Origin of the sequence: Paraburkholderia heleia NBRC 101817 (assembly GCF_000739775.1) — a bacterium.
GTDB classification, from domain to species: domain Bacteria; phylum Pseudomonadota; class Gammaproteobacteria; order Burkholderiales; family Burkholderiaceae; genus Paraburkholderia; species Paraburkholderia heleia.
In genome coordinates, this window is the sequence record NZ_BBJH01000033.1 from 1 (window position 1) to 44472 (window position 44472).

Below are 44472 nucleotides of genomic sequence, written 5' to 3' on the forward strand. Positions count from 1 at the left end.
CAAGCCGCCTGCCACAGCCCGCCGACCAGGCCACTGGAGGAGCGCACGCGCATGAGCGTCGCCGTGAAGTTCAACGACATCCGCAAGGACTTCGGTCCCGTGCGCGTGCTGCACGGCGTGAGCTTCGAGCTCGCGCCGGGGCGCATTCACGGCCTCCTGGGCGAGAACGGCGCGGGCAAGTCCACGCTCATGAAGATTCTCTCGGGCTACGAAAGCGCGAGCGCGGGCGAGATGCTGGTGGACGGCGTGGCGCGCCGCTTCGACGGCTCGCGCGAGGCCGAAGCCGCCGGCATCGTGCTGATCCACCAGGAGTTCAACCTGGCCGAGCACCTGACGATCGCGCAGAACATCTTCCTCGGCCACGAGAAGCGCAAAGGCTGGCTCGTCGACGACGCCGCCATGCGCCGCGAAGCGCGCGAACTGCTCGCGCAGGTCGGCCTCGCGCGCGACCCGGACGTGAAGGTGCGCGAGCTCATCGTCGCGGAAAAACAGCTCGTGGAGATCGCCAAGGCGCTCTCGCGGCACGCGCGCCTGCTCATCATGGACGAGCCCACGGCCACGCTCACGCCCGCCGAAACCGCGCGCCTTTTCGCGCTCATGACGAAGCTGCGCGCATCCGGCACGACGCTCGTCTACATCTCGCACAAGCTCGACGAGGTGGAAAGCATCACCGACGACGTGGTCGTGATGCGCGACGGCCGCTTCGTGGCCGCGAGCGCGACGGCGGGGCTCGCGCGCCAGCAGATGGCGAATCTTATGGTGGGCCGCGACGTCTCCGACATGTTTCCGGAGAAAGGCGCAGTGCCCGAAACTGCCCCCGTCGCGCTGCGCGTGACGCATCTCGCCGTGCCGGGTTGGGTCGAGGATCTGAGCTTCGAGGTGCGCGCAGGCGAGATTCTCGGCTTCGCGGGACTCGTGGGCGCGGGGCGCACCGAGGCGTTCGAGGCGATCGTGGGCCTGCGCCACAAGCAGGCGGGCGAGGTCGAGATCGACGGGCGCGCCGTGACGCTGCGCCATCCGCGCGACGCGATGCGCCACGGCCTCACGTACCTGAGCGAAGACAGAAAAGGCCGCGGCCTGCACATGAACCTCACGCTGCAGGACAACCTCACGCTCATGACGCTCGAGCGCTACGGCCATCCGCTGCTCGACCTCAAGGCGGGCCGCCGCGCACTGGAGAAGGCGGTGCGCGAATTCGGCATCCGCACGGGCGACCTCGACAGCCGTGCGCGCATGCTCTCGGGCGGCAACCAGCAGAAGCTCGCGCTCGCCAAGTTCCTGCAGCCCGACCCGCGCGTGATCGTGCTCGACGAGCCCACGCGCGGCGTGGACGTGGGCGCGAAGCGCGACATCTATTTCCTGATCCACCGGCTCGCGGCCTCGGGGCGCGCGGTCGTCGTGATCTCGTCCGAACTGGTCGAGCTGATCGGCCTCGCGCATCGCGTGGCCGTGATGCGCGCGGGCCGGCTCGCCGCCACGCTCGGGCACGAACATCTGAACGAAGAGGAGCTGATCGCCCATGCAACCGGCACCCACTGACGCGGCGTCCGAAGGCCATGGCGCGCGCTCGGCCGCGGCGCGATTCGTGCACCGCCTCGCGGGCGTCGGGCCGCTCATCGGCCTGATCCTGCTGTGCGTGCTCGGCACGCTGCTCAACCGCGATTTCGCCACCGCCGGCAACCTGCTCAACGTGCTCACGCGCACCTCGTTCATCGGCATCATTTCCGTGGGCATGACGTTCGTGATCATTTCGGGCGGCATCGATCTGTCGGTCGGCTCGATGGCCGCGCTGATCGCGGGCGTGATGATCTGGGTGATGAATACGCTGGCCGCGAGCGAACACGCGATTGCGCCTTTGGCGATCGTCGCGACCGGCATCGCGATCGCGCTCGTGCTCGGCGCCGTTTTCGGGCTCGCGCATGGTTTGCTCATCACGCGCGGGCGCATCGAGCCTTTCATCGTGACGCTCGGCACGCTCGGCATCTTCCGCTCGGTGCTCACGTGGCTTGCCGACGGCGGCGCGCTCACGCTGCAGAACAATCTCGTCGATCTCTACGGGCCGGTCTATTACGCGAGCCTCTTTGGCATTCCGGTGCCCGTGTGGGTGTTCGCGCTCACGGCGGCGGGGGGCGCGCTCATTCTCAACCGCACGGCGTTCGGGCGGCACGTCCAGGCGATCGGCTCGAACGAGCAGGTCGCGCGCTATGCAGCGATCCGCGTCGATCGCGTGAAGTGCGCAACCTACGTGCTGCTGGGCGTGTGCGTGGGCGTGGCGACGGTGCTCTATGTGCCGCGCCTCGGCTCGGCCACGCCGACAACGGGCCTGTTGTGGGAACTGGAGGCGATCGCCGCCGTGGTGGTGGGCGGCACGGCGCTCAAGGGCGGCGAAGGGCGCGTGGCGGGCACCGTGGTCGGCGCGGTGCTGCTCTCGGTCATCGCCAATATTCTCAATCTCACAAGCATCATCAGCGTGTATCTGAACGCGGCGGTGCAGGGCGTGGCGATCATTGCGGTGGCCTTCCTGCAGCGCGGCAGACGGTAACGATGTCGAAGCAGGGCTGGCAGGGCGGCGGGAAAGTCGAAGGAGGCAGCGAAAACGCAACGCAGGTAGGGGCGCGGGAGCGCACGGCAAGGACGCAAAGGACCAACAGGACGCAAAGGACGAAAAGGAGACGGCATCATGAAGAAGATGATTCGAACGATGTGTGCGGGCGCGCTGGCGCTTGGCGTGGCGGCGACCTTCGGTGCGGGCGCGGCGCGCGCCGACGACAAGGTCACGCTGGGCGTGGCGATTCCCACGGCCGACCATGGCTTCACGGGCGGCATCGTCTGGTGGGCGAACGAGGCGAAGAAGGACCTCGAAAAGGCGCACCCGGACCTCAAGGTCATCGTCAAGACGGCGGCGAACGCGCCCGATCAGGCGAACCAGCTGCAGGACCTCGTGACGGTCAACAAGATCAACGCGCTCGTGATCTTCCCGTATGAATCGGCGTCGCTTACGCAGCCGGTTGCCCAGGTGAAGAAGCAGGGCGTGTACGTGACGGTGGTCGATCGCGGCCTGACCGACACGAGCGCGCAGGATGCCTATGTCGCGGGCGACAACACCGCGTTCGGCAGGATCCCCGCCGAATACCTCGCGAAGCAGCTGGGCGGCAAGGGCGACATCGTCGCGCTGCGCGGCATTCCGACGACGCTCGACAACGAGCGCTGGACCGCGTTCACGTCGGTGATGAAGCACTATCCGGGCATCAAGATCCTCGACGCCAAGTACGCGAACTGGAACCGCGACGACGCGTTCCGCACGATGCAGGACTACCTCACGCGCTTCAGGCACATCGACGCCGTCTGGGCCGCCGACGACGACATGGCCGTGGGCGTGCTCAAGGCGATCGACCAGGGCAAGCGCAACGACATCAAGATCGTGTTCGGCGGCGCGGGTTCGAAGGAGATGGTCAAGCGCGTGATGGACGGCGATCCGCTCATCAAGGCCGATGTGTCGTATTCGCCGAAGTTCATCTACGACGCGATCAAGCTCACGGCCGAAGCCCGCTTGCAGGGCAAGTCGCTGCCGCCCACCACGATCATCCCTTCGGTGCTCATCACCAAAGAAAACGCGAAGCAGTTCTACTTCCCCGATTCGCCGTTCTGAGGACGGGCCTTGCGATGAAGACGATCAAGGGCCCAGCGATTTTCCTCGCGCAGTTTCTCGGCGACGACGCGCCGTTCGACAGCTTCGCGCACATGGCCGGCTGGGCGGCCCAGCTCGGCTACAAGGGCATCCAGGTGCCCGCGGATGCGCGCCTCGTCGATCTCGCGCAGGCGGCGTCGAGCGTGGCGTACTGCGACGACCTGCGCCAGCAGGCCGACGACGCGGGCGTGACGATCACCGAGCTGTCCACGCATCTGCAGGGACAGCTCGTGGCCGTGCATCCCGCCTACGACACGCTGTTCGACGGCTTTGCGCCGCCGCAGGTGCGGGCAAACCGCGAAGCGCGCACGGCCTGGGCCATCGAGCAGTTGATGCTGGCCGCGCGCGCCTCGAAGAACCTCGGGCTCGTCGCGCACGTGACGTTTTCGGGCGCGCTCGCCTGGCCGTACTTCTATCCGTGGCCGCAGCGTCCCACGGGTCTCGTCGAAACCGCCTTCGATGAACTCGCGCGCCGCTGGCGGCCGATTCTCGACGCGTTCGATGCGGCGGGCGTGGACGTCTGCTACGAACTGCATCCGGGCGAGGACCTGCACGACGGCGTGACGTTCGAGCGCTTTCTCGCGGCGGTGGACGATCATCCGCGCGCGAACATCCTCTACGACCCCAGCCACTTCGTGCTGCAGCAGCTCGATTACCTGGCGTTCATCGACATCTATCACGCGCGCATCAAGGCCTTTCATGTGAAGGATGCGGAATTTCGCCCCACGGGCAAGCAAGGCGTGTACGGCGGCTACAGCGGATGGGTCGAGCGCGCGGGGCGCTTCCGGTCGCTCGGCGACGGGCAGATCGATTTCGGCGCGATCTTCTCGAAGCTCACGCAGTACGACTATCCGGGCTGGGCGGTGCTCGAATGGGAGTGCGCGCTCAAGCATCCGCACGATGGCGCGCGTGAAGGCGCCGATTACATCAGGCGGCACCTCATCCGCGTGGCCGGGCACGCGTTCGACGACTTCGCGGGCAGCGGCGTCGATGCGGCGCAGGTGAAGGGCGTGCTGGGCCTCTGAACGCGACGCTCGCAGGAGACACGCAATGACTCGAAGACTCAGGCTCGGGATGGTCGGCGGCGGCGAGGGCGCGTTCATCGGCGCCGTGCATCGCATCGCGGCGCGTCTCGATGATAGTTTCGAACTCGTCGCGGGCGCACTGTCGTCCGATGCGGCGCGCGCGCAGTCGAGCGCCGAGGCACTGGGCCTCGCGCGCAGCTATGACCACTGGCGCGAGATGGCGAGCGTGGAAGGCGCGCGCGAGGATGGCATCGACGCGGTGGCCATCGTCACGCCGAACCATCTGCACGCGCCGGTGGCGCACGCGTTCATGGAAGCGGGCATTCACGTGATCTGCGACAAGCCGCTCGCGGTCTCGCTCGCCGAGGGCGAAGCGCTCGCGCGACACGCGCGCGACGCGAATCTCGTGTTCGCGCTCACGCATACCTATTCGGGCTATCCGCTCGTGCGGGATGCGCGTGAACGGGTCGAGGCGGGTGAGATTGGCGAGGTGCGCATCGTGCAGGTCGAGTACGCGCAGGATTGGCTCGCCACTCCTGTCGAGACAGGCGGCGCGAACCGTCAGGCCATGTGGCGCACCGATCCGGCGCTCGCGGGGCCGGCGGGGTGTCTGGGCGACATCGGCACGCATGCCTGGCAGCTGGCGGCGTTCGTGAGCGGGCTCGTGCCGCAAGCACTCGCGGCCGAAGTGCATACCTTCGTGCCCGGGCGCCGCGTGGACGATCATGTGCAGGCCATGCTGCGCTACGCCAACGGCGCGCGCGGCATGCTGTGGGCAAGCCAGGTGGCGAGCGGGGCGGAGAACGCGTTGCGGCTGCGCGTGTATGGCACGAAGGCGAGCCTCGCGTTCGATCAGGAGGAGCCAAACGTGCTGTGGTTCACGCCCCAGGGCGGCGCGGCGCAACGCCTCACGCGCGGCCGCGTGACAGGGGCCGCCGCACGGCACGCCACGCGCGTGCCGCCGGGGCATCCGGAAGGCTATCTGGAGGCGTTCGCGCAACTCTATCGCGACGCCGCCGCGCAGATCCTCGCGCGCGAGGCCGGCGAGCCCGCGCCACCCGCGAGCCGGCTGCTGACGACGGTCGACGACGGCGTGGAAGGGCTGCGCTTTATCGAGGCCGTGCTCGCGAGCAGCGCGGCGGGCGGTGCCTGGCGCAGCATCGTGCGGCCGTGACTGGCCATGCGGATGAATTGAGCGAAGCGGTTATTGCCCCAGATACACGAACTTGCCCCCGCGCACCGTGCCCATCACACTCGCGCGCTGGTCGAGGCCCACGTGGTCCGTCGGGCTCGTGTTGACCATGCCGTTGGGCACGACCACTTCGTGCGCGTGCTCCAGCTCGCTGCGCAACGCCACGCGGAACGCTTCCGTGCCCGGCTGCGCGGTCTTGAGCGCGCGGGCAACCGCGTCCTGCAGGCGCGGGTACACGCCGGCCGCGTCGCCTGCGAATTGCGTGACCGTGCCCGGGCCGTACTTTGCCTCATAGGCATCGACGAAGGCGAGCGCCGCCTTTTGCGCCGGCTGGTCGGCGGGCAGCGTGCGCGCCACCACCACGGGCTGGGTGGGGAACAGGGTGCCTTCCACGTCCTTGCCGCCCAGCTTGATGAATTCAGGCGTGGCGATGCCGTGCGTCTGGTAGACCGGGCCCTTGTAGCCGCGTTCGATCAGCGTGCGTTGCGGCAGCACGGTCGGCGTGCCTGCGCCGGCGATCAGCATGGCGTCGGGTCTGGCCGCCATCAGCTTGAGAATCTGGCCCGTCACGCTGGCGTCGGTGCGGTTGTAGCGCTCGGTCGCCACGATCTGGATGTTGCGTTCCTTCGCGTACTTCGTGAATTCGTTGAGCCAGCTGTCGCCGTAGCTATCGGCGAAGCCGATGAAGCCCACGCTCTTCACACCGTGCGCGGCCATGTAGCGCGTCATGACGTCAGCCATGGCGGCATCGGTCTGCGCCATCTTGAAGGCCCACACGCGCGCGCCCTGCTGCGGCTCGACCACCGAGCCCGAGCCGACCAGCGTGATCATCGGCGTCCTGCCTTGCGCCACCGGGTCGAGCGCCGCGAGGGCCGCCGGCGTGATATTCGGCCCGACGATCACGTCCACGTGATCTTCGTTGATGAGCTTGTGGATGTTGCGCACGGCGGCGCCCGGGTCCGAGCCGTCGTCGAGCACGATGTAGTCGGCCTTCTGGCCCGCGATCGTGTCGGGCCACATCAGCATGGCGTTCTTGCTCGTGATGCCGATGGCGGCCGCAGGCCCCGTGCTCGAGAGGTCGATGCCGACCTTGATGTCGGCGTGGGCCGCCGGGGCGAAGGCGGCAGCGGCAAGGGCGGCAGCCGCGGCGAGCGGGCGCAAAAGCGTATACAGCTTCATCCGGTGAGTCTCCTGTCGGATCAGAGTGGGCACTTCAGCGCCTTACTCTGATCCCATGCAAAGCAGGCGAGAAGTGACATTGTTGTATTGCGAGTTTTGTCTGATTTTTCTTTCAGCGCGGCCCGGTCATGGTCAAAACGGGGGCAAAAACGACGGCAAAACGGGCTGCTACAATTCGTAAGTCTCGTGCTCGCCCTTGAGCGCCTGCTCGATGAGCTTGCGGTTCAGGCTCGGCGAAAGCAGTTCGACGAGCGTATACACATAGCTGCGCAGGTAAGCGCCCTGCTTGAGCGCGACGCGCGTGACGTTGCTGCCGAACAGATGCCCCACGGGCACCGCGCGCAGGTGCCGGTCGCGCTCGGCGTTGAAGGCGATGTCCGCCATGATCCCTACGCCCAGGCCCAGTTCGACATAGGTCTTGATCACGTCGGCGTCGATGGCTTCCAGCACGATGTCGGGCGAGAGGCCGCGCAGGCGGAACGCGTCGTTGATCTTGGTACGCCCGGCGAACGCATTGTCGTAGGTGATCAGCGGGTATTGGGCCAGATCGTCGAGCGAAAGCGGCTTGCGCTCGAGCAGCGGATGGTCGGGCGGCATCACCGCCACGTGATGCCACGTGAAGCAGGGCAGCGACACCAGTTCCTTGTAGCCGGAGATCGCCTCGGTCGCGATGCACAGATCCGCCTGGTCATGGAGCACCATTTCCGCGACCTGCGTCGGGCTGCCTTGCAGGATCGACAGGTGCACCTTCGGAAAGCGCCGCTTGAACTCGGCAATGGCGGCGGGCAGCGAGTAGCGCGCCTGCGTGTGCGTAGCGGCGATGGTGAGGTTGCCCTGGTCCTGCGCCGCATAGTCCTTGCCCACGCGCTTGAGGCTCTCCACCTCCTGCAGAATGCGCTCCACCGAGGCGAGGATGATCCGGCCCGGTTCGGTGAGCGAGCGCACGCGCTTGCCGTGGCGTGTAAAGATTTCGACCCCAAGCTCGTCCTCCAGCTCGATGATCGCCTTCGAGACGCCCGGCTGGCTCGTATACAGTGCCTTGGCCGCTTCGGTGAGGTTGAAGTTCTGGCGTACCGCCTCGCGCACGAAGCGGAACTGGTGCAGGTTCATAGATAACCCTTATAACCTGTGTGCATATCGACCTGATTTTTGAGTCGTTTGAAATATAAGGCGAGTTTATTACCATTCCTCCAACTTTTCCAATATGGATATCTGTTTTGGTCATTAGCAAATGACCGGCGCGATTGAAGGCGCGGCCGCCTTGCGGGAGGCAGGACAGAGCGGAAAGAGCGAAGTCGAGAAGTCGGAGCGCGGCGTAACCGGAACGCCGCGATTGAACCAAACCCTGGGGTCCCCGAATGTACCAATACGATCAGTACGACCAGACCATCGTCGACGAGCGCGTCGCGCAGTACCGCGACCAGGTCCGCCGGCGCCTCTCGGGCGAATTGAGCGAAGAAGAGTTCCGTCCGCTGCGCCTGCAAAACGGCCTGTACTACCAGCGCCACGCCTACATGCACCGCATCGCGATTCCGTACGGCAACCTGCGCAGCGACCAGCTGCGCATGCTCGCCACGATCGCGCGCGAGCACGACCGCGGCTACGGCCACTTCTCGACGCGCTCGAACATCCAGTACAACTGGATCAAGCTCGAGGAGACGCCGGAAATCCTGCGCAAGCTGGCTTCGGTGCAGATGCACGGCATCCAGACTTCGGGCAACTGCATCCGCAACATCACCGCCGACCAGTTCGCGGGCGTCGCGCCCGACGAAGTCGTCGATCCGCGCCCGTGGTCCGAAATCCTGCGCCAGTGGTCGACGTTCCACCCCGAATTCGCGTGGCTGCCGCGCAAGTTCAAGATCGCCGTTTCCGGCACGAAGGAAGACCGCGCCGCCGTGCAGATCCACGATCTGGGCGTCTACCTCGACCGTAACGAGAAGGGCGAGATCGTCGCGAGCATCCTCGCGGGCGGCGGCCTCGGCCGCACGCCCATTGTCGGCGCCATCATCAAGCGCGACCTGCCGTGGCAGCACCTGCTGACCTACTGCGAAGCCGTGCTGCGCGTGTACAACCGCTACGGCCGCCGCGACAACATGTACAAGGCTCGCATCAAGATCCTCGTGAAGGCGCTCTCGCCGGCGAAGTTCGCCGAGCAGGTCGAAGAAGAATGGCAGCACCTGAAGGACGGCCCCTCGACGCTCACGCAGGAAGAAGTCGAGCGCGTCTCGCAGTACTTCGCGCCGCCGGCATATGACAAGCTCGCCGACACGGATACGTCGTACGAAAAGCATCTGCTGGAAAACCGCGCGTTCGCGCGCTGGGTCGAGCGCAACGTGCGCCCGCACCGCGTGCCGGGCTACGCGTCGGTCACACTCTCGCTCAAGCCGCGCGACATCGCGCCGGGCGACGCCACCGACGCGCAGATGGAAGCCGTGGCCGACTGGGCCGACGCATACTCGTTCGGCCAGATCCGCGTCTCGCACGAGCAGAACCTGATCCTCGCCGACGTGAAGAAGCGCGACCTGTTCGCACTGTGGGAAAAGGCGAAGGCACAGGGTTTCGCGACCGCGAACATCGGCCTGCTGACCGACATCATCGCGTGCCCGGGCGGCGACTTCTGCTCGCTCGCGAATGCGAAGTCGATCCCCATCGCGCTGGCCATTCAGGAGCGCTTCGACAACCTCGATTTCGTCTACGACCTGGGCGACCTGTCGCTTAACATCTCGGGTTGCATGAACTCGTGCGGTCACCACCACGTCGGCAACATCGGCATTCTGGGCGTCGACAAGGACGGCGCGGAGTGGTACCAGGTGTCGCTCGGCGGCGAGCAGGGCAACGGCGCCAATGGCGCGCGCCTTGGTCGCGTGATCGGCCCGTCGTTCTCGGCGGAGGAGATGCCCGACGTGATCCAGAAGGTGGTCGACACGTTCGTCGAGCTGCGCATCGACGGCGAGCGCTTCATCGACACGTACGACCGCGTCGGCATCGCGCCGTTCAAGGAGCGCGTGTATGCATCGCGCCAGCCGGCTCACGCTTAAGGTACGCAACGAGATTACGGGATTCGAGCAATGGCATTGATCATCAAAAAACGCGAGATCGTTGAAGACAACTGGCAAGTCGTGCGTGCGGCCGAAGACGGCGCATTGCCCGAGGTTGCCGCGCTGCCCGCGGGCAAGGTGCTGGTACCGCTCGCTTACTGGCAGGCGCAGCGCGATGCGCTCGTCGCTTCGCGCGGCCGGGACGAACTCGGCGTGTGGCTCGCGCCGGACAGCGAACCGGCCGAGATTGCCGCAGACTTCGACCGGCTCGCGGTGATCGGCGTGGATTTCCCCGTGTTCCGCGATGGCCGCGGCTTCTCGATCGGCCGTCTGCTGCGCGAGCGCCATGGCTACAAGGGCGAGCTGCGCGCGATCGGCGACGTGCTGCGCGATCAGTTGCGCTTTCACGAGCGCTGCGGCTTCGATGCGTTCGCCGTGCGCGCCGACAAGGACATCCACGACGCGCTGAAGGCGTTCACGGAGTTCACGGTGCAGTACCAGGGTGCGTTCGACGAGCCGTCGCCGCTGTTCCGCCGCCGTCTGGCTCAACAGGCGCAACAGGGTTCGGCAGCATGACGATCGACGCAACCCCGGTCGCGAACGCGATCACGGCCGACCTGCAGGCGAAGATCGGGCGCCTCGACGCGCTGCTCGATTCGATCGCGGCGCGTCACGCCAACGTGAAGCTGGCCAGCAGCCTCGCAGCCGAAGACATGCTGCTCACGCACGCGATTCTTTCGCGCGGCGTGAAAATCGGCATCTTCTCGCTGAATACCGGCCGCCTGCACGCCGAAACGCTCGGCATGATCGACGTGGTGCGCGAGCGCTACGGCTACGAGATCGAGCAGTTTCATCCGCAGCAGGACGCGGTGGACGAATACGCCGCCCAGCACGGCCTGAACGCGTTCTACGAGAGCGTCGATCTGCGCAAGCGCTGCTGCGAAATCCGCAAGGTCGAGCCGCTGAACCGCGCGCTCTCGAACGTTTCCGCCTGGGTCACGGGTCAGCGCCGCGAGCAGTCGGTCACGCGCGCAGAGCTGCACGAGGAAGAACGCGACGAAGCGCGCAACATCGACAAGTTCAATCCGCTCGCGGACTGGACCGAAACCGAGGTCTGGGCCTACCTGCGCGCCAATGACGTGCCCGTGAACCCGCTGCACGCGCGCGGCTACCCGAGCATCGGCTGCGAGCCCTGCACGCGCGCCATCCGTCCCGGCGAAGACAGCCGCGCGGGCCGCTGGTGGTGGGAATCGCGCGACACGAAGGAATGTGGCTTGCACATCACGTCCGTGTCGGCCATTCCGGTCGTCGAAGTGTCGTCCGAAGTGTCGTCAATCGGCCAGGCGAACTAAGATTCAAGCTTGTCGCGCCGTCGTGAAGACCGGCGCGCTACTGCATACCGCATACCGAGTACTGCGCGCCCCGTAAAAAGGGCGCGAATCAACGAAGGATCCGAACATGAGCACCACGCTCGACTCAGCAGTGAACGCGCCGCTCCAGGTCACGGCGAACCGCATGGATCATCTCGACTGGCTCGAAGCCGAGTCGATCCACATCCTGCGTGAACTCGTCGCCGAATGCAGCAAGCCGGCGCTGCTGTTCTCGGGCGGCAAGGACTCGGTCGTCGTGCTGGCGCTCGCACTCAAGGCCTTTGGCCTCGGCGCGAACCGCACGACCACGCTGCCGTTCCCGCTCGTGCACATCGACACGGGCCACAACTACGAGGAGGTGATCGACTTCCGCGATCGCCGCGCAGCCGAAATCGGCGCGCAACTCGTAGTCGGTCACGTGGAAGATTCGATCAGGCGCGGCACCGTGCGCCTGCGCCGCGAAACCGATTCGCGCAACGCCGCGCAAGCGGTCACGCTGCTGGAAACCATCGAGGAATACGGCTACACGGCGATGATCGGCGGTGCGCGCCGCGACGAAGAGAAGGCCCGCGCGAAGGAGCGCATCTTCTCGTTTCGCGACGAATTCGGCCAGTGGGACCCGAAAGCGCAGCGCCCGGAACTCTGGAGCCTGTACAACGCACGCCTGCACAAGGGCGAGCACCTGCGCGTGTTCCCGATCTCGAACTGGACGGAACTCGATGTGTGGCAATACATCGAGCGCGAGAAGCTCGAACTGCCGTCGATCTACTACGCGCACCAGCGCGAGATCGTGCGCCGCAACGGCCTGCTCGTGCCGGTCACGCCCCTCACGCCGATGAAGGAAGGCGAAGTCAGCGAAATGGCGCAGGTGCGTTTTCGCACCGTGGGCGACATCAGCTGCACGTGCCCGGTGGCGAGCGATGCCGACAACGTCGAGAAGATCATCGCCGAGACGGCCGTGACCGAGATCACGGAACGCGGTGCGACGCGCATGGACGACCAGGCGTCGGAAGCCGCGATGGAACAGCGCAAGAAGCAAGGTTATTTCTGAAGAGCACGCGAAGAGGAAAGATTAGACATGGTTACGACGCATCAACCTGAAGACCTCGGCGTGCTGCGCTTCATCACGGCGGGCAGTGTGGACGACGGCAAGAGCACGTTGATCGGCCGCCTGCTGTACGACAGCAAGGCGGTTCTGAGCGATCAGCTCTCCGCGCTCTCGCGGGCGAAGAACAAGCGCACGGTGGGCGACGAGATCGACCTGTCGCTGCTCACCGACGGGCTTGAAGCCGAACGCGAGCAGGGCATCACGATCGACGTGGCGTATCGCTACTTCGCCACGGCCAGACGCAAGTTCATCATCGCCGACACGCCGGGCCACGAGCAGTACACGCGCAACATGGTGACGGGCGCCTCCACCGCGCACGCCGCGATCATCCTGATCGATCCCACGCGCGTGACGGTCGAAAACGGCGTGACGCAACTGCTGCCGCAAACCAAGCGCCACAGCGCCATCGTCAAGCTGCTGGGCCTGCAGCACGTGATCGTCGCGATCAACAAGATGGATCTCGTCGACTACAGCGAAGCGACGTTCAATCTGATCCGCGAAGCCTATGTCGCGCTCACGCGCCAGCTCGGCCTCAACGACGTGCGTTTCGTGCCGGTTTCGGCGCTCAAGGGCGACAATATCGTGGCCGCGAGCGAGCGCATGCCGTGGTACGCGGGCGAGCCGCTCCTCGACGTGCTCGAACAACTGCCGCTCGCGCAGGCCACGGGCGAAGCGCTGCGCTTTCCGGTGCAGTGGGTCGCGCGCCAGGACGGCTCCAGCGCCGACGACTTCCGCGGCTACATGGGCCGTATCGAAGCGGGCGAAGTGAAGCTCGGCGACGCCATCTCGGTGCTGCCGGCCGGCCGCAGCGCGACGGTTGCGGAAATCATCGCACCGGTGCCGGGCGGCACCGCGCAGGTCGACCGCGCGTTCGCGGGCCAGACCGTCACGATCCGTCTCGCCGAAGACGTGGACGTTTCGCGCGGCGACACCTTCGTGCCCGCGGCCGATGCTGCGCAGCCGGCGAAGAAGCTCGAAGCGGACCTCTGCTGGTTCGACGACGAGCCGCTCTCGCCGCAGCGCAAGTACCTGCTCAAGCAGACCACGAGCACGGTGTTCGCGAAGATCGGTGCGGTCAGGCAGGTGCTCGACGTGCATACGCTCTCGCACGCCACCGACCGCCACGAACTCGCGATGAACGATATCGGCCGCGTGGCGCTCTCCCTGCAGAAGCCGCTCGTCTGCGACCCGTATGATGCGAATCCTGGCACCGGCGCATTCGTGCTGATCGACGAGGCGACGCATCACACGGTGGCCGCGGGCATGATCCGCGCGTTCTCGGCGTAAGGCGCTGCGCGAGATTGCGGCCGCGCGCGGCCGCAACCAATGGATTCGAAGCAAATGGGTAAGGTATATCTGATCGGCGCGGGACCGGGCGCAGCGGACCTCATCACGGTGCGCGGCGCACGGCTGCTCGCGAGCGCCGACGTGGTGCTGCACGACGCGCTCGTCGAGCCGGCCATGCTCGAGTACGCGCCACGCACCGCGAAGTTCATCGCGGTCGGCAAGCGCTGCGGGCAGCGCTCCACGGCGCAGCACTTCATCAACAAGCAACTCGTCGATGCGGCGCGCGAGCACGCCGTGGTCGTGCGCCTGAAGGGCGGCGACCCGATGCTGTTCGGCCGTGCCGACGAGGAAATGCGCGCGCTCGAAGCCGCCGGCATCGAATTCGAAATCGTGCCGGGCATCACGGCGGCGCTGGCGAGCGCGGCGACGCTGCAACGCTCGCTCACGCTGCGCGGCGTAGCGCGCAGCGTTGCGCTCGCCACCTATTCGCGCGCGGCGGGCAGCGAGGCGATTCGCGAGCGGGTCAACGCCGATTCGCTCGTGTTCTACATGGGGCGCGACAGCGCGCCCGAGATCGCGCGCCAGCTGATCGAGGCGGGTCGCGCGGGCGCGACGCCCGTGGCGATCGTCGAAGCCTGCAGTACCGCGCGCGAGCGCACGCTCACGCTGACCCTGGCCGGTCTCGCGGCGGGTGAGGCGCAGGACTGGCTCGACCCGGTGCAGCCGAGCCTGCTCATGATCGGCGATGCGTTCGCCGAACGCTCGGGGCAGGCGCAACGCGAAGACGAAGCGCAGGACGACCAACGGGGCTGTCGCGCCGCGGCCTGAAGCGCCACGCGAAACAGGGCAGCAAAGCAAAACGGGCTCGCAGCGAAGCGAGCCCGTTTCTTATGCGTGAGCGGTTTAGTCGCGGTCGTTTTCGATGCAGTACCGCACGATCGCATCGAGCACCGCATCGTCCTCGCCGACAGCGCCCGCACAACGCAGGCGCACATCCGGATGCTCGCTCTGGCACTGCGCGATCAGCGCGGGCAGATCGCGCCGCACGTGGCCGCCCTGGCCGAAGAACACCGGCACGACCGTGATCGTGTCGCAGCCTGCCGCGGCCTGTGAGGCGATGGCGTCGGGCAGGCTCGGCGTCATGAGTTCGAGAAAGGCGAGGCCAACGGGTCCCGCATCGCCGCGCGCGGCGGCGAGCCTCGTGGCGAGGCGCTGAAACGGCTCTTGCCAGCGCGCGTCGCGCGCGCCGTGGCCGAAGAGAATCATGCCGTGCATGCCCATGCTTGCGAGCCTGTGCGAATTCGCAGCCGAACGCCGGCGACATCAATGCCGGTCGACCCATTTGAGCCCGATGAGCCCAACCACGAGATAGATGAGCCCGGGTGTCGCCGCCGTGAGCGGCGCGGGCCAGGTGTTCAGTGTACCCACGTGCGAGAACAGCGTGTTGACGAGCTGGAAGCTCATGCCGAGCATGATGCCGCCGAACACCTTCATCCCCACCACGCCGGCGCGCGTATGCAGATACGCGAACGGCAGCGAGAGCACGAGCATCACGAACACGGCGAACGGGTAGAGCAGCTTGCGCCAGAACGCGATCTGGTAGCGCTGCGCGTCCTGATGGTTCTCGGTCAGATGCTGGATGTAGCGGAACAGGTTGAACATCGACATCCGGTCGGGCGAAACGAGCAGCACCGAGAGAATGTTCGGCGTGAGCTCCGAGCGCAGCGAGTATTCGGGCGCCGAAGTTTGTTGGGCGCGATAGATCGGGTCGAGCGCATCGACCGGCTGGTTCTGCGGCGGCGGCACGCTAATGAGCTGCGTGTCGGTCACGTCCTTGAGCAGCCAGTGGCCCGGCGGCTGGAACGTGCCGCTCTTCGCGAGGCGTACGTTGGTGAGCCGGAATTGCGAATCGAATTCGTAGATGCGCACGTTCGTGATGGTGGCGTCGGGCAGTAGTTCGCCGACGTTCACGAAGCGCGTGACCTGCTCCCCGTCGGCGCGCGCGGTGAGCGTGTCCTTCACCCACACGCCCGACTGGAAGTTGCTCGACACGGCCGAGCCCAACGCCTCGAGACGCACGCGCTCGGAGAGCTGGTCGGTGTAAGGGCCGACCACTTCGCCGATCAGGTAGGTCAGCAGCACGAGCGGCACGCCGATCTTGAGCAGCGAGCGCAGCGCCTGGTTGGTGGCGAGGCCCGACACGCGAAAGATCGTGTACTCGGAGTTCGCGGCCATTTGCGCGAACACGTAGATCGCGGCGATGAGCGCCGCGACCGGGATGATCTCGTAGAGCCGCGAAGGCGCCTGGAGCGCCACGCGCAGCACCGCGTACTGGAATTTGTAGTTGCCGTGGCCGACCGAGTTCAGTTCGTTGATGAGGTCGAAGAAGAAGAACAGGCCCGAGAAGGCGAACAGGATGAAGATGAACGTCAGGTAGACCTGGCGAGCAAAGTATTTTTCGTAGATGCGCATCGGTCAGTTTCCCTCTCAGTTTCCAGGAGAGGCGCGCCGGAACATCGCACGTGTGAAGAGCGGCCGGTTGCGCACGCGTATCCAGAAGATGAACACGACGAGCGCGAGCACCACGGCGTGCAGCAGAACGAGACCGACACCGAAGGACATCTTGCCTTGTTCGATCTGCGACTGCACGACGTTGAGCAGGTTCGAATAGGTGAGGTAGATCAGCACCGCCATCACCAGATTGATCGTGCGGCTGCGGCGCGGGTTCTGGTAGGCAAGCGGAATGCCGAGCAGCATCAGGTTGATTGCGATGAGCGGCAGGCCGGCGCGCCAGGCGAGCTCGCCCAGGTTGTCGTTCGTCGGGTGGCGCAACAGGCCCGGCGTGGACGTGGTGCTCGCCGAAGGCGTGTTCACGAGCGGCTGGCTCGTGATCTTCACGCCATAACGCTGGAACTCGCTGATGCGAAAGTCCGGATGGCCGGGCTCGCCGTCGTAGCGGCGGCCGTTTTCGAGCACGACGAAGCGGTCGCCGCCCGACATGGTTTCGGTGTGGCCTGTCTTCGAGACGATCACGCTCACCTTGCCGTTCTCCGTGCTCGTGACGAACACGTTCTCCACACGGGCCTGATCGGGGCTCATGCTCTCGATGAAGAATACGCGGTGCGTGGTGGGCGACTCGCGGAACTGGCCGGGCGCGAGCAGCGAGACTTCGTCGCGCTGCTGGAAGCGCGCGCGAATGAGCTTGCTTTGCGCATTCGACCACGGCCAGCCGATGAACGCGAAGAACACGATGAGCAGGATGATCGGCGCGGCAAAGGTGGCGACCGGTTTGATCAGGCGCGTGAGGCTCACCCCGGAGGAGAGCCACACGACCATTTCGGAATCCTTGTACCAGCGCGTGAGGACGAACAGGATCGACACGAACAGCGTGACGATGAGCATGACGGCCATGTAGCCGATCACGGTGAGTCCGATCAGCACCAGCACGTCGCGCGGGTCGATCTGACCGGACGCGGCGAAGCCGACGATGCGGATCATCATCGTCGTCAGCATGATCGTGAGCAGAACCATGAACACGGCGCCGGCCGTGTACGCGAGTTCGCGCTGCAGGGAACGTTCGAAGATCATTCTTGATGGACAGGGCGGGCGGCCCGTGCCGGGAGGCGCGCAGCTCGCGCAACCGCCCAGGAGCCGCCGCGGGAAAAATAGCGGATAATTGCGGCTTTCATCCTAAGCCCTGATTTTATCCGAGGACAAGCGCGATGGACTTTAGCATAAAAGCCTGTGACTGGAGCAAAGGCGGGGAAGGCCCCTTCCTGAGCGGCAAGTCGGATTGTGTCGTGGTCGGCGTGTTCGAGGCGCAAACGCTCTCGGGACCGGCGTTCGCGATCGACAGCGCCATTGGCGGCGCAATCGCGCGCGTCGTCAAGGCCGGCGACATCGACGGCAAGGCCGGCTCCACGCTGTTCCTGCCGGAGGTGAGCGGCATCGGCGCCTCGCGCGTGCTGCTCGTGGGTCTCGGCAAGCAGGACGCGTTCGGCCAGAAGGCTTACGGCGACGCGGTCAAGGCCGCCTGGCGCGCGATCCTCGGCACGAAAATCGCACAGGCCACCTTCACCCTCGCGCAATTGCCGGTGAAGGAGCGCACGGGCGACTGGGGCGTGCGCACCGCCATTCTCGCGCTGCGCAACGAGACCTATCGCTTCACGCAGATGAAGAGCAAGCCCGACGTCTCGCAGCGGGCCTTGAAGCGCGTGGTCTTCAGCATCGACGCCGCCGACGAGAAGGGCGCCAGGCTCGCCGCCAAGCAGGCTGTCGCGCTCGCCAACGGCATGGACCTGACGCGCGACCTCGGCAATCTGCCGGGCAACGTCTGCACGCCGACCTATCTCGCGGCCACGGCCAAGAAGCTCGCGCGCGACTGGAAGCTCAAGGTCGAGGTGCTCGGCCAGCGTCAGATCGAGACGCTCAAGATGGGCTCGTTTCTTTCGGTCACGAAGGGTTCGGTCGAGCCGCCGCAGTTCATCGTGCTGCACTATCAGGGCGCAAGCGCCAAGGCCGCGCCCATCGTGCTGGTCGGCAAGGGCATCACGTTCGACACCGGCGGCATTTCGCTCAAGCCGGGCGAGGGCATGGACGAGATGAAGTACGACATGTGCGGCGCGGGCTCGGTGCTCGGCACGATCCGCGCGGTCGCCGAAATGGGGCTCAAGCTCAACGTGATCGGCATCATTCCGACCTGCGAGAACATGCCCGCGGGCAACGCCACGAAGCCGGGCGACATTGTCACGACGATGGCGGGCCTCACGGTCGAAGTGCTCAACACCGACGCCGAAGGCCGCCTGATCCTGTGCGATGCGCTCACCTACGCCGAGCGCTTCAAGCCGGCCGCGGTGGTCGACATCGCCACGCTCACGGGCGCCTGCATCATCGCGCTCGGCCATCACAACAGCGGCCTCTTCTCGAAGGACGACGCACTTGCAGGCGAGCTGCTCGACGCCTCGCGCGAAGCGAACGATCCGGCCTGGCGCCTGCCGCTCGACGACGAGTATCAGGACCAGCTCAAGTCGAACTTCGCCGATCTCGCCAACATCGGCGGGCGTCCGGCGGGCAGCGTGACGGCGGCGTGCTTCCTCTCGCGTTTCACCGAAAAATACCCGTGGGCGCACCTCGACATCGCGGGCACGGCGTGGAAGAGCGGCGCGGCCAAGGGGGCGACGGGCCGTCCGGTGCCGCTGCTCGCCCAGTTCCTGATCGATCGCGCCGGACAATGAGGGCAGGTATGGCGATTGCTGCCCGCTTGACGGTGTGTAAAGTGGTGTGGGCATGACGCGCATCGATTTCCACACGAACGTCGGCGACTCGCTGCTGTATGCGTGCCGCCTCGCGCGCAAGGCGTATCAGGCGGGCCAGCAGGCGGTGGTGCTGGCCGAGCCCGCGCGCCTGCGTGCGTTCGACGAAATGTTGTGGACCTTTTCGTCGCTCGACTTCGTGCCGCACTGCATGGCCGACAGCTCGCACGCGGGCGAATCGCCCATCGTGCTGGCAGCGGATCTCGAGCGTGCGCCGCATCATCGTGTGCTGCTCAATCTCGGCGCCCAGGTTCCGCCACAGTTCGCACGCTTCGAGCGCCTGCTCGAAGTGATTGGCGATGCGCCCGACGAACTCGCGTCGGGCCGCGAGCGCTATCGTTTCTACCGCGACCGCGGTTACGCGCTCAACAACTACAGGCAGGGCGGCTAAGGCCGGACGCGCGAGGCGTACCGGCGCAAGGCCGACTGCCCCGATCGATGGAGGTCAACATGTCCGGCATGCATGATTCGGAAGATGCTGCGATTCCGCTCCTGAACGAGGTGATGGTGGCGGGCAATCCGCTGCGCGCGCACAACGTCGAGGAGGCGAAGAGCGCGACGGCCGCTGCCGTTCAGGCCGCCGTGGCCGAGCGCGAGGAGGGCCTGTTCGCGCACGACGCCGAAGCGCTCGTCGAGCGCCTGCGCGGCCGCTGCCTGACCTGGCTCACCGGCGAAGGCCGCGCCGTGATCGAGGCGCGCTGCAGCGCCGCAATGCAGGAGCATACGAACTGGCTCGTGGGCCAGGTGTCGCGCGAAATCGGTCTCGCGCTCGAAACGGAACTCACGAACTGGGTGAAAGCCGCCGTGCGCGAAGAGCTGGCGGCGCGCGCGGGGCGAGCCCCTTCGGCCTGATTCACCTGAATGTGCGGCGGCGAGCCGTCACCCGCCGCTCGCGCCATCACGCCGTTCCGCTCACTTGAGCGTGAGGATCCAGTTCGCGAGCTGGGCCGCCTGAGCGGGGTTCAGCTGCGTGTTGGCCGGCATGGGCACGGTGCCCCACACGCCGGTGCTGCCTTCCAGAATTTTGTGGGTGAGATAGGTCTGCGCGTCGGGCTTGCCCGCGTACTTCGCGCCGATGTCGCGCAGGGCGGGACCCATGAAATTGCGGGTCACCGAATGGCAGCTCATGCAGTTCTGCTGCTGGGCGAGCGCGAGGCCGGCGGATCCATGCTGCGCGCGGGCCGGGGGGGCCCCGAGTGCGCCGGCCATGCCGATGGCGAGCGCGGCAGCGAGCGTCGCTGTCTTGTTCTTCGCTTGCGACTTCCGTTTCATACTGGTCTCCGCCAGCGTATGCGCCGGCTGTGTCGTCGCATTATAAAAGCAAAGGGCGCACGTTCTGGACGTGCGCCCTTTGCCTGGCTGCCGGTCGGGATTCGAGCGGTGTCCAGCACCGCCTGGCCCCGCATTTAACCTCTGCGTTTAACCTGTTACCGCGCCCTGGTTCGCCGGGCGCGCGAGCGCCGCGTACTTCGCCATGACCCCGCGCGTGTAGCGCGGCGCGGGCTGCTTCCAGGCCGCGCGCCGGCGCGCGAGTTCCGCGTCGTCCACGTTCAGCTGCAGCAGGAGCTGGTGAGCGTCGATGGTGATCGAGTCGCCTTCCTGCACGAGCGCGATGGTGCCGCCGTCGAACGCTTCCGGCGCGACGTGGCCCACCACCATGCCCCAGGTGCCGCCCGAGAAGCGGCCATCGGTGATGAGTCCCACCGACTCCCCAAGCCCCTTGCCGATGATCGCCGAAGTCGGCGCGAGCATTTCCGGCATGCCGGGGCCGCCCTTCGGGCCGAGATAGCGCAGCACGACGACGTCGCCCGCCTTGATCTTGTCTGCGAGGATGGCTTCCATCGCGCTCTGCTCATCGTCGAACACGCGCGCGGGGCCCGTGATGACCGGATTCTTCAGGCCGGTGATCTTGGCGACCGCGCCGTGCGTCGCGAGGTTGCCCTTGAGGATCGCCAGATGGCCCTCCTTGTACAGCGCCTGGCTGATGGGGAAGATGACCTTCTGGTCCGCGCGCGGCGTGGACGGCACGTCCCTGAGTTCTTCCGCGATGGTCTTGCCCGTGATGGTGATGCAGTCGCCGTGCAGGAGGCCCGCATCGAGCAGGATCCTGAGTACCTGCGGGATGCCGCCGGCCTCGTGCAGGTCGGTCGCGACGTACTGGCCCGAAGGCTTCAGGTCGCAGATCACCGGCACCTTTTTGCGCATGCGCTCGAAGTCGTCGATGGTCCATTCGATTTGCGCGGCATGCGCGATGGCGAGATAGTGCAACACCGCGTTGGTCGAGCCGCCCGTCGCCATGATGAGCGCCACGGCGTTCTCGATCGACTGCTTCGTGATGATGTCGCGCGGCCTGAGGTCCCGCTTGACGGCCTCGACCAGCACGCGCGCCGATTCCGCCGCCGAGCCGACTTTCTCCTCGTCGGGGTTGGCCATCGTCGACGAATACATGAGCGACATGCCGAGCGCCTCGAACGACGAACTCATCGTGTTCGCGGTGTACATGCCGCCGCACGAGCCCGTGGACGGGCAGGCGTTTTTCTCGATGCCTTCGAAATCTTCCTCGGTCATGCGCCCCGCGGTGAATTCGCCCACGGCCTCGAACGCCGAGACGATGGTGAGCGCACGGCCCTTCCAGTTACCCGGGCGGATCGTGCCGCCGTACACGTAAATGCCGGGCACGTTGATGCGCGCGAGCGCGATCATGCCGCCTGGCATGTTCTTGTCGCAGCCGCCGATCACGACCACGCCGTCCATCCACTGGCCCTGTACGCAGGTCTCGATGCAGTCCGCGATGACCTCGCGCGAGACGAGCGAGTACTTCATGCCTTCGGTGCCCATCGACATGCCGTCCGAGATCGTGGGCGTGCCGAAGGTCTGCGGGTTCGCGTCGGCGCGCTTGATGGCGTCCACGGCCGCGTCGGTCAGACGCTGCAGGCCGGCGTTGCACGGCGTGATGGTCGAATGGCCGTTGGCGACGCCGATCATCGGCTTGTCGAAGTCGGCCTTCTCGTAGCCGAGTGCGTAGTACATCGAACGGTTGGGCGAACGGGCGACGCCTTGCGTGATGTGCTTCGAACGACGGTTATAGGGCATGGGGACCTCCGGTGGATTTTGTCTCGGATGCCGGGTGTGTGTTCTGGTTTGCGGCAGTGCCGGCACGTCTATCGAAGCATGCGATGTCGCGAGGGCGCTGTCCAATATATTATTCGTGGTCTATTGAGTCGAAAAACATATCAACAAGACAACGACGCGAGACCGACGCCGATGAATCCGACTATCCCTGATCTGCGCCAGCTGCGCTATTTCGTCGCCGTGGCGGAGGAGCAGCATTTCGGCCGCGCGGCGGCGCGCCTGTCCATGACGCAGCCGCCGCTCTCGCAGGCCATCCGCGCGCTGGAGGAGACGCTGGGCGTGGCGCTGTTCGCGCGCACGCGCCGTTCGGTCGAATTGACGGCCGTGGGCGCCGATCTGCTGCCGGAGGTGAGGCGCCTGCTGGCGAGCGCCGAAGCGCTGCGGCCGCTCGCGCAGAGCCTCGCGCGCGGCGAGGCGGGCGTGCTCGCGCTCGCCTTCGTCTCGACCGCCGACTACGGCTTGTTGCCGCTTCTGCTGCGCGACTTCGGCGTGCGCTATCCGCGCGTGCGCCTGCAGCTCGCCGAAGCCACGAGCGACGTGCAAGTGGAAGAGCTGGTGGCGGGCCGCATCGACGCGGGCCTCGTGATCGCACCCGTGCCGCCGCGCCACGCGGCCCAGCTTGCTTACCAGCCGGTCGCGCGCGAACCGCTCGTGGTCGCCATGCCCTCGGCGCTTTCGGCGCGCCTTGGCGGCCCGGCCGCCGACGACTGGCACGACGAGCCCGTGAGCCTGCGCGATCTCGCCGATGCGCCGCTCGTCGTTTTCCCGCGCCATCTGGCCCCCGGCTTCTACGACACCATTATGGATTGCTACGGCGCGGCGGGCCTTGCGCCCCTGATCGGCCAGGAAGCGATCCAGATGCAGACGATCGTGAGCCTCGTCTCGGCCGGCATGGGTGTGGCGCTCGTGCCGCAGTCGCTGCGCCATCTGCGGCGCACGGGCGTCGTGTACCGGCCGCTCGCGGGGGCCGTGCCGGCCATCGAAACCGGACTCGTCTGGCGCTCGGCCGAGGTGAGCCCGGTGCTCGCGGCGTTCATCGAGATCGTGCGCGCGCACGCGGCGACGGCGGGCTGGCCGGCGCACGAGGGCTAGCCGGAATCCGCGCCGACCGTGGGCGTCATCTGTCACCGTGACACTCGCCGCGCGTCGCCGAACGTGCATTCTGGTTCGTGCCCCCTCGCGTCGGCGATAATGTCACGGCGTGACGCGCCGGCGGCGAACCTCGCCGCCTTGCAAACGTCCAACGCGCTTTGTCCGCCGCTTTGCCCGTTTCAATGGGCGGCGCGGTACTGCTTACAACCCGGTTTCAATCGATATCGCCGACACGACTTCATCCACGATGCTCATCCACCCGAACTTCGACCCCGTCGCCATTCATCTGGGGCCGCTCGCCGTGCGCTGGTACGGCCTCATGTATCTTGTCGGCTTCATTCTGGCGATCGTGATCGGCCGTCTGCGCCTGCGTCTGCCGTACGTGGCCGCGCAGGGCTGGACCGCAAAAGACATCGACGACATGCTGTTCTACGGCGTGCTCGGCACGATACTCGGCGGGCGCCTGGGCTACGTGCTGTTCTACAAGGCGAGCTGGTATTTCGCGCATCCGCTCGACATCTTCAAGGTGTGGGAGGGCGGCATGTCCTTTCACGGCGGCTTCCTCGGCGTGACCTTCGCGATGGTTCTGTTCGCGTGGCAGCGCGGCCGCACCTGGCTGCAGGTCACGGACTTCGTCGCGCCGATGGTGCCCACAGGGCTCGCCTTTGGCCGTCTCGGGAACTTCATCAACGGCGAGCTGTGGGGCCGCGTGACCTCGCCCGATTCGCCGTGGGCCATGCTGTTTCCGGGCGCCGCGAACGACGACGCCGCATGGCTGGCCGCGCATCCGCAACTGGCCGCGCAGTGGCACCTGAACGAAGTGTTCGCGCAGTACCATTTGCTGCCGCGCCATCCTTCGGAGCTGTATGAAATCGCGCTGGAAGGCATCGCGCTGTTCATCGTGCTGATCCTGTTCGCGCGCAAGCCGCGACCCGTCGGCGCGATTTCGGCCATGTTCCTGATCGGCTATGGTCTCGCGCGCTTCACGGTCGAGTTCGCGCGTGAACCCGACGACTTCCTCGGCCTGCTGGCGCTCGGCCTTTCGATGGGGCAGTGGCTCTCGCTGCCGATGATCATCGCGGGGATTGGCCTGATGGCGTGGGCGTATCGCCGTGCCAGGCGTGGCAACGACGGCGCGCAGGTAGCGGGCGCGAAGAGCTGAGACGCGGCTCACACCCGCCTGACACCCGCCTGACACGCGCGCGACGCACTACGCGTTCCAGCCCATGAAAGAGGCCACGGTTTTCACCGTGGCCTCTTGACTTGCGGGCTTGCCGGGCTTCGTTGGCGCGTCTTACTTCATCTGCACCGACCCGGAGACGTTGACCGTCACCGTGGACGTGCCGCCTTCGAGCGGCACGGGTGACAGCTTCGCGTCGGCCGTCGCGGCGCGCGCGCTCATCATCATCATGGGGCGCGGCATCACGCCCGAGTGCCCCACGTTCACGTCGCGAATCGTGTAGCTGCTGTAGCCGAACGCGCGCGTGGCCGAGAGCGCCTGGTCGCGGAACGAGGCGATGGCCTGGCCCGAAAGCTTTTGCTCGGCAGCGCGCTGCGCCTCGGGCGACAGCGAGAACTGCACGTTGCCCACCTGCATGATCGACGCGAGATCGCCGGCGAGCTTCGACGCCGCCGCGAAATCATGCGACTCGAGCACGACTTCCGTGCGGCCGCGCCAGGCGGAGATGCGCCCGTCGCGATCCGTCGAAGGGAAGATCGAGAACTGGCCGGAGTGCGCGCTCACGCCCGCGACGCCCCTTGCGCGCTGGAGCGCGGCGTCGGCGCGCTGATTGAGCGTCGCGGTCAGCGAGGCCGGATCGCTCGCTTCCTGCTCGTAGAACAGCGTAATGTTGACGACGTCCTGAGGCACTTCGGCACTTGCCTGCGCGGACAGCGAAAGCACGCCCGAGGGCTGCTGGAAGCGCGCGTCGCTCTGTGCGAACGCGGTGCGCGGCGCGAGCGTCGCGGCGACGGGGAGGGCGGCAGCCAATGCGGCGGCGAGCGTGACGGCGGTTTTTCGGTTCATTGAGGCTCCTTGCAGAACTGGCGTCGCGCGCGACATACCCATAACAGCGACGTAACAGCGCGCGACTGTGCGCGATTGTGCTTGAAGTCGCGCACGGATGCTGTGTGCGTGCCTCGCCGCGTGCATCGAGGCAGAACCGGGCCGCATCACATCCGCATCACATCAGATGTTTCGTGATGAAGTTCCACTCAGCCGTCGTGACCGGCGTGATCGAAAGGCGATTGCCCCTGGCGAGCACGCGCATGTCCGCGAGTTCTTCGTGCTCGCGCAAGGCGGCGAGCGCAATCAGCGGGCACTTCTTCTTGAACACGACGTCGACGAGCATCCAGCGCGGATTCTCGTGCGTCGATTTCGCGTCGTAGTAAGGGCTTTTCGGATCGAACTGCGTGGGATCGGGGTAGGCCGTGGACGACACCTGCGCGATGCCCGCGATACCGGGCTCGGGGCAGCTCGAGTGGTAGAACAGCACGCCGTCGCCTTGCTGCATGGTGTCGCGCATGAAATTGCGCGCCTGGTAGTTTCGTACGCCAGTCCAGGGCAGCGTGCGCTGCGGCGCGCTTGCGAGGTCGTCGATGCTTGCTTCGTCGGGTTCGGACTTCATCAGCCAGTAGCGCATGAGTCGAAGTTCACGTCGAAAGGGGAGAGGGGCGGGCGTGCATGCCGCGAGTCACGCCAGCGCTGGCCGCACAGTGGAACGCACAATGGAAAACGGCATCGGACTGTGGTCCGATGCCGTTTGAATAGGTCCCCGCCATAGCCGCTAGGCCGGCATCCTGAACCGAGGGTTCAGAATTGGTCGCAGTTAGCAGCACTTCGGGTACATCAGACTGTGTGACGCGCACGCCCGTGCTACAAATTTCCGCAACCGTGCACATGGCATTGGTTCAAGGAATATATGACCTTGGCGAACCAGGCAGGGAAGCTGACTAAACTGGTTGGCAGCGTGTTTGGAACCGCGCGTTTCTAAACAAATCAACGCTGCCTTTGAACAACATCATACCGCACGTTGCTGCATGAAACTGCGCCTTGCAACCGCGGCGTACATCAGCGCTTATTGCACACCGTACTGATGAATGACAGCGCCGAGTTGTTCGTTCATTTGGCGCATTGTACGACGGATTTCTTCGGCTGGGAATGCTTCCCCGTGACGCACGCTCGTTTGCAGGCGCAGCAGTTCCGAGGCGAGCGAGAGCGCCGCCATGACGGCGATGCGATCGGTGCCGCGCACGTTGCTGTGATTGCGGATCTTCGACATTTCGGCGTCCACGCGCGCGACGGCTTCGAGCAGCGCCTGTTCCGTTTCCGGCGAACAGACGAGGCGATAGGTTTGGCCGAGTATCGTCGCTTCGATCTGCTTGGTGGTCATGCATTTTCTCCGTGGCGGGCCGCGTTGCTGTCGTCGTCGTTGCTCTGCGACGGTTCGAGCAGATCGAGCTGGTTATCGCGCTCGTTACCTGCGCGTGCGCGCGGCAGCTTCTCGAGGATCGCGTTCAGACGCACCTGCGCATCGTCGATCTTGGCCGAGAGTGCGTCGCGCTCTGCCTGCAGCGCGGCGCGTTCCTCGCGGACCTGTTCGAGTTCGATGCGTGTTTCGTCGCATTGCGCGCGCAGCTGCGCGAGTTGCTCTTCGAGTGCGAGGCGTGCTTCGTGTTGGCGCTGATTAATCTCGATCAGCTGCCCGATGTTTTGTGAGAGTGTTTCGAGTTCGTTGAGCATGTGCTGCGTCCTCTAAAGACAGGCATTCTAGCGCGGATTAACGCGTATTTTGATAATTGTGTCGTTTCCAGACGTAACAGCCCGGCTTCTTACCCGAATCAGGCCCGAAACCCCCGCTACGTGTGCCGCATAGGCCAGGCGGGAACGTAATTTGCCAGGGCCGCGCGCGTAGCGCGTCGTCTCGATCGTGGTCTGCGCGTTATAACATCACGGATTCATGGTCCTTTGCCAGGGCTTTCGCGAACGGCGTTAGCCATACCGCCGTTTCTGCCACGCGTCATGCAGAATCCCTGGCGACCAAAATACTGCGCTCTGTTGTGGCCTGCGTATACCCCTGCTGTCTTTCCGTGTGAGCTTGATTGAAATCCGCCGCCGAGTTTCCCGATGCGTTCCATGAGCCGCGATGAGTCCCATGCTGTGCCGTCGATCCACGCGCTGCCGCGCCGCTCGATGAGCGCGCGCCGCGCGTGCCTGATCTGGGGCGCGCTCGCAGCAGTGGCGCTCGTGGTGTTCGCTGCATCGCTAGCAACCGGCAGCGTAAGGGTGACGTTTGCGCAGGCGCTGGCGGCGCTCGCGCCCGCGCACGACGCGCCCGGCGCGCCGGACATGGCGACCGAAATCGTGCGCACGCTGCGCTTGCCGCGCGCACTGGCGGGTTTTGCCTGTGGCGGGTTGCTCGCGCTGGCGGGTGCGCTGCTGCAGGTGCTGCTGCGCAATCCGCTTGCGGAGCCCTACGTGCTCGGCGTGTCGGGCGGTGCGGCCGCGTTCGCACTCGTGGCGATGATCGCGGGCGTGGCGTGGTGGGGCGTGCAGGCGAGCGCATGCGCGGGTGCGTTCGTTTCGATCCTGCTCGTGCTCGGCCTCGCGCGCCGCGAGTTGTGGCGCGGCGAGCCGCAAGACAGCTCGCCGCGGCTGCTCCTGACGGGCGCGGTGACGGCGGCAGGCTGGGGCGCATTGATCACACTGCTGCTCACGCTCGCGCCCGACGCGCGCCTGCGCGGCATGCTGTTCTGGCTCACGGGCGACCTCAATGGCGCGGGCACGCCATGGCTCCCGCTCGCGACGCTTGGCCTGGTCCTTGCATGCATCGTGCCTGCCGCGCCGATGCTCAACGTGCTGCTGCGCGGCGACGCCGCTGCGCAGGCGCTCGGTGTGCCGGTGCTGCGTTTGCGTGTGGGCATTTATCTTGCCGCGTCGCTCGCGGCGGCCGCTGCCGTGACGACGGGCGGCACCATCGGCTTTGTCGGCCTCGTCGTGCCCCACATGCTGCGCCTCGCGTTCGGCAACGACCAGCGCATGCTCGTGCCGGCCGCCGCGCTCGCGGGCGGCGTGGCCGTGATGGGTGCGGACCTCGTCGCACGTACGGCGGCGGCGCCCGCGCAGTTGCCGGTGGGTGTCGTGACTGCGCTCGCCGGCGTGCCCGTATTTCTGTGGATGCTTCTCGCGAGGCGCGGACGATGAGCGAAACGTATCCACCGCTGCTCGCGGTCCAGTCGCTCACGTTGCGTGCGGGTGCGCGCACGCTTGTGGAATCGCTCACGCAAGGATTTGCTGCTGGCGAAATCTGGTGCGTGGCGGGCGCGAACGGCGCGGGCAAGACGACGCTGATCGGCGCGCTCGCGGGCCTGAGCGAGCCCTCGGCAGGACACGTGGAAGTCGAGGGCATCGCGCTCGCAAAGTGGCCGCCGGTGCGCCTCGCGCAGCGCCGTGCGTTGATGCCGCAGGACCAGCGTGACGCATTCAGCGCGAGCGTGATCGACACCGTGCTGCTCAATCGCTATCCGCATCTTTCGGGCTGGGGCTGGGAAGGCGACGCCGACCGCGCGGCCGCGCACGCCGCGCTCGCCACGCTCGGCCTCGAAGCATTCGCCGCGCGCGATGTGCTTACGCTTTCGGGCGGCGAGCGCCAGCGCGTAGCGCTTGCCGCCGCGCTGTGCCAAAGTGCGCCGCTCCTGCTGCTCGACGAGCCGCTCGCGCATCTGGACCTGCATCATCAGATCGCGTGTCTCGAAGCGATCTCGCGCTGGGTGAAGAGCGATGCGCGAACGGTGCTGTTTTCGTGCCACGATCTCAATCTTGCGCGGCGCTTCGCCACGCACGCGCTCCTGCTCGACGGCCGCGGCGGCTTTCACGCGGGCCCCGTACGCGAGGTGCTCACGCCGCAGCGCGCGAGCGCCGCATTCGGTCATCCGCTCGTGCTGATACGCGAGGGCGGGCACGAGGCGCTCGTCCCTGCACTCGTCCCGACATCTTCATCACCGCATTCGCCGGGATCGAACGGCGCGCATTAGTGTTAGTGCGCCGCTGTCGCCCGCATCACTTCGAAACAGAACACACCATGACGTCATCGCTTACCGAACTGCTCGCCGTCGAACCGCTCGACCTCTCCTTGCGCGACGAACTGCAACGCCTCATCGACACGAAGACCAAACCGCCCGGCAGTCTCGGCCGCCTCGAAACACTGGCGCGCCAGCTCGGCATGATCCAGGGCACGACGCACCCGGGCGTCGAGCGTCCCGTGATGATCGTGTTCGCGGGCGACCACGGCATTGCCGCCGAAGGCGTGAGCCCATACCCGCAGGCCGTGACCGCGCAGATGGTCGCGAACTTCGTCGCAGGGGGCGCTGCGATCAACGTGTTCAGCAGCGTGGCGGGACTCACGCTCGAAGTCGTCAACGCGGGCGTGGCGACGCCGCTGCCGCCGTCGCCCGCGCTCGTCGATGTGCCCGTCGCGCGCGGCACGCGCAACTTCGCGCACGAGCGTGCCATGACGCGCGACGAATCTCTCGCCGCGCTCGCGGCGGGTGCTGGGCGCGTGCGCCATCACGCGGCGCTCGGCACGAACGTGATCGGCTTTGGCGAAATGGGCATTGCCAACACGTCGTCTGCCGCATGCCTGATGAGCCGCCTGTGCGGCGTGCCGATCGACGAATGCGTGGGGCGCGGCACGGGCCTCGACAATGCGGGCCTCGCGAAAAAGCGCAATGTGCTCGCGGCGGCGCTCGCGCATCATGCCGACGCGCGCGAACCGCTCGACGTGCTCGCCGCGTTCGGCGGCTTCGAGATCGCGATGATGGCGGGCGCGTACCTCGAGGCCGCGCGCTCGCGCATGGCGATTCTCGTGGACGGCTTCATCGCGACCTCGGCGCTGCTCGTGGCCGACGCGCTCGCGCCGAACGTGCGCGACTACTGCGTGTTTGCGCACGCATCGAACGAAGCGGGTCACCGCCGCATGCTCGATCACTTCGGCGCGCGCGAACTGCTCGCGCTCGATCTGCGCCTGGGCGAGGGCACGGGCGCGGCGCTCGCCGTGCCGCTGCTGCGCGCAGCGGTGGCGTTCCTGAACGACATGGCGAGCTTCGAGTCGGCCGGCGTCGACAATCGCAGCGATCGCAACGCCTGAGCGCCGCGCGATGAATCCGCTTGCGGAACTGCGTTACTTCTTCACGGCGCTGGGCTATTTCACGCGCGTGCCGGTGCCGCGCTGGGTCGGCTTCGAGCCCGCGTGGCTCAATGCGGCGGCGCGCTACTTTCCGCTCGTCGGCGCGTTGGTCGGCGCGCTCGGGGCACTGGTCTATCTCGGCGCGTTGCATGTGTTTCCCGCGAGCGTGGCCGTGCTGCTGTCGATGGCGGTCACACTCCTTGCGACGGGCGCCTTTCACGAAGACGGTCTCGCCGACTGCCTCGACGCATTCGGCGGCGCGTACGCCCGTGAGGACGTGCTGCGCATCATGCACGATTCGCGCATCGGCGCGTTCGGGGCGATCGGTCTCGTGGTGGCGCTCGCGCTGAAGTGGCAGACGCTCGCCGCACTGCCGCCGGCGCGCGCCGCGATGCTGATGATCGCCGGCCACGCCGCGAGCCGTGCGTGTGCGATCAGTTATCTCGTCTCGCTCGACTATGTGCGTGCCGAGGGCAAGGCCAAGCCCGTCGCGCAGCGCATGAGCGTGAGCGCGTGGCTATGCGCGTGCGTGTTCGGTTTGCCGTGGCTGTTCTGGCCGGAGTGGTCCGGCGTGCCCGACTGGCGCGCGGGCGCAGCGATCCTCGTTGTGCTCGCCGTGTTGCGCTATGGACTGGGGCGTTACTTCGTGCGCCGCATCGGCGGCTATACGGGCGACTGTCTCGGCTTCGCGCAGCAGGTGTTCGAGATCGCCATCTACCTCGTGGGGCTCGCATGGATCTCGTTCTGATCCGACATCCCGCCGTGGCCGTGGATGCCGGCGTGTGCTATGGCGCGAGCGACGTAGCGCTCGCGGGCGACGCCACGGAGCAGGCCGAACGGCTCGCCGGGCGGCTCGCGGCGCTCGGCGTGCGCGAGCCGCAACGGATTGAAACGAGCCCGCTCATGCGCTGCGCGAGCGTTGCCGCGGCGCTCGCCGGTGTGCGCGGACATGTGCCGAGAGCAGAGGCCCGCCTCGCGGAGATGGATTTCGGCGCGTGGGAGATGCAGCGCTGGGATACGATCGAGCGCGTGCAGATCGACGCATGGGCCGCGAATTTCGAACACACGCGCGAACATGGCGGCGAGAGCGTTGCGCAGTTCGACGCGCGCGTAAGCGGCTGGTTCGGCACGCTCGACGCGCGCGAGGAGGCCACGGTCTGGGCCGTCACGCACGCGGGCGTGATTCGCACTGTCACGGCCCGCGCGCTCGGCCTGCCGCTCGCGCGCTGTGTGCGTTGGCCGCTGGAGATGGGCGCCATGGTGCATTTGCGTTACGACTCGTCGAGCGCATGTTGGCTGCTCGCGCGCTGGAACGCATGAATGCGGACAGCCCCTGGTGAGTCGCTGCGCCGGGCGGGTCAATGCGCTGCGGCGTCGCGCGAGCGGGCGAGGTCGAGATCCTTGCACAGTTGCGCCGCGCCCTGGGCGATGCGCGGCGCGGGGCGCGTGAGCAGGTCACCGTCGATGGCGAAGAGATTGCCGCGTGCCACGGCGGTGAGCGCCGGCCAGGCGCGCCAGCGCTCGAGGCCCGGCAGCGGGCGGTCCGGCGGCGTGGCGCCTGGTGACGCGGCGACGATCGCATCGGGATTGGCGGCGAGGACAGCTTCCGTGGACACCGTCGGCACGAGCGGCTCGAGCGCCGCGAACACGTTGCGGCCGCCGCAGAGCGCGATCACGTCGCTGATCATGTGCGAGCCGTTGAGCGTCATCAGCGGCTGATCCCAGACTTCATAGAACACGCTCACGGGTGCGCGCTGCGCATAACGTGCGCGCAGCTGCGCGATATCGCGCCGATACGCCTTCGCGGCGGCCCGCGCGGCGTCTTGCGTGTCGAGCAGCACACCGAGGCGCGTGAGCGAGGTCGCGACGTCGTCGAGCCTGTGCGGCTCGCTGAAAAAGAGGGGGATGTGCAGCGCGCGCAGGCGATCGAGCTGTTGCTGCGCGTTGCCGTGACGCCAGACCACGATGAGGTCGGGCTTGAGCGCGGCAATGCGCTCGAGGTCGAGCGCGCGGTTGTCGCCCACGCGCGGCACCTTTTGCGCTTCGGGCGGATAGTCGCTGTAAGCCACGGCGCCGACCACTTTCGCACCGCCGCCCGCGGCATAGAGCAGCTCGGTGACGTGTGGCGCGAGGCTCACTACGCGCTGCGCAGGCGCAGGCAGGGTGACGGTGTTGCCCGCATCGTCGATGGCGGTGACGCTCGCATGCGCGGCGCACGGCAGGGTCGTCGCGGCCAGCAGCGCCAACGCCATAGCGGCCGCGCGCATCAGCCGATCGCCCGCATGGCTTGCCCGAGTGCGCTTTCGAAGCGCTGCCATTCGTCTTCGGACGCGGGCAGGCCGAAGCGCAGGCTGGCCGGCGCGTCGAAGCGGCGCGTCCACACGGCGTGGCGCGCGAGCGCGTCCTGCAGCGCCGGCGCGCGCGGGTCCGTAATCCACGCGAAGAGCGGCGTGGCGTGCGGCGTGAAGCCGTGAACGCGCAACAGCGCGGCGAGGCGCGCGCTTTCGGCGGCGAGGCGCACGTGCATTTCGCTTTGCCACGTGGAGTCTTCGAACGCATGGGTGACCGCGTGGCGCGCCGGCCCGTTCACCGTCCACGCACCCAGATGCGCGCGCAACCCGGCTAGCCGCGCGGGTGTGCCGAGCGCGAATCCGCAGCGCGCGCCCGCGAGCCCGAAGAACTTGCCGGGCGAGCGCAGCACGACGAGTCCTTCGCGGCTCGTTGCGTGCGCAAGCGTTGCGGGTCGCTCGTGGCCGAACGCATCGGCAAAGGCTTCGTCGACGATCAGCGTGCCGCCGCGGGCCGCGAGTTGCGCATGCCAAAACAGCAGACGCCCGGCAGCAAGATGGGTGGCCGTCGGATTGTTCGGATTCACCACCACTGCGTGCGTGACGGTATCGGGCAGCGTGTCCTGCATGACGTCGAGCGGCACGATCTCATGACCCGCGCGCGCGAACGCTGGCGCGTACTCGCCATAGGTGAGCGGCGCAATCGCGACACTCGCACGTGGCAACACTGCCGGCAGCGCGCGAATCGCGGCCTGACTGCCCGCCACCGGCAACACGTGACGGGCGTCCGGTGCGCCGTAGTAGCGCGCCGCGCAAGCGGCGAAGCCGTCGCCGTCGTCGGGCAGGCGCCGCCATGCCGCGGGCGGCACCGGCGGCACGGGGTAGCCATGCGGATTGATGCCGGTGGAGAGATCGATCCAGGCGTCCCAGGCGATGCCGTAACGCTGCGCGGCTTCGTGCAGATTGCCGCCGTGCGCGACGCGTGCGGCTGTGTACTCAGACATGGGTCGCGACGCTCACGAAGGCCAGTGCGAGCAGCGCCGCGAGCCACAAAATGGTGGTGCGCTCGACGAGCCGCAAGGCCGCATCCACGTGCTGTGCGCGCGGCGGCGAGCCTGCGCCGAGCGCCGGCCGCTCTTCCAGCATGCCGTGATAGACGGCCGCGCCGCCGAGCAGCACGTTCAGGCTGCCCGCGCCGGAGGCCATGACCGGGCCCGCGTTCGGGCTCTCCCAGCGATGCGCCTGGTCGCGCCAGCAGCGCAGCGCCACGCGCGTGTCGCCGAGCAGCGCGTAGCTCGCGGCCGTGAGGCGCGCGGGAATCCAGTTTAGGACGTCGTCGATGCGCGCGGCTGCCCAGCCAAAGCGCAGGAAGCGCGGCGTGCGGTAGCCCCACATCGCATCGAGCGTGTTGGCGAGACGGAATGCGAGGGCACCCGGGCCACCCGCGATCGCGAACCAGAACAGCGCGCCGAAGATCGCGTCGTTGCCGTTTTCGAGGGCGGATTCGACGGCCGCGCGCGAGAGCGCGGTGGCGTCCGCCTGGGCTGTGTCGCGCGAGACGATGCGGCCGGTCAGCTCGCGGGCGGCTGCGAGGTCGCGCCGGGCGAGCGCGGCGCCGATCGGCGCGATGTGTTCGGCAAGGCTGCGCGCGCCGAGCGCGAACCACAGCAGCGCGACATGCAGCGCCCAGGCGAGCGGCCAGGGCAGCAGCGCGCACAGCAGCGCGACGGCGACGACGGGCGGCGCAACGGCGGCGAGCCACGCGAGCAGGCCGAGCGGACGGCCGCGGCTGCCCGTATTCAGGCGCGCTTCGATAAGGTTCGCGTAGCGGCCGAAGGCGACGAGCGGATGCGCGCGGCGCGGCTCGCCGAGCCAGCGGTCCACGGCGACGCCGGCCACGGCGAGTGCGGCGGTGACGGGCAGCGCGAGCATCATGAGGTCCCGCGCGGCGCCTTGAGCACCAGAGGCAGGCCCGCGGCGACGAGCGTGGCGCGGTCGGCGAGCGCCGCGATGCGCTGATTGAGGCGGCCGAGTTCGTCCACGTAAAGGCGCGTGGCCGCGCCCATCGGCACGACGCCCATGCCGATCTCGTTGCTCACCACGAGCACCGTGCCTTGTGCGCGCTCGCAGGCGGCGGCGAAGGCGTCGAGGCGCTCTCGCCAGCCGGGTAGCGGCGAGTCGGAGCCGGCGGGGCAAAGCAGGTTCGCAAGCCACAGCGTGAGGCAGTCGATCAGCACGCACTGGCCGGGCGCCGCCGCTGCGTCGAGTGCGAGAGCGAGATCGAGCGGCGCTTCGGCGAGCGCCCAGTGCGCGGGCCGGCGCGCGCGATGATGGCCGATGCGCTCGGCGAACTCGATGTCATCCGTCACGCGCGCGGTGGCGATGTAGGTGACCGGCAGGCCGCTCGCGGCAGCGAGGCGTTCGGCGTGCGCGCTCTTGCCCGAGCGCGCGCCGCCGACGATGAAGGTGAGATCGCGCGAATGCATCGCGTGATTGTAACGGCTGCGCTCAGTGTGCTCGCAGTGTGCCAAATACACGCCGTTATCCCTGCGGCCAATGTCGCGCCATGGTCGGAGCATCGGGCGGCGCGGCGATGGGATAATGCGCGTTCGCCTTCGCAGCCCACCCAAGCGCTTCATGACCGCCACGCTACCCGCCGTGCCTCCTGTCCCCACCGGCACGCTGATGATCCAGGGCACGACGTCCGACGCCGGCAAGAGCACACTCGTCGCCGGCCTGTGCCGCCTCGCGCGCCGCGCGGGTGCGCGCGTCGCGCCGTTCAAGCCGCAGAACATGGCGCTCAACAGCGCCGTGACCGTGGATGGCGGCGAGATCGGCCGCGCCCAGGCGCTTCAGGCCATCGCCGCGGGCATCGAGGCGCACACCGACCTCAATCCGGTGCTGCTCAAGCCCAATAGCGATCTCGGCTCGCAGGTCATCATCCACGGCAGGGCGCGCATGAACCTCAACGCGCGCGCCTACCAGGACTACAAGCCGCTCGCGCGCGAGGCCGTGCTCGCGTCCTATGGGCGTCTGCGCGCGCGCTACGACACGGTGTTCGTGGAAGGCGCGGGCAGCCCCGCCGAAATCAACCTGCGCGCCAACGACATCGCGAACATGGGTTTCGCCGAGGCGGTCGATTGCCCGGTCGTGCTCGTGGCCGACATCGACCGCGGCGGCGTGTTCGCGCACCTGATCGGCACGCTGGCCTGCCTGTCGGAAAGCGAGCGCGCGCGCGTCAAAGGTTTCGTCATCAACCGCTTTCGCGGCGACCGTACGCTGCTGGAACCGGGCCTCGCCTGGCTCGAGCAGCAGACGGGCAAGCCGGTGCTGGGCGTCGTGCCGTATCTGCACGGCCTCACGCTCGACGCCGAAGACATGCTGCCGGGCGCGGTCCACAGCCAAGCGCAGGCCGGGAGCGAGACGTTGCGCGTGGTGGTGCCCGCGCTGCCGCACATCAGCAACCACACGGACTTCGACGCGCTGCGCGCCCATCCGCAGGTCGATTTCACCTATGTGCGCACGGGCGAAGCGCCGCCCGGCGCCGATCTCGTGATCCTGCCGGGCTCGAAGAACGTGCGCGACGACCTCGTGTGGCTGCGCGCCCAGGGCTGGGAGACGGCGCTCGCACGGCATCTGCGCTATGGCGGACGGGTGATCGGCATTTGCGGCGGCATGCAGATGCTCGGGCACGCGATTGCCGATCCACATGGCGTGGAGGGCGAACCGGGCGCGACCGGGGGCTTCGGCTGGCTCGACTACGAAACGGTGCTCACGCGTGAAAAGACCTTGAAGAACGTGACGGGCGCGCTCGCGCTGGAAGGCGCGGATGCGGACGCGGGCCCGGCGCGCGTGGCGGGCTACGAGATTCATATGGGCGAGACGCGCGGGCGCTCGCTCGAATTGCCCGCGGTGTGGCTCGCTGCCGGAGAGGAGGGGGCGATGCGCCCGGATGGCGCGCGCTCGGCGGATGGCCAGATTCTCGCGACCTATGTGCACGGGCTCTTCGACACGCCGCAGGCCTGCGCGGCGCTCCTGCGCTGGGCCGGGCTCGCGCAGGCGCGCGCGGTGGACTATCCGGCGTTGCGCGAGGCGTCGCTGGAGCGGCTGGCGGACACGCTCGCGGCGAGCCTCGATCTGGAGAAGGTGTTCGGCGTAATCAGCTAGATACGCAGCTAGACGCGCAGCCAAATGCGTAGCTAGAAGCGCGGCTGAACGACTCAGTAAAGCACCATCTGCGTGCAGCGGAAGAGGGCGAGGATCTTGCCGTCCGGGCCGCTCACGGTGGCGTCCCAGACCTGGGTGCTGCGCCCGAGGTGCACCCCCTTCGCGACGGCCGAGATCGTGCCTTCGCGCGCGGTGCCGAGGTGATTGCTCTTGATCTCGAGGGTGGTGAAATTCTTCGCGTTGGGCGGCAGATGAGCGAAGCAGGCGTAGCCGCAAGCCGTGTCGGCAAGGCCGATTACCGTGGCGGCGTGCAGGAAGCCGTTGGGGGCGAGCAGGTCGCTGCGCACGTCGAGTTCGGCGCGCAGCAGGCCTTGCTCGAGGACCAGCGGACGAAAGCCCAGCCAATCGGGCAGGCGGCCGCGCTGCCTCGCGAGCAGGGATTCGATCGTGATGTCGTGGCGTAGCGTGCTCATGGTCGGTCAGTCCTTGATTTGATATGAACATTGCGGGTGCGCGCTCGTGGGGGGCTTCGGCGGCGCGCAATTTGCCGATATTATCGGACGGTTGAGTCGGGGCGCCGGCTCGTCCGCAAGGCGCCTCGCCAGATATCGAACAACGCATCGAAGAACGCATCGCGCAAGATCACGGCAATCCGGCTGGCCATGTGCCAGCCATCCTGACGGGAGTATTCATGACGGTAATCGTGGTGGCGAATCCCAAGGGCGGCGTGGGAAAGAGCACGCTGTCCACCAATCTGGCCGGCTATTTCGCCGCACAAGGCGAGTGGGTGGCGCTCGCGGACCTCGACCGGCAGCAGTCCTCGCATGCCTGGCTCGATCTGCGGCCCGCGACGCTGCCGGCCATCGAGAGCTGGCAGGTCGATCTGGACAACCCGGCGAAGCCGCCCAAGGGACTCGAGCACGCAGTCATCGACACGCCCGCCGGCCTGCACGGCAACCGTCTCGCGGCGATCATCGAGCTGGCGGACAAGGTCATCGTGCCGCTGCAGCCCTCGATGTTCGACATTCTCGCCACCCAGGACTTCCTGAACCGCCTCGCCAGGGAGAAGTCCGTGCGCAAGGGGGCGATCCAGGTGGGCGTGGTGGGCATGCGGGTGGATGCGCGCACGCGCTCGGCCGAGCAGCTGCAGCGTTTCGTCGAGGGACTCGATCTGCCGGTGCTGGGCTATCTGCGCGACACGCAGAACTACGTGCAGCTCGCCGCGCACGGCCTCACGCTATGGGACGTCGCGAAGAGCCGGGTCGAAAAGGATCTCGACCAGTGGCAGTCGATTATCGGCTGGGTGGACGGCAAATAAGCGGCAAACAGGCGGCAAACAGGCGCGAAGGTACAGCGGCGCGGACCCGATGAGCCGCGCCGGCCAGCCTCGCGTTTTTAGCTCCAGCTTTGCGTGGGCACGTGGTCGCGGCTGCCCTTGATGCGGTTGTTCTCGTCCACGAACACGAGGTCCGGCTTCCAGCCGGCCTTGAGCTCTTCCTCTTCCACATTCGCGAAGGCCGCGATGATCACGAGGTCGCCCAGTTGCGCGCGGCGCGCGGCCGAGCCGTTCAGCGAGATCATGCCGCTGCCGCGCTCGCCCTTGATCGCGTAGGTCGTGAAGCGCTCGCCGTTGTTGATGTTCCAGATGTCGATGCGCTCGTTTTCGACGATGTTGGCCGCTTCGAGCAGGTTTTCGTCGATGGCGCACGAGCCTTCGTAGTGCAGCTCGCAGTGCGTGACCGCGACGCGGTGGATCTTCGACTTGAGCATATGGCGTTGCATGGAGGGTCTCCTCAGGCGAGCGGGCGCGCGGCCCGCCGCGGGTAAGCGGAATCTGGGGGTATCGGGTGAAAGCGGGACGGCGCGGCCGCCCGCAGCCCTCAGATCTCGAGGTTGTCGATCAGGCGCGTCGCGCCGAGCTTCGCCGCGGCCAGCACGACGAGCGGCGCCTCGGCGTCGCCGGCCACGCCCGGCGCGGGCGGCAGCAGGTTCGCGCGCTTGCGGATCGCGATGTAGTCGGGCTTCCAGCCGCGCGCGGCGAGCGTCGCCATGGCGTCGAGTTCGAGCTGCTGGAAGTCGCGGCGGCCCGACAGCACCGACTCGCGGATCGCGCGCAGCACGCCCGCCAGTTGCGGCGCTTCGGCGCGCTCGGCTTCGCTCAGGTAGCGGTTGCGCGAGCTGAGCGCGAGGCCGTCGGAGTTGCGCACCGTTTCGGCGGCGACGACTTCGGTCGGCAGCGCGAACTGGTTGCACATGGCGCGCACGATCATGAGCTGCTGGTAGTCCTTCTTGCCGAACACGGCCACACGCGGCTGCACGCACGACATCAGCTTCATGACGACCGTGCACACGCCCTCGAAGAAGCCGGGGCGGAATTCGCCTTCCAGAATGTCGCCGAGATCGTGCGGCGGGCGCACGCGGTATTCCTGCGGCTGCGGATACATGTCGCGCTCGGTGGGCGCGAACAGCACGTAGACGTTTTCCTTCTGCAGCTTCTCGATGTCGTCCTGGAGCGTGCGCGGATACTTGTCGAAGTCCTCGTTCGGGCCGAACTGCAGCCGGTTCACGAAGATGCTCGCCACGACCGGGTCGCCGTGCTGGCGCGCGAGGCGCATCAGCGAGAGATGGCCTTCGTGCAGGTTGCCCATGGTCGGCACGAACGCCGTGCGGTTTTGGCCGCGCAACTGGTCGCGCAATTCCTGAATCGAGCTAATGACTTTCATGATCGGAGGCTTTATGCCTTGCGCGGGGCAAGACTTGGGTTGCACGGCCGCAAGCCGGAGGCCCGGACGTAGGGCCGCGAGCGGACGTCGCGCGTCCGGTCCGCGCGAGAGGCGCGGTGCCCCATATATGGGACGAGACCGGGCAGGCGCGGGCGATTGTAGTGGATTTGTGGAGGCGGCGCACCCGCCTCGGGATAGGGGTTGTCCTGGCGTTGCGCTGTGCGGCCCGCTGAGGGTTCCCGTGGGATGTGGACCTCTTTATCGAGCCGTCGGCGGACGGGCCCGGGCAGGGCGGGCAAGGATCAGGCAGGCAAATACGCGAGCCGCACGTAAATCGGCGCGAACGGCTCGGGCTGGGTGATCTCGATGAGCGATTCGCGCGACAGCTCCAGCATGGCGATGAAGTTCACGACCACGACGGGCACGCCGCGCGTGGTGTCGAACAGCTCGGAGAACTCCATGAAGCGCTCGCCCTGGAGCCGGCGCAGGATGATGCTCATGTGCTCGCGCACCGAGAGCTCCTCGCGCGAGATCTTGTGATGCTGGACGAGCTTCGCGCGTTTGATGACGTCGGCCCACGCGGCGCGCAGGTCGTTGCTGTCCACGTCGGGAAAGCGCGGCGTGATGCTCTGCTCGATATAGACCTCGGCGCGCAGGAAGTCGCGGCCGAGCTGCGGCAGCTGGTCGAGGCGCTGGGCGGCGAGCTTCATCTGCTCGTATTCGAGCAGGCGCCGCACGAGTTCGGCGCGCGGGTCCTCGGCCTCCTCGCCGGTGTCGGCCTTCTTGACCGGCAGCAGCATGCGCGACTTGATCTCGATGAGCATGGCCGCCATCAGCAGATATTCGGCCGCGAGTTCGAGGTTGGTCTTGCGCAGTTGCTCGACATAGCCGAGGTACTGGGTCGTGACCTCCGCCATCGGGATGTCGAGGACGTTGAAGTTTTGCTTGCGGATGAGGTACAGCAGCAGGTCGAGCGGGCCTTCGAAGGTCTCGAGGAAGACTTCGAGCGCGTCCGGCGGGATGTAGAGGTCCTGCGGGAGCTTGAAGAGCGGCTCGCCGTAAAGGCGTGCGAACGCGACGCCGTCGACCGTGTCGGGCGTCGAGTCGGTCGCGGGCGTGGTCAGCGCCTCGCCGGGCGTTGGCCCGGCAGCGTGGCCCGCGTGACTGGCCGCGTGCTCGCCTGCTGGCGGCGCGCCGGCCCCGTCGGCCTCGGCCATCAGAAGTTCTGGTAGTAGACGTAAGGCGTTTGCTTCACGCGCGAAGCCTGCTGGCGCTCGCGCTCGTCGAGGTCGATCGGCTGCTTGTCCCACAGGAGCGCGCGGCCCTTGCGTTGCTGTTCTTCGAGCTGCGGCTTTTGCTGCTTGAGCTGGTTGATGAACTGCGTGATGTCCGACTGATACATGGCTGACGTCCGTCCAGTAAGGCGGGGCGCCTGATTGCGCCGCGCCGCTTGTTCTGTCGGCGGCAATTTTACCGCAAGCCAACGCCGCGGAACATCCGCCGGGGCGCAGCGCGTGCCGACCCTCCCCCTGGGGCCGGCACGCGCCCCATACGTACGGCTGTGCCGGCCGTTATGGCACGCTTTGGACCGCCTCCTGGGGTTTTGACGCGCCGATGTGGTGAAATAACGCGTTTGCGCCCGTTGCCGCTTCCCGTACCCTGCGCGCGAGCGGCGCAACCGGTAGCAACCAGTTCTACGACGGCCGGAGGTGGCGTTTGGCGGGATGGGTGATCGAAGCATTGTGCGCACGGCGGCGCCCCTCGCGGGCGGCGCGGTCACGGCTCGCCACGTGCCTTATCCTGTGCCTCGCCGGGTTCTGCGCCGCGGCGCCGCCCGCCCGGGCCGACATCCTGACCACTCTCCTGCCGTGGATGCGTCCGCGCACCTACTACGACGTCGATATCGCGGCCACCCCGCGCGAGCTGCGCAAGCTGCTCGAGGCGCACCTCGACATTGCGCGCTTTGCCACGCGCGCCGACGTGAACGAGGACCAGTTCGAGTTTCTCGTAACCGCAGCGCCGCAGCAGGTGCGCGACCTCGCCTCGACGGCAGGCTATTTCACGCCGGTCGTGCGCACCGACGTTCGTACGATCGACGGCAGGCGGCACGTGCGGGTGAGCGTCGACCCGGGGCCGCGCACGACGATTTCGTCGGTGAAGCTCGTGTTTCGCGGCCCGGTCCTCTCGGAAGACCCGGCGCAGGAGAACACCGCGCGCTTCGCGTTCTCGCTGCACGAGGGCGACGCCTTCACGCAGTCGGGCTGGGACGACGCCAAGAACGCCTCGCTCAAGGCGCTGCAGGCGCGCCGCTATCTCGGCGCCAGGATTGCGTTTTCCGAGGCGCGGGTCGATCCGCTCGGGCATGATGCCCAACTGTCCGTAACGTTCGACAGCGGGCCAACCTTCACGCTGGGCAAGCTCGATGTTTCGGGGCCGCGGCGCTATCCGGCCTACATCATCGACAACGTGAATCCGCTTTCGCCGGGCGAAGTCTACGACCTGAAGCGCGTGGCCGAACTGCAGCGCCAGGTGCAGAACACGCCGTACTACGCGAGCGTGGCGATCGACGTCGACGCGAACACGCAAAAGCCGCTCGAGACGCCCGTGCACGTGAAGGTGAGCGAGTTCCCGTACAACAACTTCCGCGGCGGCGTGGGTTATTCGACCGATACCGGCGCACACGTCCAGGGCTCCTACACCTACCTGAACACGTTCGGCGCGGCGTGGCCGTTCCAGGTGCAGGGGCGGCTCGACCAGATCCAGAAGTTCGGTCAGGTCCAGCTTTCGATGCCGCCGGGCCCGCGCGCCTGGACCAACAGCCTCGTCGCTTCCTACACGACCACCGACGTTTCGGACACGAACATCTATAGCGCGCGCGTCGGGGTGCAGCGCACGCGCACCTCGCAGAACATCGACTATGCGTACGCGCTGATGTTCTATGACGACCGCCTCACGCAGAACGTCGGGCCGTCCTCGCGGGCCTATGCGCTCGTGCCGACCTGGGGCTGGACGCGCCGCAACGTCGACGACCCGCTTTTTCCGCGCTCGGGCAACATCATTCGCGTGGAGGCGGGCCTCGCGCTCAAGAACGTGGGCGCCGAGCAAAGCTTCCTGCGCGCCTACATGCGCGGCCAGCAATACCTGCCGATCGGCCGCAGCGACATCATGGTGTTCCGCGCGGAACTGGGCGGCGTGTTCACGAGCGGCCCGTCGAGCGGCATCCCCGCGTCGCTGCTGTTCCGTGCGGGCGGTTCGAACTCGGTGCGCGGCTACTCGTTCCAGAGCATCGGTAACGACCAGTCGGGCTCGATCTTGCCGACCAAGTATCTCGTCACCGGCTCGGCGGAGTACCAGCACTGGTTCAGTCACGACTGGGGCGGCGCGGCCTTCTTCGACGTCGGCACCGCCACCGACACCTGGGGCGAGAAGGAATTCGATCCGGGCGCGGGTATCGGCGCGCGCTGGCGCAGCCCCGTCGGGCCGGTCAACCTCGATCTCGCCTATGGTTTTCGCACGCACAGCGTGCGGCCTTATCTGACACTCGGGATCGCCTTCTGATGATGATGCGCTCGCTGCTCCGCTTCTCAACGACCCCTGCGCCGCACGGCGGGGAGGCCGCATGAGCGCGCGCCGTTTCGCTGCGGCGGCACGGCTGCCGGCCACGTTCGCGGTGCCGCCGGGGCAGGCTGGCCGCAGCCCCGACGATGATGCGCGCGGTGAACCCGGCGGCAACGGAGGCAACGGAGGCCATGGAGGCGAGGGCGGCTCCGGTGAGAACAACAGCGCGCCGCCAGGGCGTCGCGGGCCGCGGCTCTGGAAGGCGCTCGCCTGGGCGATCGTCGTGCCGGTGCTGCTCGTCGGGCTCGTCGCCGGCTTGCTCTATGGCGTGCTGACGACCGAGCGCGGCACGGCCTATGCGTGGCGCGCGGCGGTCAGGCTGCTCGACGGCAGGCTCGCGGGCAGGTTCGAAGGCGGCACGCTCGCAAGTGGCGTGCGCTTTTCCAACCTGAGCTGGCGCGGCACGGACGGCACCACGATCGAGGTCGACCATATCGGAGGCCAGTGGGAGCTGCAGGGCTTCGGCCAGAAACCCTGGCGCTTCGTGGTGGATTATCTGCATGCTGGCGACATCGAGATGCGCATCGTGCCGTCGCACGCGCCTTCCTCGCCGCTGAAGCTGCCGGAAAACCTGCAACTGCCGCTCGGGCTCGAGATCCGCGACCTGCAGGTTGACAAGCTCACGGTGCACGAAGGCAGCGCGACCAACGCGTTCTCGCACTTCCAGTTCCATGGACGCAGCGACGGCCGCCATCACGAGGCCGCCATCGAGCGTCTCGACACGCCCTTTGGCGCAGTGAGCGCGCGGGCGTCGCTCGATGGCGTGCGGCCGTTCGCGCTCACGGGCGACCTCGGCTACGCCGGCAAGGTGAACGGCGAAGACGTGCAGGTCAGCGCCAACCTCGCCGGCTCGCTCGAGGCGCTCACGGCCGATGTCGAGGCGAGCGGCATGAAGCTCACCGGCCGCGCGCACGTGGAGGCCACGCCGTTCGCCTCCGTGCCGCTGCAGCGTGTCACGCTCGCGTTCGATCATGTCAATCCGCAGGCGTTCGCGCCGGGTGCGCCGTTCGCCGACCTCGCGGTGCGTGCGCAGTTGCAGCCGGTGCCGGGCGGCGCGGCGGGCGTGCCG

The 44472-nt window shown here is 67.3% G+C and carries 44 protein-coding genes, 1 other RNA gene and 1 pseudogene; 25 read left to right on the forward strand and 21 right to left on the reverse strand.

All coding sequences use genetic code 11. The features are described 5' to 3' along the window. The first annotated feature begins 51 nt into the window (after nucleotides 1–51). The 5 genes from BHE01S_RS25185 (at nucleotide 52) to BHE01S_RS25205 (ending at nucleotide 5887) form a co-directional block, all read left to right on the forward strand. The gene (locus tag BHE01S_RS25185; protein ID WP_042268788.1) at nucleotides 52–1539 is read left to right on the forward strand and encodes a sugar ABC transporter ATP-binding protein; all 1488 of its coding nucleotides are present in this window, start codon (nucleotides 52–54) and stop codon (nucleotides 1537–1539) included. Next, complete coding sequence (locus tag BHE01S_RS25190) at nucleotides 1520–2542, forward strand: ABC transporter permease (protein WP_042268751.1); 1023 nt, start codon at nucleotides 1520–1522, stop codon at nucleotides 2540–2542. Before BHE01S_RS25185 ends, BHE01S_RS25190 begins: the two co-directional genes overlap by 20 nt. A 138-nt stretch (nucleotides 2543–2680) precedes the next feature. After that, nucleotides 2681–3649 carry a substrate-binding domain-containing protein gene (locus tag BHE01S_RS25195; protein ID WP_042268752.1) on the forward strand — a complete coding sequence of 323 codons (969 nt, stop codon included), beginning with the start codon at nucleotides 2681–2683 and terminating at the stop codon, nucleotides 3647–3649. Between the two features lie 14 nt (nucleotides 3650–3663). Beyond that, on the forward strand, nucleotides 3664–4713 hold the full coding sequence (locus tag BHE01S_RS25200) for a sugar phosphate isomerase/epimerase family protein (protein ID WP_042268753.1): 1050 nt from the start codon (nucleotides 3664–3666) through the stop codon (nucleotides 4711–4713). Between the two features lie 25 nt (nucleotides 4714–4738). Continuing rightward, a complete protein-coding gene (locus BHE01S_RS25205; protein ID WP_245639857.1) occupies nucleotides 4739–5887 on the forward strand; it encodes a Gfo/Idh/MocA family protein in 1149 nt (382 codons plus the stop codon). Nucleotides 5888–5917: 30 nt separating this feature from the next. Here the strand turns inward: BHE01S_RS25205 and BHE01S_RS25210 are convergent, their stop codons facing one another. Further along, nucleotides 5918–7084: an ABC transporter substrate-binding protein gene (locus tag BHE01S_RS25210; protein ID WP_084069194.1), complete on the reverse strand. Its 1167-nt coding sequence runs from the start codon at nucleotides 7082–7084 to the stop codon at nucleotides 5918–5920. A gap of 168 nt (nucleotides 7085–7252) precedes the next feature. After that, nucleotides 7253–8194, reverse strand: coding sequence for a CysB family HTH-type transcriptional regulator (locus tag BHE01S_RS25215; protein WP_042268755.1), 942 nt, complete (start codon nucleotides 8192–8194; stop codon nucleotides 7253–7255). A gap of 248 nt (nucleotides 8195–8442) precedes the next feature. Here BHE01S_RS25215 and BHE01S_RS25220 point away from each other — a divergent pair, with 248 nt between their 5' ends. The 6 genes from BHE01S_RS25220 to cobA all read left to right on the forward strand — a co-directional run bounded on the left by BHE01S_RS25220 (nucleotide 8443) and on the right by cobA (nucleotide 14715). Beyond that, a complete protein-coding gene (locus BHE01S_RS25220) occupies nucleotides 8443–10122 on the forward strand; it encodes a nitrite/sulfite reductase (RefSeq protein WP_042268756.1) in 1680 nt (559 codons plus the stop codon). Nucleotides 10123–10152: 30 nt separating this feature from the next. Continuing rightward, nucleotides 10153–10698 (forward strand): DUF934 domain-containing protein, encoded by a 546-nt coding sequence (locus BHE01S_RS25225; RefSeq protein WP_042268757.1) that lies wholly within the window; start codon nucleotides 10153–10155, stop codon nucleotides 10696–10698. Then, nucleotides 10695–11474 carry a phosphoadenylyl-sulfate reductase gene (locus BHE01S_RS25230; protein WP_042268758.1) on the forward strand — a complete coding sequence of 260 codons (780 nt, stop codon included), beginning with the start codon at nucleotides 10695–10697 and terminating at the stop codon, nucleotides 11472–11474. The genes BHE01S_RS25225 and BHE01S_RS25230 overlap by 4 nt, the downstream gene beginning before the upstream one ends. A 106-nt stretch (nucleotides 11475–11580) precedes the next feature. Beyond that, nucleotides 11581–12543, forward strand: coding sequence for a sulfate adenylyltransferase subunit CysD (gene cysD / locus BHE01S_RS25235; RefSeq protein ID WP_042268759.1), 963 nt, complete (start codon nucleotides 11581–11583; stop codon nucleotides 12541–12543). Nucleotides 12544–12570: 27 nt separating this feature from the next. Further along, complete coding sequence (locus BHE01S_RS25240) at nucleotides 12571–13887, forward strand: sulfate adenylyltransferase subunit 1 (RefSeq protein ID WP_042268760.1); 1317 nt, start codon at nucleotides 12571–12573, stop codon at nucleotides 13885–13887. A gap of 54 nt (nucleotides 13888–13941) precedes the next feature. Continuing rightward, nucleotides 13942–14715 (forward strand): uroporphyrinogen-III C-methyltransferase, encoded by a 774-nt coding sequence (gene cobA, locus BHE01S_RS25245; RefSeq protein ID WP_042268761.1) that lies wholly within the window; start codon nucleotides 13942–13944, stop codon nucleotides 14713–14715. A 75-nt stretch (nucleotides 14716–14790) separates the two neighbouring features. Here cobA and BHE01S_RS25250 read toward each other — a convergent pair whose 3' ends face one another. The 3 genes from BHE01S_RS25250 to lptF are packed head-to-tail and all read right to left on the reverse strand — an operon-like array spanning nucleotide 14791 to nucleotide 17475. Continuing rightward, the gene (locus BHE01S_RS25250; protein WP_042268762.1) at nucleotides 14791–15168 is read right to left on the reverse strand and encodes a sirohydrochlorin chelatase; all 378 of its coding nucleotides are present in this window, start codon (nucleotides 15166–15168) and stop codon (nucleotides 14791–14793) included. A gap of 42 nt (nucleotides 15169–15210) precedes the next feature. Next, complete coding sequence (gene lptG, locus BHE01S_RS25255; RefSeq protein ID WP_042268763.1) at nucleotides 15211–16359, reverse strand: LPS export ABC transporter permease LptG; 1149 nt, start codon at nucleotides 16357–16359, stop codon at nucleotides 15211–15213. Between the two features lie 15 nt (nucleotides 16360–16374). After that, entirely contained in the window at nucleotides 16375–17475 is a 1101-nt protein-coding gene (lptF, locus tag BHE01S_RS25260) for an LPS export ABC transporter permease LptF (RefSeq protein ID WP_042268764.1), read from the reverse strand. 134 nt (nucleotides 17476–17609) lie between these two features. Here lptF and BHE01S_RS25265 point away from each other — a divergent pair, with 134 nt between their 5' ends. The 3 genes from BHE01S_RS25265 to BHE01S_RS25275 are packed head-to-tail and all read left to right on the forward strand — an operon-like array spanning nucleotide 17610 to nucleotide 20051. After that, nucleotides 17610–19121, forward strand: coding sequence for a leucyl aminopeptidase (locus BHE01S_RS25265; protein ID WP_042268765.1), 1512 nt, complete (start codon nucleotides 17610–17612; stop codon nucleotides 19119–19121). A gap of 52 nt (nucleotides 19122–19173) precedes the next feature. Next, on the forward strand, nucleotides 19174–19590 hold the full coding sequence (locus BHE01S_RS25270) for a DNA polymerase III subunit chi (RefSeq protein WP_042268766.1): 417 nt from the start codon (nucleotides 19174–19176) through the stop codon (nucleotides 19588–19590). A 59-nt stretch (nucleotides 19591–19649) separates the two neighbouring features. Beyond that, on the forward strand, nucleotides 19650–20051 hold the full coding sequence (locus BHE01S_RS25275) for a DUF2486 family protein (RefSeq protein WP_052406097.1): 402 nt from the start codon (nucleotides 19650–19652) through the stop codon (nucleotides 20049–20051). 60 nt (nucleotides 20052–20111) lie between these two features. Here BHE01S_RS25275 and BHE01S_RS25280 read toward each other — a convergent pair whose 3' ends face one another. Both BHE01S_RS25280 and ilvD read right to left on the reverse strand, forming a co-directional pair. Further along, nucleotides 20112–20471 carry a c-type cytochrome gene (locus tag BHE01S_RS25280; protein ID WP_084069197.1) on the reverse strand — a complete coding sequence of 120 codons (360 nt, stop codon included), beginning with the start codon at nucleotides 20469–20471 and terminating at the stop codon, nucleotides 20112–20114. Nucleotides 20472–20618: 147 nt separating this feature from the next. Beyond that, complete coding sequence (gene ilvD / locus BHE01S_RS25285; protein ID WP_042268767.1) at nucleotides 20619–22292, reverse strand: dihydroxy-acid dehydratase; 1674 nt, start codon at nucleotides 22290–22292, stop codon at nucleotides 20619–20621. Between the two features lie 171 nt (nucleotides 22293–22463). On the opposite strand from ilvD, the gene BHE01S_RS25290 reads away from it, so the two are divergent. Together BHE01S_RS25290 and lgt are read left to right on the forward strand one after the other, a co-directional pair. Further along, on the forward strand, nucleotides 22464–23423 hold the full coding sequence (locus BHE01S_RS25290; RefSeq protein ID WP_042268768.1) for a LysR family transcriptional regulator: 960 nt from the start codon (nucleotides 22464–22466) through the stop codon (nucleotides 23421–23423). Between the two features lie 247 nt (nucleotides 23424–23670). Continuing rightward, nucleotides 23671–24585: a prolipoprotein diacylglyceryl transferase gene (gene lgt / locus BHE01S_RS25295; RefSeq protein WP_042268769.1), complete on the forward strand. Its 915-nt coding sequence runs from the start codon at nucleotides 23671–23673 to the stop codon at nucleotides 24583–24585. A gap of 132 nt (nucleotides 24586–24717) precedes the next feature. Here the strand turns inward: lgt and BHE01S_RS25300 are convergent, their stop codons facing one another. From BHE01S_RS25300 to BHE01S_RS25315, 5 genes are all read right to left on the reverse strand, one after another. Continuing rightward, nucleotides 24718–25449 carry an SIMPL domain-containing protein gene (locus BHE01S_RS25300; RefSeq protein ID WP_042268770.1) on the reverse strand — a complete coding sequence of 244 codons (732 nt, stop codon included), beginning with the start codon at nucleotides 25447–25449 and terminating at the stop codon, nucleotides 24718–24720. 157 nt (nucleotides 25450–25606) lie between these two features. Then, nucleotides 25607–26065, reverse strand: a complete 459-nt coding sequence (locus BHE01S_RS25305; protein WP_042268771.1) for an EVE domain-containing protein — start codon at nucleotides 26063–26065, stop codon at nucleotides 25607–25609. Between the two features lie 125 nt (nucleotides 26066–26190). Then, nucleotides 26191–26372: non-coding RNA, 6S RNA (ssrS, locus tag BHE01S_RS36270), on the reverse strand. 128 nt (nucleotides 26373–26500) lie between these two features. Then, entirely contained in the window at nucleotides 26501–26815 is a 315-nt protein-coding gene (locus tag BHE01S_RS25310; RefSeq protein ID WP_042268772.1) for a cell division protein ZapA, read from the reverse strand. Further along, the gene (locus tag BHE01S_RS25315) at nucleotides 26812–27165 is read right to left on the reverse strand and encodes a hypothetical protein (protein ID WP_042268773.1); all 354 of its coding nucleotides are present in this window, start codon (nucleotides 27163–27165) and stop codon (nucleotides 26812–26814) included. The genes BHE01S_RS25310 and BHE01S_RS25315 overlap by 4 nt, the downstream gene beginning before the upstream one ends. A gap of 393 nt (nucleotides 27166–27558) precedes the next feature. On the opposite strand from BHE01S_RS25315, the gene BHE01S_RS25320 reads away from it, so the two are divergent. The 5 genes from BHE01S_RS25320 to cobC are packed head-to-tail and all read left to right on the forward strand — an operon-like array spanning nucleotide 27559 to nucleotide 31927. Beyond that, nucleotides 27559–28626, forward strand: a complete 1068-nt coding sequence (locus BHE01S_RS25320) for a FecCD family ABC transporter permease (protein WP_042268792.1) — start codon at nucleotides 27559–27561, stop codon at nucleotides 28624–28626. After that, entirely contained in the window at nucleotides 28623–29456 is an 834-nt protein-coding gene (locus BHE01S_RS25325) for an ABC transporter ATP-binding protein (RefSeq protein WP_042268774.1), read from the forward strand. Before BHE01S_RS25320 ends, BHE01S_RS25325 begins: the two co-directional genes overlap by 4 nt. Nucleotides 29457–29503: 47 nt before the next feature. Next, nucleotides 29504–30568, forward strand: a complete 1065-nt coding sequence (cobT, locus tag BHE01S_RS25330; protein WP_042268775.1) for a nicotinate-nucleotide--dimethylbenzimidazole phosphoribosyltransferase — start codon at nucleotides 29504–29506, stop codon at nucleotides 30566–30568. A gap of 10 nt (nucleotides 30569–30578) precedes the next feature. Next, entirely contained in the window at nucleotides 30579–31355 is a 777-nt protein-coding gene (locus BHE01S_RS25335; protein ID WP_042268776.1) for an adenosylcobinamide-GDP ribazoletransferase, read from the forward strand. After that, entirely contained in the window at nucleotides 31340–31927 is a 588-nt protein-coding gene (cobC, locus tag BHE01S_RS25340; RefSeq protein ID WP_042268777.1) for an alpha-ribazole phosphatase, read from the forward strand. Before BHE01S_RS25335 ends, cobC begins: the two co-directional genes overlap by 16 nt. 38 nt (nucleotides 31928–31965) lie before the next feature. Here the strand turns inward: cobC and BHE01S_RS25345 are convergent, their stop codons facing one another. From BHE01S_RS25345 to cobU, 4 genes are read right to left on the reverse strand one after another with little or no spacing between them, the layout of a single operon-like run. Further along, nucleotides 31966–32874 (reverse strand): cobalamin-binding protein, encoded by a 909-nt coding sequence (locus BHE01S_RS25345; protein ID WP_042268778.1) that lies wholly within the window; start codon nucleotides 32872–32874, stop codon nucleotides 31966–31968. Continuing rightward, a complete protein-coding gene (gene cobD / locus BHE01S_RS25350; RefSeq protein ID WP_042268779.1) occupies nucleotides 32874–33899 on the reverse strand; it encodes a threonine-phosphate decarboxylase CobD in 1026 nt (341 codons plus the stop codon). Before cobD ends, BHE01S_RS25345 begins: the two co-directional genes overlap by 1 nt. After that, nucleotides 33892–34827, reverse strand: coding sequence for an adenosylcobinamide-phosphate synthase CbiB (gene cbiB / locus BHE01S_RS25355; RefSeq protein WP_042268793.1), 936 nt, complete (start codon nucleotides 34825–34827; stop codon nucleotides 33892–33894). Before cbiB ends, cobD begins: the two co-directional genes overlap by 8 nt. After that, nucleotides 34827–35381 carry a bifunctional adenosylcobinamide kinase/adenosylcobinamide-phosphate guanylyltransferase gene (cobU, locus tag BHE01S_RS25360; RefSeq protein WP_042268780.1) on the reverse strand — a complete coding sequence of 185 codons (555 nt, stop codon included), beginning with the start codon at nucleotides 35379–35381 and terminating at the stop codon, nucleotides 34827–34829. The genes cbiB and cobU overlap by 1 nt, the downstream gene beginning before the upstream one ends. Nucleotides 35382–35532: 151 nt before the next feature. Here cobU and BHE01S_RS25365 point away from each other — a divergent pair, with 151 nt between their 5' ends. After that, on the forward strand, nucleotides 35533–37062 hold the full coding sequence (locus tag BHE01S_RS25365) for a cobyric acid synthase (RefSeq protein WP_042268781.1): 1530 nt from the start codon (nucleotides 35533–35535) through the stop codon (nucleotides 37060–37062). Between the two features lie 53 nt (nucleotides 37063–37115). On the opposite strand, the gene BHE01S_RS25370 is transcribed toward BHE01S_RS25365, so the two are convergent. Continuing rightward, nucleotides 37116–37535 carry a PaaI family thioesterase gene (locus tag BHE01S_RS25370; RefSeq protein ID WP_042268782.1) on the reverse strand — a complete coding sequence of 140 codons (420 nt, stop codon included), beginning with the start codon at nucleotides 37533–37535 and terminating at the stop codon, nucleotides 37116–37118. Nucleotides 37536–37753: 218 nt separating this feature from the next. On the opposite strand from BHE01S_RS25370, the gene BHE01S_RS25375 reads away from it, so the two are divergent. Continuing rightward, a complete protein-coding gene (locus BHE01S_RS25375; RefSeq protein WP_042268783.1) occupies nucleotides 37754–38380 on the forward strand; it encodes a ParA family protein in 627 nt (208 codons plus the stop codon). Nucleotides 38381–38457: 77 nt separating this feature from the next. Here the strand turns inward: BHE01S_RS25375 and panD are convergent, their stop codons facing one another. The 4 genes from panD to BHE01S_RS25395 form a co-directional block, all read right to left on the reverse strand. Then, complete coding sequence (gene panD, locus BHE01S_RS25380) at nucleotides 38458–38844, reverse strand: aspartate 1-decarboxylase (protein ID WP_028207747.1); 387 nt, start codon at nucleotides 38842–38844, stop codon at nucleotides 38458–38460. Between the two features lie 98 nt (nucleotides 38845–38942). Next, nucleotides 38943–39785, reverse strand: a complete 843-nt coding sequence (panC, locus tag BHE01S_RS25385; RefSeq protein ID WP_042268784.1) for a pantoate--beta-alanine ligase — start codon at nucleotides 39783–39785, stop codon at nucleotides 38943–38945. A gap of 302 nt (nucleotides 39786–40087) precedes the next feature. After that, on the reverse strand, nucleotides 40088–41002 hold the full coding sequence (locus tag BHE01S_RS25390; RefSeq protein WP_167337709.1) for a segregation and condensation protein A: 915 nt from the start codon (nucleotides 41000–41002) through the stop codon (nucleotides 40088–40090). After that, nucleotides 41002–41187 carry a DUF3460 family protein gene (locus BHE01S_RS25395; protein ID WP_042268785.1) on the reverse strand — a complete coding sequence of 62 codons (186 nt, stop codon included), beginning with the start codon at nucleotides 41185–41187 and terminating at the stop codon, nucleotides 41002–41004. Before BHE01S_RS25395 ends, BHE01S_RS25390 begins: the two co-directional genes overlap by 1 nt. Nucleotides 41188–41657: 470 nt before the next feature. Between BHE01S_RS25395 and BHE01S_RS25400 the strand changes: the two genes are divergently transcribed. Beyond that, entirely contained in the window at nucleotides 41658–43343 is a 1686-nt protein-coding gene (locus BHE01S_RS25400) for an autotransporter assembly complex protein TamA (protein WP_042268786.1), read from the forward strand. A gap of 61 nt (nucleotides 43344–43404) precedes the next feature. Next, nucleotides 43405–44472, forward strand: a pseudogene (locus BHE01S_RS25405) (translocation/assembly module TamB domain-containing protein); the annotation flags it as partial.

Coding starts and splice junctions, on each gene's coding strand:
- BHE01S_RS25325 (WP_042268774.1), top strand. CDS start 28,623: ATGAGCGAAACGTATCCACCGCTGCTCGCGGTCCAGTCGCTCACGTTG.
- cobC (WP_042268777.1), top strand. CDS start 31,340: ATGGATCTCGTTCTGATCCGACATCCCGCCGTGGCCGTGGATGCCGGC.
- BHE01S_RS25365 (WP_042268781.1), top strand. CDS start 35,533: ATGACCGCCACGCTACCCGCCGTGCCTCCTGTCCCCACCGGCACGCTG.
- BHE01S_RS25335 (WP_042268776.1), top strand. CDS start 30,579: ATGAATCCGCTTGCGGAACTGCGTTACTTCTTCACGGCGCTGGGCTAT.
- BHE01S_RS25205 (WP_245639857.1), top strand. CDS start 4,739: ATGACTCGAAGACTCAGGCTCGGGATGGTCGGCGGCGGCGAGGGCGCG.
- BHE01S_RS25400 (WP_042268786.1), top strand. CDS start 41,658: ATGCGTCCGCGCACCTACTACGACGTCGATATCGCGGCCACCCCGCGC.
- BHE01S_RS25395 (WP_042268785.1), bottom strand. CDS start 41,187: ATGTATCAGTCGGACATCACGCAGTTCATCAACCAGCTCAAGCAGCAA.
- BHE01S_RS25250 (WP_042268762.1), bottom strand. CDS start 15,168: ATGGGCATGCACGGCATGATTCTCTTCGGCCACGGCGCGCGCGACGCG.
- ilvD (WP_042268767.1), bottom strand. CDS start 22,292: ATGCCCTATAACCGTCGTTCGAAGCACATCACGCAAGGCGTCGCCCGT.
- BHE01S_RS25280 (WP_084069197.1), bottom strand. CDS start 20,471: ATGAAACGGAAGTCGCAAGCGAAGAACAAGACAGCGACGCTCGCTGCC.
- BHE01S_RS25270 (WP_042268766.1), top strand. CDS start 19,174: ATGACGCGCATCGATTTCCACACGAACGTCGGCGACTCGCTGCTGTAT.
- BHE01S_RS25195 (WP_042268752.1), top strand. CDS start 2,681: ATGAAGAAGATGATTCGAACGATGTGTGCGGGCGCGCTGGCGCTTGGC.
- BHE01S_RS25210 (WP_084069194.1), bottom strand. CDS start 7,084: ATGAAGCTGTATACGCTTTTGCGCCCGCTCGCCGCGGCTGCCGCCCTT.
- BHE01S_RS25315 (WP_042268773.1), bottom strand. CDS start 27,165: ATGCTCAACGAACTCGAAACACTCTCACAAAACATCGGGCAGCTGATC.
- BHE01S_RS25230 (WP_042268758.1), top strand. CDS start 10,695: ATGACGATCGACGCAACCCCGGTCGCGAACGCGATCACGGCCGACCTG.
- BHE01S_RS25225 (WP_042268757.1), top strand. CDS start 10,153: ATGGCATTGATCATCAAAAAACGCGAGATCGTTGAAGACAACTGGCAA.
- BHE01S_RS25375 (WP_042268783.1), top strand. CDS start 37,754: ATGACGGTAATCGTGGTGGCGAATCCCAAGGGCGGCGTGGGAAAGAGC.
- BHE01S_RS25305 (WP_042268771.1), bottom strand. CDS start 26,065: ATGCGCTACTGGCTGATGAAGTCCGAACCCGACGAAGCAAGCATCGAC.
- BHE01S_RS25265 (WP_042268765.1), top strand. CDS start 17,610: ATGGACTTTAGCATAAAAGCCTGTGACTGGAGCAAAGGCGGGGAAGGC.
- BHE01S_RS25290 (WP_042268768.1), top strand. CDS start 22,464: ATGAATCCGACTATCCCTGATCTGCGCCAGCTGCGCTATTTCGTCGCC.
- BHE01S_RS25200 (WP_042268753.1), top strand. CDS start 3,664: ATGAAGACGATCAAGGGCCCAGCGATTTTCCTCGCGCAGTTTCTCGGC.
- BHE01S_RS25220 (WP_042268756.1), top strand. CDS start 8,443: ATGTACCAATACGATCAGTACGACCAGACCATCGTCGACGAGCGCGTC.
- BHE01S_RS25240 (WP_042268760.1), top strand. CDS start 12,571: ATGGTTACGACGCATCAACCTGAAGACCTCGGCGTGCTGCGCTTCATC.
- BHE01S_RS25300 (WP_042268770.1), bottom strand. CDS start 25,449: ATGAACCGAAAAACCGCCGTCACGCTCGCCGCCGCATTGGCTGCCGCC.
- lptG (WP_042268763.1), bottom strand. CDS start 16,359: ATGCGCATCTACGAAAAATACTTTGCTCGCCAGGTCTACCTGACGTTC.
- cobU (WP_042268780.1), bottom strand. CDS start 35,381: ATGCATTCGCGCGATCTCACCTTCATCGTCGGCGGCGCGCGCTCGGGC.
- panD (WP_028207747.1), bottom strand. CDS start 38,844: ATGCAACGCCATATGCTCAAGTCGAAGATCCACCGCGTCGCGGTCACG.
- BHE01S_RS25310 (WP_042268772.1), bottom strand. CDS start 26,815: ATGACCACCAAGCAGATCGAAGCGACGATACTCGGCCAAACCTATCGC.
- BHE01S_RS25190 (WP_042268751.1), top strand. CDS start 1,520: ATGCAACCGGCACCCACTGACGCGGCGTCCGAAGGCCATGGCGCGCGC.
- lptF (WP_042268764.1), bottom strand. CDS start 17,475: ATGATCTTCGAACGTTCCCTGCAGCGCGAACTCGCGTACACGGCCGGC.
- BHE01S_RS25275 (WP_052406097.1), top strand. CDS start 19,650: ATGTCCGGCATGCATGATTCGGAAGATGCTGCGATTCCGCTCCTGAAC.
- BHE01S_RS25370 (WP_042268782.1), bottom strand. CDS start 37,535: ATGAGCACGCTACGCCACGACATCACGATCGAATCCCTGCTCGCGAGG.
- panC (WP_042268784.1), bottom strand. CDS start 39,785: ATGAAAGTCATTAGCTCGATTCAGGAATTGCGCGACCAGTTGCGCGGC.
- lgt (WP_042268769.1), top strand. CDS start 23,671: ATGCTCATCCACCCGAACTTCGACCCCGTCGCCATTCATCTGGGGCCG.
- cysD (WP_042268759.1), top strand. CDS start 11,581: ATGAGCACCACGCTCGACTCAGCAGTGAACGCGCCGCTCCAGGTCACG.
- BHE01S_RS25320 (WP_042268792.1), top strand. CDS start 27,559: ATGAGCCGCGATGAGTCCCATGCTGTGCCGTCGATCCACGCGCTGCCG.
- cbiB (WP_042268793.1), bottom strand. CDS start 34,827: ATGCTCGCGCTGCCCGTCACCGCCGCACTCGCCGTGGCCGGCGTCGCC.
- BHE01S_RS25185 (WP_042268788.1), top strand. CDS start 52: ATGAGCGTCGCCGTGAAGTTCAACGACATCCGCAAGGACTTCGGTCCC.
- cobD (WP_042268779.1), bottom strand. CDS start 33,899: ATGTCTGAGTACACAGCCGCACGCGTCGCGCACGGCGGCAATCTGCAC.
- BHE01S_RS25345 (WP_042268778.1), bottom strand. CDS start 32,874: ATGCGCGCGGCCGCTATGGCGTTGGCGCTGCTGGCCGCGACGACCCTG.
- cobA (WP_042268761.1), top strand. CDS start 13,942: ATGGGTAAGGTATATCTGATCGGCGCGGGACCGGGCGCAGCGGACCTC.
- BHE01S_RS25215 (WP_042268755.1), bottom strand. CDS start 8,194: ATGAACCTGCACCAGTTCCGCTTCGTGCGCGAGGCGGTACGCCAGAAC.
- BHE01S_RS25390 (WP_167337709.1), bottom strand. CDS start 41,002: ATGGCCGAGGCCGACGGGGCCGGCGCGCCGCCAGCAGGCGAGCACGCG.
- cobT (WP_042268775.1), top strand. CDS start 29,504: ATGACGTCATCGCTTACCGAACTGCTCGCCGTCGAACCGCTCGACCTC.